The organism is Variovorax sp. CAN15 (genome assembly GCF_030462475.1).
In the GTDB taxonomy this organism is placed as follows: Bacteria; Pseudomonadota; Gammaproteobacteria; order Burkholderiales; family Burkholderiaceae_C; genus Variovorax.
In genome coordinates, this window is sequence record NZ_JASMRZ010000048.1 from 1 (window position 1) to 42,388 (window position 42,388).

At 67.6% G+C, this 42,388-nt stretch carries 24 protein-coding genes; 13 read left to right on the forward strand and 11 right to left on the reverse strand.

Annotated features, from left to right (window positions below; all coding sequences use genetic code 11):
* The coding region (locus QMO14_RS22980; RefSeq protein ID WP_301509979.1) for a hypothetical protein at window positions 1–11,223 on the reverse strand (11,223 nt) is incomplete at its 3' end.
* A gap of 347 nt (window positions 11,224–11,570) precedes the next feature.
* Between QMO14_RS22980 and QMO14_RS22985 the strand changes: the two genes are divergently transcribed.
* The 4 genes from QMO14_RS22985 to QMO14_RS23000 all read left to right on the forward strand — a co-directional run bounded on the left by QMO14_RS22985 (window position 11,571) and on the right by QMO14_RS23000 (window position 16,489).
* On the forward strand, window positions 11,571–12,617 hold the full coding sequence (locus QMO14_RS22985; protein WP_301509980.1) for a hypothetical protein: 1,047 nt from the start codon (window positions 11,571–11,573) through the stop codon (window positions 12,615–12,617).
* Between the two features lie 7 nt (window positions 12,618–12,624).
* Window positions 12,625–14,877, forward strand: coding sequence for a YcaO-like family protein (locus tag QMO14_RS22990; protein WP_301509981.1), 2,253 nt, complete (start codon window positions 12,625–12,627; stop codon window positions 14,875–14,877).
* Between the two features lie 74 nt (window positions 14,878–14,951).
* Window positions 14,952–15,161, forward strand: a complete 210-nt coding sequence (locus QMO14_RS22995; protein ID WP_301509982.1) for a hypothetical protein — start codon at window positions 14,952–14,954, stop codon at window positions 15,159–15,161.
* A 20-nt stretch (window positions 15,162–15,181) separates the two neighbouring features.
* Window positions 15,182–16,489, forward strand: a complete 1,308-nt coding sequence (locus QMO14_RS23000; protein ID WP_301509983.1) for a radical SAM protein — start codon at window positions 15,182–15,184, stop codon at window positions 16,487–16,489.
* Between the two features lie 16 nt (window positions 16,490–16,505).
* On the opposite strand, the gene QMO14_RS23005 is transcribed toward QMO14_RS23000, so the two are convergent.
* From QMO14_RS23005 to QMO14_RS23040, 8 genes are all read right to left on the reverse strand, one after another.
* Entirely contained in the window at window positions 16,506–18,668 is a 2,163-nt protein-coding gene (locus tag QMO14_RS23005; protein ID WP_301509984.1) for an SWIM zinc finger family protein, read from the reverse strand.
* On the reverse strand, window positions 18,665–19,789 hold the full coding sequence (locus QMO14_RS23010; protein ID WP_301509985.1) for a VWA domain-containing protein: 1,125 nt from the start codon (window positions 19,787–19,789) through the stop codon (window positions 18,665–18,667). The genes QMO14_RS23005 and QMO14_RS23010 overlap by 4 nt, the downstream gene beginning before the upstream one ends.
* A complete protein-coding gene (locus tag QMO14_RS23015) occupies window positions 19,786–22,242 on the reverse strand; it encodes a DUF5682 family protein (RefSeq protein WP_301509986.1) in 2,457 nt (818 codons plus the stop codon). The genes QMO14_RS23010 and QMO14_RS23015 overlap by 4 nt, the downstream gene beginning before the upstream one ends.
* Window positions 22,242–23,381 carry an AAA family ATPase gene (locus QMO14_RS23020; RefSeq protein WP_301509987.1) on the reverse strand — a complete coding sequence of 380 codons (1,140 nt, stop codon included), beginning with the start codon at window positions 23,379–23,381 and terminating at the stop codon, window positions 22,242–22,244. The genes QMO14_RS23015 and QMO14_RS23020 overlap by 1 nt, the downstream gene beginning before the upstream one ends.
* 8 nt (window positions 23,382–23,389) lie before the next feature.
* On the reverse strand, window positions 23,390–27,562 hold the full coding sequence (locus tag QMO14_RS23025) for a DUF4132 domain-containing protein (protein ID WP_301509988.1): 4,173 nt from the start codon (window positions 27,560–27,562) through the stop codon (window positions 23,390–23,392).
* Window positions 27,563–27,771: 209 nt separating this feature from the next.
* Window positions 27,772–28,932 (reverse strand): diguanylate cyclase, encoded by a 1,161-nt coding sequence (locus QMO14_RS23030; protein ID WP_301509989.1) that lies wholly within the window; start codon window positions 28,930–28,932, stop codon window positions 27,772–27,774.
* Window positions 28,933–28,940: 8 nt separating this feature from the next.
* On the reverse strand, window positions 28,941–30,752 hold the full coding sequence (recJ, locus tag QMO14_RS23035; RefSeq protein ID WP_301509991.1) for a single-stranded-DNA-specific exonuclease RecJ: 1,812 nt from the start codon (window positions 30,750–30,752) through the stop codon (window positions 28,941–28,943).
* Window positions 30,749–31,717: a hypothetical protein gene (locus QMO14_RS23040; protein WP_301509992.1), complete on the reverse strand. Its 969-nt coding sequence runs from the start codon at window positions 31,715–31,717 to the stop codon at window positions 30,749–30,751. The genes recJ and QMO14_RS23040 overlap by 4 nt, the downstream gene beginning before the upstream one ends.
* Window positions 31,718–31,772: 55 nt before the next feature.
* On the opposite strand from QMO14_RS23040, the gene QMO14_RS23045 reads away from it, so the two are divergent.
* Complete coding sequence (locus tag QMO14_RS23045) at window positions 31,773–33,029, forward strand: lipoprotein-releasing ABC transporter permease subunit (protein ID WP_301509993.1); 1,257 nt, start codon at window positions 31,773–31,775, stop codon at window positions 33,027–33,029.
* Complete coding sequence (lolD, locus tag QMO14_RS23050) at window positions 33,022–33,783, forward strand: lipoprotein-releasing ABC transporter ATP-binding protein LolD (RefSeq protein WP_301509994.1); 762 nt, start codon at window positions 33,022–33,024, stop codon at window positions 33,781–33,783. Before QMO14_RS23045 ends, lolD begins: the two co-directional genes overlap by 8 nt.
* 125 nt (window positions 33,784–33,908) lie before the next feature.
* Here the strand turns inward: lolD and QMO14_RS23055 are convergent, their stop codons facing one another.
* Window positions 33,909–34,673, reverse strand: a complete 765-nt coding sequence (locus tag QMO14_RS23055) for a sigma-70 family RNA polymerase sigma factor (RefSeq protein ID WP_301509995.1) — start codon at window positions 34,671–34,673, stop codon at window positions 33,909–33,911.
* Window positions 34,674–34,754: 81 nt separating this feature from the next.
* On the opposite strand from QMO14_RS23055, the gene QMO14_RS23060 reads away from it, so the two are divergent.
* Window positions 34,755–35,384: an ATP-dependent Clp protease proteolytic subunit gene (locus QMO14_RS23060; protein WP_301509997.1), complete on the forward strand. Its 630-nt coding sequence runs from the start codon at window positions 34,755–34,757 to the stop codon at window positions 35,382–35,384.
* Here the strand turns inward: QMO14_RS23060 and QMO14_RS23065 are convergent, their stop codons facing one another.
* The gene (locus QMO14_RS23065) at window positions 35,385–35,774 is read right to left on the reverse strand and encodes a RidA family protein (RefSeq protein WP_301509998.1); all 390 of its coding nucleotides are present in this window, start codon (window positions 35,772–35,774) and stop codon (window positions 35,385–35,387) included.
* Between the two features lie 191 nt (window positions 35,775–35,965).
* On the opposite strand from QMO14_RS23065, the gene QMO14_RS23070 reads away from it, so the two are divergent.
* From QMO14_RS23070 to QMO14_RS23095, 6 genes are all read left to right on the forward strand, one after another.
* Complete coding sequence (locus QMO14_RS23070; protein ID WP_301509999.1) at window positions 35,966–37,540, forward strand: ABC transporter substrate-binding protein; 1,575 nt, start codon at window positions 35,966–35,968, stop codon at window positions 37,538–37,540.
* Window positions 37,541–37,556: 16 nt separating this feature from the next.
* Entirely contained in the window at window positions 37,557–38,825 is a 1,269-nt protein-coding gene (locus tag QMO14_RS23075; RefSeq protein ID WP_301510000.1) for a lactonase family protein, read from the forward strand.
* A gap of 11 nt (window positions 38,826–38,836) precedes the next feature.
* The gene (locus QMO14_RS23080; protein ID WP_301510006.1) at window positions 38,837–39,778 is read left to right on the forward strand and encodes an ABC transporter permease; all 942 of its coding nucleotides are present in this window, start codon (window positions 38,837–38,839) and stop codon (window positions 39,776–39,778) included.
* 3 nt (window positions 39,779–39,781) lie between these two features.
* Window positions 39,782–40,621, forward strand: coding sequence for an ABC transporter permease (locus QMO14_RS23085; RefSeq protein WP_301510001.1), 840 nt, complete (start codon window positions 39,782–39,784; stop codon window positions 40,619–40,621).
* Between the two features lie 115 nt (window positions 40,622–40,736).
* Window positions 40,737–41,774: an ABC transporter ATP-binding protein gene (locus QMO14_RS23090; protein ID WP_301510002.1), complete on the forward strand. Its 1,038-nt coding sequence runs from the start codon at window positions 40,737–40,739 to the stop codon at window positions 41,772–41,774.
* A gap of 154 nt (window positions 41,775–41,928) precedes the next feature.
* The coding region (locus tag QMO14_RS23095; protein WP_301510004.1) for an ATP-binding cassette domain-containing protein at window positions 41,929–42,388 on the forward strand (460 nt) is incomplete at its 3' end.

A 42,388-nucleotide genomic window follows, 5' to 3' on the forward strand; every position in this document is an offset into this window, starting at 1 on the left:
GGTGATGTAGGCGTTGGTGTCGGCCACCCAGCGCAGGCGGCCCAGCGCGTCGTAGGCCATCTGGTTGTCCTGGTAGGTGACGCCGCCCTGCACGGTGGTCTCGCGGATGCGACGGCCGCCCAGGTCATAGGCGTAGGTCGTGACCTTGCCCACGCCCGCGTCGTCGATGCGCAGCAGCTGGCCGGCCTTGTCGTACGAGTAGCTCAGGTTCTGGCCGCGCGAGTTGGTCTGCTGGGTGAGCTGACGCGCGTTGTCGTAGCTGTAGCTGTAGGTGGCGCCGCCGATATCGGTGTGGCCCGTGAGCTGGCCGAAGTAGTTGTAGCTCCAGGTGGCCAGTGCGCCGTTGGCGTCGACCTCGGCGATCTTGCGGTTCATCGAGTCGAAGGCCGCGAGCTTGACCTGGCCCAGCGGCTGGGTGGTGCTCACGAGGTTGCCGCGCAGGTCGTAGGCGTAGCGGATGGTCTCGCCTGCGCCGTTGGTCTGGCTCAGTTTGCGGCCGGCCTGGTCCCAGGTGACGGTCTCGACGATCTGCGCCGTGCCGATGACGGAAGGGCCGAACGACGTGGCCCAGCCCCAGATGTCTGCGGCCATGCGCGTGGTGGTCAGCAGCCGGCCCACGTTGTCGTAGGTGAAGCCGGTGGAGCGGCCCATGGCGTCGACCGTGCTCATCTTCTCGCCGAAGGCGTTGTAGCTGTGCGTGATCGTGCCGCCGTCGGCGTTGAGCTCCTGCACCAGGTTGCCGCCCGCGTCGTACACCTTGCCCTGGACGTTGCCGTTGGCGTCTTTCACCGCGACCTGGCGGCCCAGCTTGTCGTAGAACAGTTGGGTGACCGCTTCGCCGGTGCCGTTGGCATCGGGCTGCCTCTGCTCGACCAGTTGGTTGTTGGCGTTGTAACGGTAGGTGGTGACCCAGCCCGCCGAACGCGGGTCGCTGATGGAAATGACGTTGCCCCAGCGGTCGGTGTTCTGGTTGACGACAGGGCGGGGCGAGCCGCTGCTGCTGTCCTGCCAGATCGCCTGGCTGCCAGGTGCGCCGGCGGTGTTGTTCTCGCTCACGGCCGAGCTGCCGGGCGCCGTGGTGACGGTCGCATTGAACAGCGGCGGAATGAGCGGGGTCATGTAGCCCGGCTTGTAGGGCGGCGTGGTATCCGCCACCGTCGGGGCGGGCGTCGTGCCTGGCACCCAGACGTCGACCCAGCGCCATTCGGTCTGTATCTCCGTGTAGGGCACCGCAGTGACCACGCCGTTCACCAGCTGATAGCCCTTGCCAAGGCCGGTGATGGGGTTGCCCGACTCGTCGGTGCCGGTGGTCACCATGACCGGAGGACCATAGATCGGGCTGCCCGAGTGCGCGCTGATGATGTACTGCGCCGGATCGGGCGGTGTGACGAGCGTGGGCACCTGCACCCACACCGTCTGCTGCTGCATCTGGGTTTCGTAGCGCGGCTGGTAGCCGACGATCACCGGCCGCTGGACGGGCACCTGGACCGGGTAGGTCTCCGTCGTCCAGCCCGTCTGCACGATCACCCAGTCGTAGACCGTCCGATAGTGCGTCTCGTAGTCGGTGTAGGTGTAGTAGATCGGAGCGCCGCCTTCGTCGTAGCCGCTGATGCCGGTCCTCTGGACGGCGACCTGATAGGCCTCGACGCGCGGCACCTGTACCCAGCCATAGACCGGGACCGCGCGCTGCTGGTACTGCGTCTCGTAGATCGTCTCGTAGACGATGTTGCCGGCCTCGTCGCGCGCGTAGATCGGATCGGTGCCCACCTGCACCTGCACGGGCACGTTCTGCGTGACCTGCACCATCTGGTACGTGTAGTACGGAATGGCCTTCACCGGACCATAGATCGGGCCAGACTCGTCGGAGCCGATGACGTCTCGCCCGTAACCCTGGCCGAAGATCGGCTGACCGTTCGCGTCGGTGCCGATCACCACCGGCGGACCGTAGGTCGGCCCGGTACCGGTCCACCCGATGATGTGGTTCGCGGGATCGTCGGGTGTGATGGTCACCGGCTTGGGGAAGGGTGTCAGCGTGGGAACGTTGTGCCCTTCGCCCGTCGGGCTGACGACCAGGTTGCCCGTTGCCTGTGCCACCGGCGTCTCGACGCCGAGGACATTCTGGGTGACGAGCACCTGGTATTCATAGTTCCCGGGCGGCAGGCCGCTGATGTCGACTTCGCGATTGCCAGTGGCGTTGCCCGCCTCGTCGACGCCGACGGTTCCGCCGATGGGCAGGACGAGCCATGTGCTGCTGCCCTGCAGGCGGTAGCGGAACGAAATGCTTTCCGATGGGCCGAGGTTCGTTGCCGGCCAGCGAATCACCGGCTTGGTGGTCGTGGGGCCGCTGTAGATCGGGTTGCCTGCCTCGTCATGACCCACGACGTTGCCGACCGTGGCCGTCCCGACCTGCACGCCCGGAATGACCGGCAGGTTTTCCGGCGGGACCCAGCGGGGAAGCTGAAATCCCGTGCTGACGACCTGCCCGGTCGCATGGGCATAGGGCACGCCTTCCCCGTTGCGAACCCAGAGCAGTTCGTACTCGTAGGTTCCCGCCGCGATGAGCGAGAGATCGACGCCATCCTTGCCCTCGCCGCGGGCGCTGACCTGCCGCGTATCCCAGGCGCCCGTGCTGCCTGCCGGGCGGATGCGGAAGATCTGGTCGATACCCGTACCCGGCGACTGCCAGGTGAACAGGCCCAGTCCGGTGACGCCGGTCTGGTAGAAGCCCATGGGCGTATCGATGGACTGCAGCGGCGGAGAGGTCAGGTCGATCCGGCCGCTGCCGATCTGCGTCGTCACGCCGGTCGCGGTGGTCATCAACGCCCGGTATTCGTAGTTGCCTGCGGGCAGGCCCGCTGCATTGAAGCGCAGCGCCTTGCCGAAGTTGGTCAGGCCGACCGAAGCCCAGCCCGAATCGCCGCTGCTGCCGGCCGGCCGCAATTGCAGCTGAACTGTCGAGCTCGGGTCATCGGGGGTGTCGATATCGATGACCTGGCTGCCGTAGCCCAGCGCGGACTGGTCGGAGATCTGCTGCCATTTGCCGTAGAGATCCTTCTTGTAGAGAGTCAGGCGAGTGACGCGGCTGATGCCGCCGTTGCTTGCGGACTGGTCTTCCCAGGTCAACGTGACATTGTCGGAGCCTTCGGGGGCATAGCTGACGATCTGCGTGCGGCTGCGGATCTCCCCGCCTGCCACGGTCTGCGGATTGGTGGGGAAGGGGTTGTTGCTCGATTCATCCGTGCCGCCGGTGTTGCCACCGACCAGCCAGGTCTGGGTGGCGTATTCCATGACGACCTTGACGTCGCCCGCACCCAGGCCGTGCAACGAAGACCAGGACAGGGTGACGGAATTGGTGCCCGTCCACGAGACGACCTGGCCCGATTCGTCCGTGACCTTCTGGCTCGTGCTGCCGATCGTGGCACTGGTATAGGTGCGACCGCTCCTGGGGCCGGTGGTCACTTCGTCGCGGTTCGGACCGACGGTCTGCACCACGTGCCCGAGGGCGTCGTAGACCGTGTCGGTACGGCGCACCGCGCGCCAGGCCAGTTCGTCCGGACGCTGGATCGACCGGAGGTTGAGGTTCTCGTAGGCCGATCCGTAGCTGGAGAGCTGCGCGGTCTGCTTGCCCTGCAGGTTGTAGAACGCCACCTTGTCCACGCCGTCGCCGGAGTTGGTGCGCCAGACGCGGCCCGCGTTGTCGTAGTCGAAGTACTCGCCCTCCACGCCATTGACGCTCTTTCGCGTGACTTCGCCGAACGCGTTGTAGGCGATGGCTGTATCGGTGAGGCCGGCCTGTGCCTGGCTCACGGTGGTGATGGAGGAGCCGTTGAGCTGGCTGGTGGATGCCGGGTCGAAGATGTGCGTCTGCTGTCCGAGCTTGTCGTACTGGTAGGCGCGGAACATGGTGCTGGAGACGCCATTGCCGTCGGTGACGAGCTGCCACTCCTTCGCGACATGGCCTTGTGCGTCGTACGAGCTGTAGCGGTTGACGCCGTTGGCATCCATGCTCTGAGTGACGTGACCCATGCGGTCGTAGGCCGCGAACGTTGCGCGATCAGCCGCGTTGGCGCCTGCCAGCGTGTAGCTGGTGTCGTTGGCACTGGCCGCGCCGGCCGAACGGGCGATGGTGACCACGGCGTTGCCATAGGCGTCGCGCAGGAACTCGGTCACCGGCGTGAGTGCCGTGCCGCCGGCAATGCGCACGGGCGCGGCCACGGCGCGAACCCGGCCGAGTGCGTCGTAGTAGCTGTAGGTGCTCGCGCCGTTGGCATCGGTCGTACGTGTCAGGTTGCCCACGGCGTCATAGCCGTAGCCGGTCACGATGTCTGCGCGGCTGTAGGTTCCGTTGGCGCTGCCGCTGTACTCGACCGACAGGCGGGTCTCGGCCGTCTTCCGCCCGCCGAGGTCGTAGGTGTAGAGCGTGGCGCGGTCGTCGCCGCTGCCGGGGGCGACCGGCGGCGTAGCGCTGGCTGCATTGGGGTTCCAGCCGGCGATGGCGGTGGCGTATTCCTTGTGCAGGACCATGTTCCCGGCGCCATCGAAGGCTTCGGTGGTCAGGTAGCCCAGCGCATCGACCGTCGCGATCTTCTGCCCGCGCAGGTCGTAGTAGTTGTTGGTGCGGATCCACTCCTGCGTCTGCGCGTTCTTCAGCTCCGCCACCTGGGTCAGGTTGCCGAACGCGTTGTAGCGGTTCACGGTCGTCTTGCCGGCCGTGAAGTACTTGACGGCATCGGCGGCGCCAGCGTCATAGGAGAAGGTCTGAGGTTCGATGACCTTCGAGACACGGCCCGCCTGGTCGTATTCGGTGGTCAGTATCCGGTCGGAGCCGTGATCGATGCCCGCGGCGTTGACTGCGGCGCTCACTTGCGTCGTGCTGAGGCTGGCCGGGCTCCCGCTCGTGAGCCCCGTGGCGTTGGCGAAGCGCACAAGCTCCGTGACCTGGCCCCAGGCATTGCGCTGGTAGCCTGTGACGAAGCCGAGCGCATCGACTTCGTAGCGCACCTGGCCAAGCACGTCGTAGGTCTTGTAGCTCATGTTGCCGGCAACGTCGAGGTTGCTCACGGCATTGCCGAAGACGTCGTAGCGGGTTTCGGTGAAGAGCGCCTTCAGCACCTCGGTGCGACCGGCAAGAGCGGCGTTTGCGGGGTTGTCCGCGTAGACGCCCACTTCCGGGAAGATGACCTTGACCTGGTGGCCGACGGTGTCGTACTGGTAGCTGGTCGTGCGCTGTTCGGGGCGGCCGAGAGCTTCGGTGCGCGACAACAGGTTGCCCAGCGCGTCGTAGGCCATCCGGGTGACCAGGGGGGTGGAGCCCGAGTGCGCACCATCCACCACGAGGTTGCCCGTGGCATCGGTCGTGACGGCCGTCATGTCCGCCGCCGGAGCCGTTTCCTGCGTCTGGCGGCCGGCCGCATCGTAGTCATAGGTCCAGGTCGAACCCTTCTTGTTCGTGAAGGAGACCTTCTGGCCCAGCGCGTTGTACCCGTAGCTCTCGACGAAGCCCAAAGCGTCGGTGCTGCGCAGCAGGCGGCCGGCAGCGTCATAGCTGAAGCTGTTGCTGCGATCTTCGGGGTGGGTGACTATCGCGGCGGCGATGGTGGCCGAAGTGCCCCGTTCGCCGGCCGGAATCGCCAGCGCGTAAGCAGTGCTCTGCGTCAGCCGTCCGAGCCCGTCGTAGCTGTTGTAGGTGACGTGGCCCAGCGAGTCGACGGCGTATTGCAGGCGATTGCTCGCGTCGAATGTGCGCGTGGTACTGCGGTCGGCTGCGTCGTTGGTGAAAAGAGAGCGAATGTCGCCGTAGCTTGCCGTCCAGTTGCCGTTGAGCAGCCTGTTGTCGATGCGGTTCGCGTACTGCGTGGTTCGGAGGTTGTTGCCGACACTGTCGTATTGCAGCTCGGTGACGGCGCCGGTCGCGTCGACGCTCATGACCATTCGGTTCGCAGCGTCGAAAGCGGCTCGCTCTATCCGATCGGTCGCCAAGTCGATGGTTGCGGCCGAGTCGGCTTGATCTTCGGTCAGCTTGCTCGTGGTCGTCGGCGCCGCAATGCGGATGGCGGCCGTCCATCGGATCACGACATTGCTGTTCCTGTCGTATCCGATCCACGTGATGGTGCCGAGTGCATCGATAGAGTAGGTCAGACGGTTGGCTGCGTCATAAATACTGTCGGCAATGCGGTCGCCAGCGCTTGAAACCACTGAACTGGGAAGGGCTGAACTCGAGATCGCCGTGGCGTACTGAATCTGCTTGATCAGATTGCCATTCTTGTCGTAGACCTGCTGCGTCACGGCGCCAGCGCCATCGGCGTGCCAGGTCAGCCTGCCTGCGCGGTCATAGACGAAGCGGTCGTGGGCATCGCGGGTCGCATTGGCGATGCCGGCGATGGCGCCCGCGATGGCCGCTGCGGAACCAGGCGTGCTGACCGGGATCGAGGTGGCATAGGCAATGCGTTCGAGCACATTGCCGTTACCGTCGTAGCTTTGCTGGACGACCGCACCTGTGCCGTCGACCGTGTAGATGGTGCGGCCCAGCTGGTCATAGACGAATCGCACGCGCTGGTCGTGCGCCGCGTCGGGAACTGGCGCGGGCAGGGTGCCGGGTGTCCAGCCTTGAACCGGGACGCGCGTGGCATAGGCTACGCGTTCGACGACCTTGCCGTTGGCGTCGTAGCTGAAAGTGACCAGATCGCCATCGCCGCTGATCGTGGCGACGATGCGGCCGTCCTTGTCGAACACGCGGCGCTCGATGCTTGCTCCACCTGCCTCGCTGGGCACGCGCGAGGCGATCTGCTGGAGGGTCGGCGCTGCACCCAGGCCACTGGTGTCGATCGGTGTCGCATAGGCCACGGTCCTCACGACGCGACCCTCCGCGTCATATTCGTTGCGCTTCAGGTTGCCGAGCGCATCGAACGTGAAGACCAGCCGGTCGTCGGCATCGTAGACGTAGCGGCGGACATTGCCGTTCGCGTCGGTGTCGCTCGTGAGGTTTCCGTTCTTGTCGTAGGCGTAGGTGCGACGGAGATTCAGCCCGTTGGGATCCAGTCGCTCCTCGATGCGGCGACCGAGGTTGTCGTACACATATTTGGTGAGCGTTCCGCCGGGACTCAGCACGCTCAGCGTCTTGCCGCGTGCATCGAAGGTGTACTCGGTGACGAGGTTCAGCCCGGCCGGGTCCAGCACCTGCTTCAGCAGTTGACCCTTCAGGTCATAGACCATTTGCGTCAGCTTGCCGTTCGCATCGGTCACGCTGATCTGCTGCCCCTTGGCGTCGTAGGCGTATTCCGTGACCAGGTTCAGTCCGTCCGGATCGACGATGCGCTTGAGCAGCCTGTTGGCGGCGTCATAGGTGAAGGCGACGACGTTGCCGTTCGCATCCGTCGTCTGCACGAGCCGGTTCGAGCGATCGAACGTGCTCGACGTGGTGGTGAGCGGCGTCGTGGTCGTGAGCAGATTGCCGTTCTTGTCGTAGCTGAAGCTCGTGGTGTTGCCGTTGCCGTCGATCACCCGTTGCGTCTGCCCGTGGCGGGTATGCACGGTGGTGACGGTGATGTTCTCCGGCGTGGTCACCGAAACGCTGCGCAGCGCCTTGTCGTAGCTGTAGGTGGTCGTGTTGCCGAGTGCATCGGTCTGGGTGAGGACGCGCCCGAACGCGTCGTAGCTGCTGGAGCGCTGCGCGTTGAGCGGATCGACGGTCACGACCACGCGGCCGAGGCGGTCGTAGGCCTGGGTGCGCGCATTGCCGTTCGCATCGACGATACGCGTCGCGCGCCCGAAGGCGTCGTAGACGGCACTGGTGATCGCGTTGACGCCCGAGGCATCCGTGACCGTGCCGACCACGAGGCCGCGACGGTCCAGCGTCTGAGTCTGCACCAGGTGGCGACCGTCGCCGATGGCCTGGTCGCGGCTCTCCTCTTCGCCGAATGCGTTGTAGGTTCGCTGCGTCACGTTGCCCAGCGCATCGGTGCTGGTGGAGAGTTGGCCACCGGCGAGGTAGGTGAAGCCCTGCCGGCTGTCGAGCGCGCTGTTCGCGATCGCATTGATCGCATTGGTCAGGCTGATGTTGGCAAGCCCTCCGGACAGCCCGGCCACGCTGATGCGGCTTCCATATTGGATGCTCGCGGTGAGTTGACCAAGCGTGTTGTATTGCTGCTCGGCGACTTCCCCCAGGGCGTTGACGGTATGGGTAAGACGCCCGTCCAGGTCGTAGAAGAACAGGGTCTTGTTGCCGTACGCATCCGTGGTGCTGACGCGGCGTCCGGCTGCATCGTAGGCATGGGCGAGGCCGTACTGCACCCAGATCGCGTCGATCTGGGCCTGGGTCTGCCCGCCGACGAGAAGGGCGCTTCCGACACCGCTCAGCTCACCAATCAGCCGGCCCTGAATGTCGTAGCGAGCGCTCAACGTGCGTGCTTCCGACGTGCCCGCCGCAGTCGTGGTCGAAATCAGGTTGCCGACGCTGTCGTACGTGTACTGCGTGACCGTGCCTTCGTAGTTGGTCTGCTGCGAGATGCGGTTGAGCTTGTCGTAGACGACAAGGGTCGAACGGTCTTCGGGCGTGGAGGCAGGGCGGATGTCGGCCACGGTGGTGGCGATGGAGATCTGCGCGAGCAACGTGGCATTCACGCGCGTGGCGTAGCGCACGGTCTGGGTCACGTTGCCGTTGGCGTCATAGACGCGCTCGGTAAGGTATCCCTCTGCGTCAACCTCAGCAACGGTGCGGCCCTGCGCATCGTGCAGCCAGTACGACTTCTGATCGCTGGCGTTAGCCGCAGGGATGAGCTGGGCCAGCAGGCCTGCGCTGCGCAATGCCGGATCGGTCGGGATTGCGTACGAGGTCTGCCCGATCAGACGTCCCGCGCCGTCATAGCGCAGTTCGCTCAAGTAGCCTTCCGCATCCAGCGTGGCTCGCAGAAGGCCGTCCCCGTCGTAGAAATTGCGTGTGACCCGGTCGTTTGCTGCGTCCGCAGGTGGGTTGGTAGCTGCAAGCGTAGGGGCGGAGCCGAGATTCGCGGTGTCGATTCGACTTGCGTACCTGGTGCTGGAAACGACCCTCGAAGCACCGTCGTAGAGCGTGTCGGTGACTGCTCCGGACGCATCGATCGTTCGCACTACCCGGCCGGCATCGTCGTAGATGCGCCAGGCGCGTTGGTCGGCGGGGCTCCTCGCAGGTCGGAAATCGCCAAACACCACGGGCACATGAGTGCTCGCCGCGTTCTGCAACGCAGTGATCAGGCCGGGCGCTGGGGTGGCGTAGACGACGGTCTCGGCAAGCTGGCTGTTCTGGTTGTAGACGTACTCGGTCACTCTGCCGGAAGTCGATACTTCCGCGCTGATGCGTCCCATCGCGTCGTAGATGAACCAGCTGGCCACCCCCGTGGCGTCGATCGTCTGATAGGGCCTGCTCTCGCCGGCGTTGTAGACATAGCTCGTCTTCGCAAGCAGCGGATTCGAGGCACTGCCTTGCTGCACGCTGACCAGCCTGCCATTGTGGTCGTAGGCGCTGGTCGTCACGAGGCCGTTGGCCCGAGTCACGGTCGTCCTGTTGCCGGCGTCGTCGTAGCTCGTCAGGGTGACGTTGTTCTGCGAATCCTGCGCGGAGATCTGCCGCCCGAGTCCGTCGTAGGTGTATTGCGTGGTGCCGTCGGTGGCGCTGACAGTGCTGAGCAACTGGCCCGCTCGGTCATAGACGTAGTGCGTCACCGACTGGCTGCCATCGGCGATGCCGTTGCCGGCTGCATCGACCTTGCTGAAGACGCTGATCTGCTGAACTTGGCCGCGGGAGTCGTAGACGATGTCCGTGCGGCTGGACTGCGTGCGGTCCTGGCCGCCGACCCAGTCGACCATTTGGGTCTCGTTGGGCGTCGCGATCGGGCTCAATGCGGAAGTGTCGAAAGTGCCGCCCACATACTGGATGCTGCTGATGCGCTGGCCGTAGCCGTCATAACGGTACTCGGTCACCCGGCCTTCGGGACTCAGCACGAAACGTAGAAGATTTCTGCCGGTACCTTCGTATACGTAGCGCGTAGTCAGCGGTTGCGCAGGCTGGCCTGCTCCCGGGCCGTCCGGATCGGGCGTGAGATAGACCGTCTCGGTCAGCAACTGGTTGTGCACGTCATACGTGCGGGTGACGGTGTTGCCGGCGGCGTCGCGTTGGAGCGTCTGGTTCCCGTTGCCGTCGTACTGCATGTCGACGACATGCCCCTCGCCATCGATGACCTGGATCACATCGCCGTTGGCACTGTAGACGAAGCTGGTCGTCTGGACGACGCCGTTGACGGCAGGAGCCTTGATCTGCACCAGCTGTCCGTTGCCATCGTAGGCGTACACGCTCACCCTGCCGAGCGGGTCGACGACCGAGGTCCGGCGGTTTGCCGTGTCGTAGCTGTAGCTCGTCGTGTTGCCTTCACCGTCCTTGACGGTCGCGACCTTGAAGTCGGCGCCGACCTGCACGTATGTGAAGGCCAGGCTGGTGCCATCGGTTTGCGTCACCGAGGCGATGCGCTTGCTGGCGCCGTCGTACGTATAGGTGGTGACGTACTTCGCCCCGTCTGCGATGGAGCCATCTTCCGGACTGAGATCGACTGTGACGCTGGACAGGCGATCCGATGCGTCATAGGCATAGTGCACGCGCGTAAGCGTTGCGCCGCCTGATGCGACGGTTCTGATCTGGGTGAGATTGGTACCGCTGTAGTCGAAGTAGGTGACTTCCCCATTCGCGTTGGTGAGGCTCTGCGGCGTTCCGTTGGTGTTGTAGGCCAGCGTGACCGTGTTGCCGCGCGGATCCGCGACCGAGAGAAGGCGACCCTCGCCAGTCGACTCGTACCGCTCGACCAGGCCGGTTGCACCGTCGGTCCAGGTGAAGCGGCCGGCGGCGGCGTCGTAGGCGATCGTGTCGAAGGCCCCGGAGCCCGCCGTACTCACGTAGAGGCTACGGCTACTGTCCCAGGTGTAGACAGCCTGCGCTCCGTCGCGGTCTGTGCGCGCCAACGTGCTGCCGGCGGTTGCGACGGTCCCGGTCAACTGGATTTGCTGGCCGAATGCGCTCATTCGCCAGTTGTCGCCGTTATCGTCGTTCAGCAGACCCTGGCTGTTGTAGGTGCGTACGGCACCGATGTCGATCCCGCGGCCCTCGAGCCGGTCGTCGAAGTCCTGCAGGACCAGATTGCCCGTGGCGATGTTGACGAACGCCTGTTCACCGCTCCGGCCCTGGCCGGCGGTCCCAAGCATCCCGCGCTGTCCCAGCGTGGTCAAAGAAGTCAGACTGAGACCAAGACTGTTGCCGCTGACGATCGCTACCATTTTTGTGTCCGTCTATCCAAAAAAGATGCGAACCGTGATCACGCAGCCTGCTCCGGCCCCCGTTCATGACGAATCTAGGGGAGAGCCCAGGGCCATCCCTGGTGGCCGCCAATCGCACTCGGGACGAGGGTTGGCGCACGGTTCTCCGCAATACATCCGTCGCTGGAAAAATTTGTTTAGCTTTTTTTCCTGGGCGGCCACCTTGCTAAACAGTTCGGGGTTCGCGTGGATATGTTGTTGGAGCCGCTGTTCCGACTGTTTTGAAATTAGTACTCATGTCTTATATCGCCGTCACGCTGAATCATTTCCGCGCCCTTCAAGAGTGGGCAATCAGTCAGCAGGCGGAGGTGCGTCTGGACATGAAGACGTTCCGAGTGGAAGTCCTGCGCGGAGCTGCGCGTTGCAACCTTCACCCGCAGTTCCTGAATACGGTGGATGGCGCCATCAGCTATTCGCCGTTGCTGGGCCCGGCCACTGGCGGATTCGTCGGCTGGCTTCCATATCGCCCGATCAGGTGGGCGTTGTCCAACGACAAGCTCGAATTCAAGAACTTTCTTCACAGGCATGGACTCCTGACCCCGACCATCTGGCCGGGCATGAAGGATGTCGACAAGGACTACGTCCTGAAGCAGCCGGTGGGATCATTTGGGCAAGCCGTGTTTGGGCCGTACCACGCGGATGTGGACGCGCTGAGCCTGCCCGAGCATCGCCTCGGGGTGCGTGAACGCGCTTTCGCCGAGCAGTTCATCGCCGGCCGGAATGTAAAAGCGTGGTTCTGGGGCGGAGAGCCATTTCACCTTCACCTTCAGCCGTATCCCACCATCCGTGGCGATGGAGCTTCTCGGATCGACGCACTGATTGCCCGGCGAATGGAGCGCATGGATGGAGTGGTTCCAGACACTGCCGACAAGCCGTGGATCGTTTCCTCTTTGGCTTTCCAGGGCTGGACGCTCTCCGACATCTTGCCGATCGACGCAGAGGTGTGGATCGACTACCGCTATGGGCGCAGATATGCCTCGGACCCGATCCAGACACATCCCGACAACATGCAGCACCTGTTGACCGAGCATGGACGCGAGCAGGTGCGGCAAGCGGGGCGGCACTTGCACAACGAACTGGTGAAGTCGCACGGCGTGCCCGTCCTTTTTGCCCTGGACGGAGTGCTGGATGCGAATGACCGCATTTGGTGGCTCGAGGCCAATTCGAATCCGATTCTTCCGCCTACGGGGTACCCGTTGATTCTTGCCACGTTGTTCGAAACGGACGAAATACCGAAGTCGGGCGAACTGCGCCCCGCGTCGGCCGCCGTGGGGACCGTGTAAGCAGACCATGGCGAAATCCGGAGACAGCACGATGCACAGGCCGATGGTCGCCGGCAAGTGGATCTATAGAACGGGCGGAATGGTCTGCCGCCTGCCGTTGAAGCGTTTGCGTGTGTCTGCGCCTGCAGACTTCCTCCGCGCCGTCGAACGAAGTTGCGATGGCAACGCCACATGGGAGGATGTGCGCAACGGCCTGATCGATCGCTGGCCTGCAGAAGAAGTCGACTCTTGCATGTCAACGCTGTTGAAGCAGGGGGCACTCGTCGACTCGAGTTATTGTCTGGCGTCGCAGGCGCGAATCGGTTGGACCCCGCAGCCTATTGCAGCACCGCTCAGCGATGCGGACGAACTCTATGCGTTGAGGCATTCCGTTGACAAGGAGCTGACGCAGCCGCGCCCGGGAATCGAGAAGCTGCGGCCTCGGAACAATCCGCTCATGGATCTCCTGCTGAGCAGGGGCAGTGCTCGCACGTTCGACGACAAGCCGCTTCAACTGCAATCCGTGGTGAACATCCTGTGGTCGATGTACGGCGTGCTCCGTGAAACCGGGGAGCGCGTGCAGCGGACCGTGCCTTCGGGGGGCGCCCTGTATGGCTTGCGTTGGTTCATGGCGCTGCTGCGTCCCATGGAGGGGTACCCAACAGGTGTCTACGAAGTGCGCTATCACGCCTGTGGCGTTGAAGGCGGCGAGCTCTCGCTGCAGATGCGGGACGGCGAAGCGAACCGTGCCTGGAGCACGCTGCTGACGCCTGCCGTGCTGAGCTTCGCCCATGCTGTGATCTATCCGGTCGCAGACATCCATTTCATAGGAAAGAAATATGGAAACCGAGCGCTGACACTGGCGATGCTGGAGGCGGGGCATGCGCTGCAGAACGGTGCCCTTGCAGCTCAATACGAGGGAGCCGCCACCATCATGCGTGGCGATACCGTTGAAGTGGAGGTTCTTTCTCTTCTGGGGTTGGAGGACTCCCTCTATCCGTTGCCTGCGATGGTGCTGGGTTCCAGGCCTTCCGTGAATCAGGAGGCCTTGGCCAAGGCGGCAGGCCAGGTTGCGCTCGTGCGGTCCGTGCCCAACCACTCCCAACGGTTGGCACTGTCGACGCGGATCGCCGTGGCAGGGCCCATTCGAATAGGGCGACAGGACAATGCGTGGAGCCTGTGGGCCGCGGGGCGCGCTGAAAGTCCTGAAGTGGCGGTGGTGAAGGCTGAGGCCGAAGCCTGGGAGCGCATCGGCTGGTCATCGCCGCGCGCCGATCTGGAGAGGGCGCGCTTCGGTGAGGTTCCGCACGCGGTCGATCCTCGCAGCCTTGTGGAGTACAGCCCGGCTCAATATAGCCGGGACGAATTTCCCTATTCGCCGTTCTCCGCGCGCCGGCACTACCCTTGGGTGAAAGCACAGCGCGCCGGTTCGGGGACCGAGGTGCAGATCATGGCTCAGTGCGTCTACGCATTGAGTTCAATAAGCCCAGGCGATGCGCATCAGCCTTTCACCAACGCAAGCACCTCCGGTGTCGCTGCATATACGGACATGAGCGAGGCACGGCACCGGGCGCTTGTCGAACTGATCGAACGAGATGCCTTTGCTCGCGCCTGGCTTGGCAGGGTGGCACCGCCTCTGGTCGATGAAGCGGGGCTTGCAGGCTCGTTGCAACGCCGGGTCGCCCGGTTGCGGGATGCAGGCTACCTGTTGTCTCTCCATGCGCTGCCTTCCGATCATCTGCCTGTGATCGCGGTGTTTGTGCAGCATCGCGCCTCGACATTCACCTCGCTGACTACCGCGGCCGGGTTTCAGTGGCAGGAAGCCGTCGCATCGGCGCTGTCGGAGACTGAAAGCAGGGTGCAGCAGCATCATGGGGGGGCTCCGCGCCAGCCCATGCGCGCAGAGGACGTCACGCTCGCGACCCATCACGGCGAGTACTTCAGGACAAAGGCCGGTTTCAAGTTGGCAGACTGGTTCGCTTCCGAGCGTCGGATGGTTTCCGTGCGCGGGAAGACAAGCTTTGCATCGAACGGAACGCAGTTGCTCGATCACTTTCAGGACTCGGGCCTTGAGGTTCTTTTCTGCGACCTGACTCCGAACGGGGCTGCGATCAATCAGGGGCGAACTCCCCTGTACGTGGCTCGAGCTTTCGTTCCCGGTCTGGTTCCCATCTGGTTCGGCCATGGCGTCGAGCCGCTGAGGACCTGCGAGCGCATTGGCGTGAATGTCGAGACTCGCGGCAATGCCCGATGGTCATTGCCGCCTCATCCGTGCACTTGAACTGGAGGACGCACTATCGGATACCTCCGTCTGGCTCTTTTCTTTCCAACTGATTTTTCACTAGAGGAACCCATATGAAGAACGACTCCATCAATCTCTCGGCTGTCCGTTCGGCGACCAGCCAGCAGCTCCAATGCAATGTTGTCGTCGAGCCCTCCAGCATCGACTTTCTGAACGAAGGCTCCATCTTCGCCGCCGGCTCGTCGAGCGACTGCAGCGCGATCTCCCCGCTGCCGGAGCCCAAGAAGAGCAAGCGCCGCGGCCAGGAAAACAGCGAACGCTGAGTGCAAGGCGGACTTTTCGCATGTTCATCCTTCACTGCTCCGATGCAGACGGAAAGTCCGTAAGCCTGCGATACGCGCCACACGAGAGTTCGCTCACGAACCTGGATGGAACGCCGGTGCTTGCCACCAACGGGCAAGCCGGCGCTCCGCGTGTTTGGGAAGACGCTGTTCGCGTCAGTCCTCAACAGCCGGGCCGCAAGATCGAGAATCCTGCGGTGCTCAAGATTCAGCTGGGACTTGCGTGCAACTACACCTGTTCCTACTGCAATCAGTCAAGCCAGGTCGATTCGATGGCCATGACCAGGACTGCAGATGCGCTTTCTTTTCTGCAGGATCTGGACCAGTGGCTGAAAGAACCTCCTTCCCGGATCGAGTTCTGGGGTGGAGAGCCTCTGCTGTATTTCAGGAAGCTCGCCATCCTCGTTCCAGAGCTGGACAAGAGATTTCCTGAAGCAGAGTTCTGCATGGTCACCAATGGCAGCCTGCTGACACAGGAGATCCTGGACTTCATCGTGCGCTACGACATTTGCATCACGGTGTCCCATGATGGTCCGGGGCAGTACCTGCGAGGCGAAGACCCGTTCGATGATCCTCAACGCGAGGCTTTGTTGAAGGCCTTGTGGAACAACCGCAAGCATGGCGAGCGGATGCAGTTCAGTTCGGTGCTGACGCCGAACAACAGCGATCCTGCGGCGCTGCGCCGCTGGTTCGTCGAAAAGCTTGGTGACGAGTCGGTCGTCACTTCATTGGAAGGCGTGGTCGCCACGCACGACGAAAAGGCCTTGGCGGGGCCGGGCGTCTGGAGTGCCGCGCAGTACCAGTCGCTCAAGGACGCGGTCGCTTCTTCATTCGAGACCGGCGAGGCGCTGCGGATCCCTGCATTGAGGGAAAAGGCAAAAGGCCTCATGCAGTCCATACTGATGGGCACACCATCGAGTTCCATGGGGCAGAAGTGCGGTATGGATCGAAGCGACCATGTCGCGGTCGACCTGCATTCGAATGTCCTGACCTGCCACAACACCGGGGCCAATGCGCAGCATGGTCTCGGATCGGCCTTGCAGATGGACGAGATCCGCCTCGATACGTCCACGCACTGGGCTCATCGCGAATGCTGCAGCCACTGCCCGGTTCTCCAACTGTGCGGCGGGTCATGCATGTATCTCGAGGGTGAGCAGTTCGCGCAGTCGTGCGAAAACGAATACCAGTTCGGGCTCGGCGTGCTGGATGGCACCTTGCGCCGAGCCTTGGGGCTGAAACTCGAAAGCGTCGAGGGTGATGTTCGGCGTCCCACCCGTCGCAAGGTGATCTCGATCCTTGCTCAGGCCTGACTGTTGAAGCGGCCGGCTATCCAGCCGACTGCGCCACCCCCTGCATCACCAACCCCAGCATCGCCAACCGCGCCACCAGCGCCGGCCGTTGCGCCGAGCGGACGTTTTCCAGTACCGATTCCAGCAGCACCGCGCTGCGCCCCAGTCCGGCCTGCTTCAGCCGCAGCACCTGCGCATGCGCCCGCGACAGCGCGCCGCCGCTCTGGTGACGCAAGCCCTGGCGCAGCCACAGGGCCAGCAGCTCCAGCGTATCGCCGGCCAGTGCGTTCAGCGCGGGCGCTTCTTCGGTGTCGCTGCGCAGGCCCAGCGGCTGCGGCGCGGCGGTTTCCACCTGCAGCACGATGGCGCGCTGCTCGGTGAGCACGGTCAATGGCTGCATGACGGCCCGGTCGCCCTGCAGGTGCACCGTGCCTGCCACCGCGCGCAGCGCGCCGTGCTCGCCGGCCAGCGTGCGGGCCAGCGCGTCGACGGCACCGGGCGTGACGGCGCGATGCGGCAACGACAGGTGCAGCCACGATGTGTCGTCCGTATTCGCGTCTTCATCGCCCTGCGCCGCCTGCCCCAGCCGCGCATGAAGCACCTGCGCCGCCGCATCCCAGTGGCACGACGCCATTTCCATGCGCTCGAAAGCCACCACGTGCAGTTGCCCCGACGCGCCGGCGGAAGCGCCACTCGCCGCCTGCCGAGGCCGCACGAAATCCGGCTGCGCCTCGCGCAGGTGTGCCACCAGCGCGGCCACGCTGTGCTGCCGCAGCGGCGCGACGAGGTCGTCCCACGACTTGGGCGACAGCGGCAGCACGCCGGTCTGCCGCGCGCCGGCCGTGATGTCGACCAGCCCGTTGGCGCGCCGGGTGGCGGTCTTGGTGATGACTTGGCCGCTCGCCAGCTGCCGCAACGGAAAGCCCGCGACGCGCCGGTTCATGAGGCTTGGCGCTGCGCCTCCGGCGGCGGCGTCCGCCGTGCGCGACCACTGGCGCTCCAGCACGGTCACGTTCTGGGTGTCGGGGTCGGCAAAGAGGATGCTCGCGCCTTCGGCCGTCTCGTCGGACCAGAGTTCGGCCCCGAGTGAAACCAGCCGCAGATGGTCGAGCGCGACTTCGCCCTTCACGCCGACACCGAGGATCTGGCTGGCCGGCAGCGTGGGCCGGGCAGAAGAGCCTTCCATCGGCCGGCCGGCGTGCGCGGCTGCCCGCAGCCGCGCCCACAGCTCGGTCATCACGCGCAGCAGCCGCAGCGGGTCGAAGCGGCTGCTGCGCGCCTGTTGCGCCTGCAGGAGTTGCCAAAGTTCGTCGAGCGCGTCGTCCACCCAGCTCCAGCCGAGCGTGCGGGCCTGCTCGCGCACGGACTCGAAGCGGGCTGCCAGTGCCATCGCCGGCTGGCTCGATCCATCGAGCCACAGCGATAGCAGCAGGGCGTCGATGCCCGCGCGCAGCGCGACGGCGGCCTCGCCCTGCATCACGGAGGGCATTGGCGACGCGGTGTCCACGTCCGTCGACACGGCCGGCTGCACCTCGACCATCACCTCCGCCGAACCCGGCTCCAGCGCCCCGGCCTGCCGGAACGCCCACAGCGCGACGACCACGTGCGCGCAGCCGCCGCCCTGCTTGCAGTCGCAGCGCGCATGGACCAGCGAGCTGCGCGAGAAGAACCGAACGCTGCACATCGGCAGGCGCGCGACGGGCGGTGCGCTCGCGCTGCGCCAGGCCTGCACGCCGACCACGGGCCGCGCGGCCGCGAGCTTGCCGGCCTGATCGAGCACGGAGGGAGCGAAGCTCGCGGCCAGGGCGGCATCGTCGAACTGCGCGGGGCTCCAGGCGGCTTCGGGTTCGGATGGCGCAACTTCGACGGACGCGATCGATGCGTCAGCCTCCGCCGGAGCCGCTTTCGCCTGCGCCTGATAAGCCAGCACCAGCATCACCCGGTGCCTGCACATGCCGCTCGCGGGGCAACTGCACTGTGCATCGCGCAGCGTGCGACCCGGCGGCAGGCTGGTGCGCACGCCATCGTCGAACTGCGCCTGCACCGTGCCGTCGGCGCCGGTTTCCAGCCTGGGCAGCAGGCCGGCCGCCACATCCTTCTGCGCGCGCTTGACGAAGCCGGCGTTGGCCAGTGCCGTGAGCGCCTCGGGCGTGAGCTCGAGCAGGTCGGCCCGCACCGACGCGATATTGTCGCCGCTCATCCCTGCACCTTCTCGGCCAGCCAGCCTGCGAGTTGGCCCGGCGTCATCGCGCCGATCTGCGCGCCTTCGCGCACCAGCCGGGCCGCCATCTCGCGGTCGTAGCTGGGCTCGGCGTTCGAGTCGAGCGCGGCCAGGCCGAGCACCTTGGCGCCGGATTCGACCAGCGCCTTCACGCGCCGTACCAGCTCGTGCTCGCTGCCGCCTTCGTAGAAGTCGCTCACAAGCACCACGATGCTCTTCGAAGGATTGGCGATGAGCGACTGGGCATACGCCACCGCCTTCGCGATGTCGGTGCCGCCGCCGAGCTGCACCTTCATCAGCAGCTCCACCGGGTCGGAGACGTCGGCCGTCAGGTCGACCACCGCCGTGTCGAAGGCCACGAGCCGAGTGCGCATGCCGGGCAACTGCCACAGGCAGGCGGCCATCACCGCGCTGTGGATCACCGAGTCGACCATCGAGCCGCTCTGGTCGATCAGCAGGACGATGTCCCACGGCTCGGCATGCCGCTTCGTGCGGCTGATGAAGACCGGGTGCTCCACGTAGAGCTTGCGGCGCTGCGGGTCGTAGCGGTGCAGGTTGGCGGCCAGCGTCTGCCGAAAGTCGAAGTTGCGCGCCACCTTCATGCGCGAGCGGCGGCGCCGGTCGCGGCTGCCGCTGAAGGCCTGGCGCACCTCGGTGGCGAGCTTTTCCATGATGCGCCGCACCACCTCGGCCACCAGCTTGCGCGCGGCCGCGAGCACTTCGGGGTTCATCAGGTGCTTGGTGTGCAGCACCGCGCGCAGCAGCGATTCCGATGGCTCGATGCGCTCCAGTACTTCGAGGTTGGTCACCACCTCGTCGATGCCGTAGCGCTCGACGGCGTCCTGCTCCAGCCGCTCGATCACTTCCTTCGGAAAGAGCGTGTGGATGGTGTTGATCCAGTCCGGCGTGCTCAGCGCCGAGGGGCCCAGGCCCGCGCTGCGTTCGCCGCGGCTCGCGCGGTCGGAATCGCGGCCGTAGAGCCAGTCGAGCGCCGCATCGGCGGCTTGGGCTTCTGCGCTCAGGCCGCCGCAGGCCGCTTCGGCCGGATCGCCCAGCAGCAGCCGCCAGCGCTGCAGCGGATCGGGAATGTCCAGGCTCATGGGCGGGGGGCTTTCTCGGTGTTTTCTTCTTCTTCCAGTGTCACGCCCCAGGCCGCGAGGCGCGCGAACACCGCATCCTCCACCCGGCGGGCTTCGGCCAGCTGCTCGGGCGGGGCCTCGCCGCTGCGGTGGGCGGTGAGGGCGCGGCGCGACAGGTGCGTGGCGTCGTGCAGCGACAGCACCTGGTCGGCCAGCAGGCCGCGCTCCTGCGGCGGCAGCCAGGCGAAGGCGGCGCGCAGGCTGGGCATGGCGCGCACGAAGTCGGCGTTGTCCAGTGCCTGCACGGTGCGGTCCATGCCGGCGACGAAGGCGGGCTCGGAGGCGAGCTGCTCGCGCGCGAGCGCCAGCAGCCCGGTGAGCGCGTCGCCGAGCACCGGGGCGGGCAGCGAGTGCAGCAGCTGCATGGCCTCGGCCACGCCGCTCTCGCCCTGCGCATGCGCATGCGCATCGTCGGTGCGGCCGACCAGGCTCAGCGTGGCGCCGAGCGCGGCGCCTCGGCTCAGGGGCGCCGCGGCGGGGTCGGCGGCCTTGCGCTGCCACACGGCGAGCGCGCGGGCCGGCTCCAGGTCGAGCAGCGGCTGAGCGTCCGAAGAATGATCCTGTGCGTGGGCCAGCACGTCGGCCACGATGCGGCGCAGCGCCAGATGGCCTTCGAGGTGCGACTGCATGTCGGCCGGCGTGATGGCTGCTGGCGGCTCCAGCAGCCACAGCGCGCGGTCGAAGCCCGACTCGATCACCACGCGCAGCACCGGCGCGTCTGCCATGCCGAGCATCTGCCCGTGGCGCAGCAGCGTGTGCAGCACCGACAGGGCAGGGCCCAGCGCCTCGAAGCGCGGCTCGGCGGCGACTGCGCCGCGCAGCTCGCGCAGCAGCGTGTCGCTCAATGCGGAGAGCCCCGCCCACGCGGCCTGGTTGAGCCCGTCGGCCAGCGGGCCGATGCGGCCCTGGGCCTGGCGCAGGTCGTCCTCGAGCCGGGCGCGCGCCGCGTCGTGCAGGCTCGCACCCCAGGCGCCGGCCTCGATCAGCGCGGCCTGCTGCTCCAGCGGTTCCGAGAGCGACCACAGCTCGGTGCGCTCGCCCGACATCGCGAGCTTCGGCCCCTGCGTGCGCCGCACGCCGGGCAGCCGCAGGATCGCGAGGCGATGCAGCACGCGGCTCTTCGCGCGATCGGTTTCGGTGAGCAGGTCGAGCTTGAGCTGGCCGCGCAGCGCGATGCCGTGCGCCGCGAGTTCGGCCTGCACGGCGGCCACCAGCGGCGGCTGCGGCGTGCCGGGCGCGAGGCGGCCGACGGTGTCACCGGCCAGCACGTCCATGGCCTGCACCAGCACGGGGTCGGTGCCGGGGCGGATCGTGCCGCGATACGTCCAGGGCAGCGGCGCGTCGAGCGCGTCCTTCACCAGCGCGCCGGCCAGCGCGTCGAGCCAGTCGGAGCGCAGCGGCTTCTCGTGTCCGCGCAGCCGCGCGAGCCCCTGGGCGCGCAGGTGCACGGCCATCAGGTCGGCGGTGGAGGCGGGCAGCTTCTTGTCGCGCAGCCGCTGCATCACCAGCTGCAGCGCGCGGTGCGCGGCGCCTTCGGGGCCGTGGTCCCACACCCACTGGTAGTAGGCCGGCGAGGGCATGCCCGAGGCATAGCCCGCGAAGGCGTCGAGGCGCTTGAAGGTGTAGGGCACGAGATAGGAGCCGAAGCGCAGCGGCGCCTGCGCGCCACCTGCCTGGCTCGCCGGCTCCTCGTCGTCGGTGGTTTCAGGAGAGGGCTGCGGCGTCCCGGGCAGCGTGGCGGGCAGGCCCTGCCACAGCCGCGCGAGGGCGGGCGCGTGATAGCCGCCGCACACCACCAGCGCCTGCGCGCGGCCGGGCTCGCCCGGCTGCGCCATCGCCCAGGCGATCCAGCGCGCCATCATGTCCTCGCGCGCCTGGTTGCCTTGCGAGCCGGGGTCCTGGCCACGCAGGTGGTCGAAGTAGGTGGAAAGGCGCTGCGCGAGCTCGGCCACGTCGCAGCCGTCCTCGAACAGGTGGTCCCACAGCGCGTCGCGGCCCTGCACCGAGAGCTTCTCGGTCAGCGCGCGCTCGTAGGCTTCGGCGCGCTCCTCGTGCTCGTGGTCGGCCACGTCGGCATAGCGGTTCTCCATGCGCGAGAAGGCGTCGTGCCAGGCCGGCAGGTCGATGAAGCGCACGGCGCAGCCCACCTCGCGCGCCACCTGCAGCGCCTGCCACTCGGGCGAGTGCTCGGCGAACGGCGACCACGAGCCGCGGTGCGTGCGGTCGCTCGACAGATAGCTGTAGATCGCCACCGGCGGGCTGTGCTGCAGGTACAGCTCGTCGAGCCGCTCGTTGAAGTCGGCCGGGCCTTCGATGAGCACGTACATGGGGCGCAGCGTGCGGATGCGCTCGGCCACCAGCCGCGCGCAGGCCGGGCTGTGATGGCGCACGCCGACGATGTGGGGTTGTGCCATCAGGGGAGACGGTGGCGTGCTTCGTAATACGCGCGCCAATGGGTGCCGCTGCGCTTGGCCGCCTTCTGCTCGAAGTAGCGCCGCAGCTTCGCGCGGTCGTCCGCGTTGTCCTTCACCACCGTGCCGGCGATGCAGTCGACCAGGTCGGCCGGCGAGCCTTCGCGCTGTTCGAGGAACCATGCACGCACACCCACCGCGTGCGCCACGTTCACCGCCTCGGCGGTGGACATCACGGCGGTGAGGCGGTCCATGGCCGCATCGCTGCTTCCGTTGCCGCCATCGCCCTTCGCGGGCGCGCCGCGCAGGTCGCGGAAGGTGGATACCAGAAGCTCCAGCACGGGCGCCGGCACCGTCTTCGGAATGCCGCTCTGCGCAAGAAGCCGCGCCGACGATTCCTGCACCAGTGCCAGCTCGCGGTCGAAGTCGAGGATGGGGAACACGGTCTCGAAGTCGAAGCGGCGCTTGAGCGCCGCGCTCATCTCGTTCACGCCGCGGTCGCGCGTGTTGGCGGTGGCAATGATGTTGAAGCCCTCGCGCGCGTAGAGCATGCCGTGCTCGCCCGAGAGCTCGGGCACCGCCATCACGCGGTCGGAGAGCATGCCGAGCAGGCAGTCCTGCACCTCCAGCGGGGCGCGCGTGATTTCCTCGAAGCGCACCACCTGGCCCTGCTGCATGCCCAGGTACAGCGGCGCCGGCACCATCGCGCGCGGACTCGGGCCTTCGTTGATGAGCAGCGCGTAGTTCCAGCCATACTTGATCTGGTCCTCGGTGATCGAGGCGCCGCCCTGGATGGTGAGCGTCGAGATGCCCGAGATGGCCGTGGCCAGCAGCTCCGACAGCATCGACTTCGCCGTGCCCGGCTCGCCCACCAGCATCAGCCCGCGCCCGGTGGCCAGCGTGACCAGCATGCGCTCGATGCTGGCCACGGGCGCGACGATCTTCGGCGCGATGTCGAGCGCCGCGTCGCCGAGGATGAAGGAGCGCGCGGCCTTCAGGCTCAGCGCCCAGCCGGGCGGGCGCGGGCTCTTGTCCTGCGCGCGCAGGCGGGCGAGCTGGTCGGCGTAGAGGATTTCCGCCGGTGGGCGCTGGAGCGCGGCGGACGAGGAAGTGTCTTTGGATGTCTTGCTTGCGGTTGCCATGTGGTCGTTCAGGCGCGAAGGCCTTCCATGTCGCGAATGAGCTCGCTCGCCGAGATCGGATCGAGCTGGCTCAGCGTCTCCGCGTCCTGCATGTTGCCCCAGCCCGAAGGCTTGCCGACCTGCACTTCGCCGAGTTCCTGCTCGGGGTACTCGTCGACCATGCCGACGATGATGCCGGGGTCGAGGTACAGCTCGATCACGCGGTCGGTGCCCAGCGGCTTGGTGAAGTACCAGATGCCGCCGCCGTCCTGCGCTTCGCCGCGGCGCCAGCCCTTGTTGACCAGGCCGAGCACGCGGCCGGTGGGCACCTTGGCCTTCTTCCAGCGTTCGAGCTTGTTGTTGTTCTTCTCTTCCTCGGTGAGCGTGTAGACGTCGCGGCCGATCTGCGCGAAGGGCTGCAGCAGCTCGTAGTCGGCGAACACCTGGCCGAAGGCCGCGGCGTCGGCGGCCGAGAGATCGAGTGCATGCGGCACGCCGATGCGGATGTTCTCGCCCGTGGGCAGCTCGAAAGTGTCGTCCTCGGCCGTGGTGTAGCTGCCGTCCTCCGCCACGCGGAAGCAGGCCTTCAGCGTGCCGCCGTAGCTGCCGCCGGCCGCCACCTCGTACACGCCCCAGATCAGCCGCTGCACCAGGTGGCGCACCAGCGGATGCTCCACCAGGAAGATGCGGAACACCTCGGGCGTCCAGCGGCGGCGCGTGCACATCGCGACTTCGAGGCGCAGCAGCTGCTGGCTCGCGATGGTGCGCGCGTCCTTCTTGAGCAGCTTGAAGCGCTCGACGGCCTCTTTGCTCAGTTCGGCGTCGTCGGTCTTCTTGGGCTTGGGCAGGTCGGGCAGGCGGGCGCCGTCGACGCCGTCGGCGCCGGTCTCGCGCACGTAGGGCTTGAGCGTCTCGTCGAAGCCCACCTTGAAGGCGCGCGGGCCGAAGTCCAGCCGCATGGTGCCCTGCTCGTCAAGGCCGAGGTCGGGCGCGAGGCGGTCTTCGAGTTCTTCCGTGCTCAGGCCGCGTGCCTCCGCGATGGCGTCGATCTTCTCGCGGGCCTTGTCCTGCAGGCCCTTGAACTTGACCTTCTGCGCGATGCCGTTGAGCAGCATCAGCGCCACGTCGCTGCCGATGTTGGCGAGTACGTCCAGGCCGGTGACGGCGCGCGCGTGCGCCGCCTCTCCCGGCCATGCGCGGATGAAGGGCGTGAGCTTGCGGGCGGTGTCGTCGTTGCCCAGCTGGCCCAGGCTGGTGAGAGCCCAGCCTTCCTTGCTCGGGCCGCTGGCCTCGAGCCAGGCGGTGAAGGCGTCCCAGGCGAAGTCGGCGAGAGATTCGGCGTCGCAGGCTTCCTTGACCACGGCGATGCCTGCGTAGACCTCCTCGTTGGTCGGGAAGGTCAGCATCTGGCCCAGATGGTCGAGTGCATCGTCGGGCAGCGCCTTGCCGTTCTTCAGCACCGGCCGGCGCCAGCCGCGCGGCTGCCAGAACTCGGGCAGCTTCGCGCGCCTGGTGGGGAAGCGGTCGAGCGGGCTCTCGTCGAGCACGGCGCGCAGCGCCTCCACCACCTCGGGCTTGCCGTAGCGGCCGGCGACTTCGAGCAGCAGCGCCTCGTGGCCGTTGGCCTGCAGCAGGCGCAGGGCCGAGCCGGCGCAGTCGCGGGCCTCGCCGGCCTTGCCGAGCGCGGGCGCGATCAGGCCGCAGGCGGCGTGCTCGGGGTACTTCAGCAGCCACTCGCGGCCGGTGGCGCGCAGGGTCTTGAGCTTGGCGAAGGCACGCGCGGCAGGCAGCGCGAGTTCGGGTGCGCCGTAGTACAGCGCGAAGGACAGGTTCTCGCCCGGCTTGGCGCGCACCATCGACAGCAGGCCCGGCAGCACCGCAAGGCCGTGCGTAGCGAGGATGCGGCCGATGCCGTAGTCCTCGGCCTCACCGGCGATCGCGTTCCAGAAGGGCACGCCGACGGCGGGCGGCAGCATCGCCGCGTAGTCCGACTGGAAGCGGAACCAGTAGTAGCGCTCCTTCTTGCGCTCGGCCACCATCGCGCGCCAGGCGGCGATCAGCGCATCGGCATCGCCCGCGGCCACGGCGGCCACCGCCGCCTGGTTCATGGGGGCCAGGGGCTGCTTGCTGCGGTCGAAGCCCAGTTCGTCGAGCAGTACGCGCACGTCCTGCTGCGCGCTCGAATGGCGGCTCTTTTGCCACGAGTTGGCGCTCAGCGCGCTCGCACGCGCGGCGTCGTCCCAGCGCTCGACGGGCGCGAGCGCCAGCGGCTCCAGCGCCAGCGCGCCGGCCGCCTTCTTCTGCACCTTGGCCAGCCACGGCGGCGAGGCCAGCACGCCCGGCAGCTCGTCGGCGCCAGCCACTTCGGACGGACCTGCCAGCAGCGCGAGCTGCCGGTCGATCACGGCTTGCCCGCCCGCATCGATCCAGGGGCGCAGGGCGTCGACCGAGCCCGCGTGTGCGCGCAGCAGCCGCGTGAGGCTGGGCGTGACGAGGTTGGCGTCCTTGCCGCCGGCGGCGACCAGCCGCGACAGCGCCACCAGCGCAGCCTGCGGCCAGCGGTCCACCGCGAGAGAGAAGCGCGCGAGCGCAGCCTTCGAGCTGCCGGCCACGCGCGCCAGCGCCTGCACCGCCTCGGGCGTGCCGATGGCGGCGAGTCCGTCGCCGGCTTCATCGGTGGCTGCTCCGCGCTCCAGGCCTTCGACCGCGTCGACGCCGCGCTCCTGGATCAGCGTGGCGACCATGTTGTCGTGGCCCCAGAAGCCGGTGGAATAGCCCACCCGCGCCTTCGCGGCCAGCGCGATGGCGGCGGGGTCGGTGGCGGTGAGCGCCAGCCAGTGCAGCGTCTCGGGCGTGTCCTTCTCGGCCGCGAGGGAGTGCGCCAGCGCGTTCGAGATATCGGGCGCATCGGGCAGCAGCATCGCGATGATCGGACGGCGGCACGCGTGCAGCTGCGGCAGGGCCTTCTCGATCCGGTCACGGGCTTCCTGCCAGGCCTCCTGCGGGGCCGCGGCCAGGTGGCGCCGCATGGCCTGCTCGCCCTGGCCCAGCGGGCCGCGCCAGCCGTTGCTCATCGGGCGGCTCACGGTGCTGGTGAAGCGGCTCTTGCGGGTTTTTGTGTTGCGGCTGTAGTCGGTCTCGACCTGCACGCGCTGCGCGTCGAGCATGACGCCAGTGGCATCGGCCAGGCCGTACTGCGCGACCAGGTAGTCGACGATGGCCTCGGCCGGCTCGCTCTCGCCGTAGTAGCCCGAGGTGCTCAGCGCCAGCGCGAGCATCAGTGCGTCGGCTTCGGTGTCGGCGCCGGGCGCCGAGCCGGTGGCCGGCGCGCCCACGCGCTCGACCAAGCGCTGCGCGGCGGGGCGCAGCGCAGCGTCACTGCCGTCGACGTCGATCGAACCTTCGATCTTGCGCTGCGCCAGGAACCACGCGGCCGTCGCGCTGCGGCTTTCGACCGGCTGGGGGAAGCGGCGCGACGCGAAGGCCACGCGCCGCATCTCGGGCGTGAAGCGGATCGGCGTGCCGGCGGCCAGCCAGGGCGGGGTGTCGGTGCCGGCAGCCGCGCCGGAAGCCGAGGGCAGCGCGACCACCGATGCATCCGCCGCGCCGGTCGCGGCCTCGGCGCCGAGCTGGCTCGCGATCTGCCGGGCCTGCTTGCCCGGCGTGGCAGTGGTGCCCCAGCCTGAGAGCAGGCCCTGGTCCTTGAGTCGCTTGAAGGCCAGCGCCGCGGCCTGTTCGCTCACGCCGTGCTGGCGCTTGAGCATCGCGGCCGACAGCGTGTCGGTGGGCTTGAGCTGGTCGGCCTCGAGCTGTGCGCGCACGGCCTCGAAGGCGCGATCGGCCTGGGTGTCGATGCTCTCTGCGGGTGCTGCCGGTTCCTGCGCCAGCGGCGCCGCTTCGGTCGTCGCCGTGGATGCCGGGGCGCTCGCTTCCGCCTTGGGTGCCGACTCGGCCTTCGGCTTCGCCTCGGCCTTGCCGATGGCCGCGTCCGCGGCCACGCCGACTTCGCCGTAGCCCTTGCCGGTCTTCTCGTTCACCAGCTTGGTCAGCGCGGTTGCGGCCTTGGGGGCATCCGCGAACGACTTGGTCTGGCTCTGGCCCGCCGTGCCGATGCGGCCCCAGCGGATGTTGAGTTCGGTGTCTGCCTGCTCGATCTCCCAGAATTTGCTGGCGGTTCCTTCGATCAGTTCAAAACGGCGCATGAAAAAGACGTCCTCCTGTGAATCGATGAAGCGCGGTCGGCGACGACGGCTGCGGGCCCTTGCGATGGGGCGCGCGGGTCATTCCTTCCGCTGGGTTCGCCGCCGAGGATAAGGGGCCGGCATGAAGGCTTGGCCCTCGCGCGGCGCCTGGCGGCAAGAAGATTTCGTTTCCCGTACCGGTCGGCCCGAAGCGGGTACGAAGAAACTATTCAAGAGGCCGAGCCGCCGGCCCGTTGCCGTTGCCCGAGCTCGCCCGCGAAGGCATAGGCCGGCCCCATGCGCTGGCGATTGCAGTGCGCCAGCGCGCGTTCAGCCGCTTCGAGCAGGCTGGTCAGCGTGTCGCCGTCGCCGGGGTGGCAGGCGATGCCCATGCTGAGTTCTCCGCCCGCGAGCAGCCGGCCTTCGTAGGTCACCGGTCTCGCGCCGGCTGTCTCGATGCGGATGGCCATCTCCGCGAGCTTCTGCCGTGGCGGGCTGCCGACCAGCAGGATCGCGAAGCTGTCGGGGCCGAGCCGGGCCACCATGTCGTCCGCGCGCACCTGCTCGCGCAAGCGGTGCGCGATGGCCGCGAGCACAGCGTCGCCGCCCGCCTGGCCGTGCCGTTCGTACACGGCGTCGAAGCCGTTCAGGCCGATCAGCATCAGCGAGAATGTCCGGCCGTCGAGCAGCCATTCTTCGGCGCGATTTTCGAAACCCGCGCGGCTGGCGGCACCGGTCAGCGCGTCGGTGCCGGGCTCCTTCGTTTCGTGCTGTGTGCCTCGCGCCTCGGCCGCTCTGTCGGCCCGCAGGCGCATGCCGAGCGCGAGGGCGAAGACCATCAGCTCGGCGATCACGCCGGCCTGCGCCAGGTTCGGCTGCCGCGGCGCCCACGACGGCCCGATCCAGCTCGTCATCCACGCGGTCGAGAGGCCGCCGAGCAGCAATGCCGCGCCGGCCAGGAACAGCGTCGCCGGCCAGGGCATGCGGGGCATCGCCTTCACCGCGCCGGCCGCGAGGAGCACGGTGGAAGCCACCGCCAGTGCCTGCACGATGCGCAGCGTCCAGAGGCGCTGCGTTTCGAGCGCGGCATAGAGCACGGCGATCGCGAATACGACCAGCGTTGCCTGCGCCACCCGGTCGAGCCTGGGCGCGACATCCTGCAGCCGCAGCAACTGCCGTACGAACTGGAGCCGGCAGGCCGCCCACAACACCAGCACCGCCGCGGGCCATTGAGCGAGTGGCGCGAGGCCATTCAATCCGGCGAAGGCCGCCAGCGCACACGCACAGCTCAACACATACCAGCGATGGACCTTCGCGCCGAACGCCAGCAGCAGCGCCAGGCCGCACATCGTCAGGCCGGCCAGCAGGCCGTAGCTCACGCCGTCGAACATGGGGTTTCCTAGAACTCCGCGCCCTCGACCAGGAAGCGCAGCCGCCGCACACCCTGCCACTCGTCCGCGTCGAGCCGGAACGCCAGCTTGACCTTCGGCGGCAGCGGCTCGGTGTGGCTGAACCAGATCGCGTCGATGGGCTGGCCCTGGTGCCTGAGTTTCAGCGACAGGTGCTTCTCGCCCACCAGCCGCTGCGACACCACTTCCACCTCCTCGCTGAAGGTGGGCGGCGCGAAGCCCTGGCCCCACACCTCGCGGTGCAGCGTGTCGACGAGGTCGATGCGCATGTACTCGCGCGCGATGGGGCCGTCGGTCTCGATCTGGCGCGTGAGCGCGGATTCGGCCAGCAGCTCGCGCGCGACCTGCGCGAAGCCCTTCTCGAAAGTCTCGAAGTGCTCGCGCGCCACGGTGCAGCCGGCGGCCATCGCGTGGCCGCCGAAGCGCAGCAGCACGCCCGGATGGCGCTTGGCCACGAGGTCGAGCGCATCGCGCAGGTGGAAGCCCGGGATCGAGCGGCCCGAGCCCTTCAGCTCCTGCTCCTTGCCCGGCGCGCCGCTCGCGGCGAAGACGAAGGTGGGGCGGTGGAAGCGGTCCTTGATGCGCGAGGCCACGATGCCCACCACGCCTTCGTGGAAGCCCGCGTCGAACACGCTGATGGCCGGCGGCGGCGCTTCGATGCCCTCGCCGTCGGCCGCGAACAGCGACTCGGCCAGCAGCAGCGCCTGGTCGCGCATGCCGCCTTCGATGTCGCGCCGCTCGCGGTTGATGCCGTCGAGCATGCGCGCGAGTTCTTCGGCACGGCCCGCGTCGTCGGTCAGCAGGCATTCGATGCCCAGCGTCATGTCGGACAGCCGGCCCGCGGCGTTGATGCGTGGGCCGAGTGCAAAGCCGAAGTCGAAGGTGGTGGCCACCGAGGCGTTGCGCCCCGCCGCCTTGAAGAGCGCTGCGACGCCCGCAGGCATCGCGCCAGCGCGGATGCGGCGCAGGCCCTGTGCCACGAGGCGGCGATTGTTGGCGTCGAGCCGCACCACGTCGGCGACGGTGCCGAGCGCCACCAGCGGCAGCAGCGCGTCGAGCTTGGGCTGGGGTTTGCTTGCCCCCCGGCTTGCCACTTCGTGTGCTTCGCCACCCCCCGAGGGGGAGGCTGGCCCGCCTTGGGGCGGCCCGGCGGCGGGCGCAGGCGTGTCGAACACGCCGCGCCGACGCAGCTCCGAGCGCAGCGCGAGCAGCACATAGAACATCACGCCGACGCCGGCGATGCTCTTGCTCTCGAAGCCGCAGCCGGGCTGGTTGGGGTTGACCAGCACGTCGGCCGAAGGCAGCTCGGGTCCGGGCAGGTGGTGGTCGGTCACCAGCACCTGCAGGCCGCGCGCCTTGGCGGTGGCCACGCCCTCGACGCTGGCGATGCCGTTGTCGACGGTGATGAGCATGTCGGCGCCGCTCGCGGCCACGCGCTCGGCAATGGGCGGCGTGAGGCCGTAGCCGTCTACCACGCGATCGGGCACGAGGTAGCTCACGTTCTTCGCGCCCAAGAGGCGCAGGCCGCGCACGCCGACCGCGCAGGCGGTGGCGCCGTCGCAGTCGTAGTCGGCGACGATGCACAGGCGCTTGTCCTGCGCGATGGCGTCGGCCAGCAGCGCGGCGGCTTCGCGCGTGCCGTGCAGGGTGTCGGGGGGCAGCAGCAGCGCGAGGCCGTCGTCCAGCTCTTCCTTGGCGCGCACGCCGCGCGCGGCGAAGAGGCGGGCCAGCAGCGGATGCACGCCGGCCTGTTCCAGCGCCCAGACGGTGCGCGGCGGTATCTCTCTGGCTATGATTTTCATAGCACCTCCAGCACGGTGGCCGCCTGCTTGCGCTCGAACAGGCCCTTCGCCCAGCGGGCCAGGCCGCGCGGCTGCACGGTGTAGCGCTGCGAGGCGCGGTCGCCGCACAGCGTCAGCGAGATGTCGCTGACGCCGCGCGTGTACTCGGCCAGCAGGGCGGCGAGCGGGCCGGCGTCGAGCGCCTGCCAGGCGGCGGCCCACCCGATGCCGTCGTCGCGCAGGGCTGCGATGCGCAAGGTGTCGTTCACGGTCGGCGCAATGGCCGTTGCGGTTTCTTCATTTTTCAGCGCGCCGGTGCCGGCGAGCCAGAAGGAATTGATGGGCGGCACGCCGCGCGCGGCGCGCTCGTCGTTCACGCGCTGGGTGTACAGCAGCATCTGCATCTCGTTCTGCAGCCGGCGCAGCGGCCGCGCGGCATCGGCCAGCGGCGACCACTGCGAGACGGGGTAGCCCACCGCGCGGTCGATGGAGGCTGTGGCCAGCCCGTCGAAGATGCCGGCGCGCGCCAGCCAGCGGCCGGGCACGGGCGAGGCGTGCAGCGCGATGCCGTCTTCCTCGAAGAAGGGGCGGGCGGCTTCCAGCAGGGCGGCCGACTCGGCGGCGTCGATCTCGATGGCGGCCGGGTCGCCCAGCACCACGTCGTCGATGCCGACCTGCCAGTTGCACAGCGTGACCATGCCCCAGCCCTCGGTGTCGCCCGGCGCGGCGATGCCCAGCCGGCGCGCTTCGAGCGCGGCCCAGGGAATGCATCCGTCGGGCGCGGCGATGCCCAGCGCCTGCGCCAGCGCGCGTTCATGCGGAGGCGAGCGCGTGCTTTCGTCCTGCGTGTCGGTGTCGGCGAGGGCCAGCCTCGCGAGCAGGTTTTCGAGATTGGGGAGCCGAATCGTGGAGAGGGCCGCGCGGCACGACGGGGAACCGCGGCCGGCGAAGGGAATCAGTAATTGGCGTGGGGAGGTTTCGGCCATCCCCTTATTGTCCGGGATGCCCCGGAGTCATCCGGAATGCCACAATCCCGCCCCTATGCGACTTCCTTATGAACTGCAGCTCGGCTGGCGCTATACGCGCGCAGGCCGGGCGACGCGGCGCAACGGCTTCATCTCCTTCATCTCCGGTGTCTCGATGCTCGGCATCGCGCTGGGCGTGGCGGCGCTGATCATTGTGCTCAGTGTGATGAACGGCTTCCAGAAGGAAGTGCGCGACCGCATGCTCGGCGTGGTGTCGCACATCGAGATCTTCTCGCGCGACGGGCAGGCGCTGCCGCAACTCGAAGAAATCATGGCGGCGGCGCGCAAGCACCCCGAGGTGATCGGCGCGGCACCCTTCATCAACACCCAGGCGCTCATTGCCCGTGGCGAGGACATGAAGGGTACGGTGGTGCGCGGCATCGACCCCAAGCTCGAACCCGAGGTCACCGACATCAACGGCATCGCATCGAAGGGCACCTTCGACAAGCTCGTGCCGGGCCAGTTCGGCATCGTGCTCGGCGCCGAGCTGGCGCGTTCGCTCTTCGTGCAGCCGGGCGATCAGGTCACGCTGGTGGCGCCGGGCGGGCAGGTCACGCCGGCGGGCGTGGTGCCCAGGCTCAAGCAGTTCACCGTGGTCGGCACCTTCGACTCGGGCCACTACGAATACGACTCCGCGCTGGCCATGGTGCACGAGCAGGACGCCGCCAAGGTGTTCCGGCTCGAAGGCCCCACCGGCATCCGCCTGAAGCTCAAGAACCTCAACGAAGCGCGCGACGTGGCCGACCAGCTCGCCGTGACGCTGCCGGGCGAGTTCCTCATCCGCGACTGGACGCGCCAGAACAAGACCTGGTTCGCGGCCGTGCAGGTCGAGAAACGCATGATGTTCATCATCCTCACGCTGATCGTGGCGGTGGCGGCCTTCAACCTGGTGTCCACGCTCGTGATGACCGTGACCGACAAGCGCGCCGACATCGCCATCCTGCGCACGCTGGGCAGCTCGCCGCGCAGCATCATGGGCATCTTCGTGGTGCAGGGCGCGATGGTGGGCGTGATCGGCACCGTGGCCGGCCTGCTGCTGGGCCTGGGCATCGCCTACAACATCGACGTGATCGTGCCTTTCCTGGAGCAGCTCTTCCACGCGAGCTTCCTGCCGAAGGACATCTACCTGATCAGCAAGATGCCCAGCGATCCGCAGCAAAGCGACATCGTGCCCATCGCGATCATTTCCCTGGTGCTGGCCTTCGTCGCCACGCTGTATCCGAGCTGGCGCGCCAGCCGCGTCAATCCCGCCGAAGCCCTGCGCTATGAGTGAAATGACCCCCACGCTCGGCACTGTCGTGTCCTCGCTGCCCCCCGAGGGGGCCGCCATCGGCTTGGGACGGCCCGGCGCCAATGGTGTTGTTCTGAAAGCCCGTGGACTGACAAAACGGTTCCACGAGGGCAGGCTCGACCTGACCGTGCTGCACGGCGTGGACCTCGACGTGCATGCCGGCGAAACGCTGGCCATCGTCGGCGCCTCGGGCTCCGGCAAGAGCACGCTGCTGCATTTGATGGGCGGGCTCGACGAGCCCACCGCCGGCAAGGTCGAGCTGCTGGGCAAGGACATTGCCCATGCCGACCCGGCCGAGCAGGGGCGGCTGCGCAATCAGCACCTGGGCTTCGTCTACCAGTTCCACCACCTGCTGCCCGAGTTCAGCGCGCTGGACAACGTGGCCATGCCGCTGAAGATCCGCCGCACGGAGCCGCATGCAGCCGCGCAGTCGGCGGCGAAGATCCTCGAGAGCGTGGGCCTGGGCCAGCGCCTGCACCACCGCCCGGCCGAGCTCTCGGGCGGCGAGCGCCAGCGCGTGGCGATCGCGCGCGCGCTGGTCACGCAGCCCGCCTGCGTACTGGCCGACGAGCCCACCGGCAACCTCGACCGCAGCACGGCCGACACGGTCTTCGAGCTGATGCTCGACCTCGCGCGCCGGCACGGCACCGCCTTCGTGATGGTCACGCATGACCAGGACCTGGCGAAGCGGTGCGATCGGGTGCTGCAGTTGGTCGCCGGCCGGCTGGCGGGCTGATATCGGTCTTTCTCCCTCCCCCGCTGGGGGAGGGCAGGGGTGGGGGCAGGCGGCGTTCGATGAAGCACTGCGCCGAACAGGGGCCGCTTGCCCCCATCCCAACCTTCCCCCAGAGGGGGAAGGAGCTAATACAGGACTGCTTCGGGTTCCTCGTCCGTCTGTCTCGCACCGAGCGGCAGCACGCACAGCACCTTTCCACCCAGCGCCAGCACCAGTCCGAGCCGGCCGCCCATCTGCACGACCTGGCAGATCGTGCGTGGCGTTCCGGTGGCTGCGCTCGCCGACGTGGCGAAAGCACGCGCAGGCGGCTGCCGAAGCATCGCGAACAGCGCCCGCGCATCGCAGTCCCGAAGCGCTTGCCGGTAGACGTGGAAGACGGCGTCCGATGATCCTGCTCCACCCCGGTCCCTTTCCTGGCGCAGCCGCAGCAATGCGCGATGCAACTGCTGCCTGCAGGCCGCTTCCGTTCTGCCGCAGGCCTCGGCGATCTCCCTGAAGCTGGCTTCGAAGACTTCGCGCAGCAGCACCGCGGCACCGTCGGCCGGCGAGAGCTTGGCGGCGATCAGGCGCAAGGCCTGATCGATGGATTCGGCCTGCGCCGCCTCGGTCTCCGCCGATGGCGCCTCGCAGGCGAGCCCTTCGGCATCGCGCAGCCACCGCTGCATCCAGCCGTCGCGTCGCAGCTTGTCGATTGCGAGGTTCTGCATCACCGTCGTCAGCCAGGCCTGCGCCGAGTCGGGGGGGTGCCCTTCACCGGCTTCCAGTGCGCGCAGGTAGCTGTCCTGCACCACATCCTCGGCGTCGGCCGGGGCGCCGAGCATGCGCGCCGCCGCGCGGACCAGCCGGGCGCGCAGCGCCGGGAATTGCGAGAGATAGCGTTCATCGAGCATCACGGCAGCTTGCCATGGCGCGCAATGTCACGAAACTGTGGGCTTGTTCGTCAAGACAGTCCAACCACAGGAGCTTTCTTCATGCAGCAACCCACCATGCCAATGTTCTCGATGGGACCCGACGAAGACGACACCAAGCCCGCCGCCACCGCCGAGCCGCGCAATTCGTACCTGGAAGAGAAAGCGTTCAAGTCGCGCACGCTGCTGATCTTCGGCGCCATCAGCGATTCGGTGGCCGCCGACGTCACGCGCCGGCTCATCGCGCTGGATGCCGACAGCGCCGAAAAGCCGATCGACATCCTCGTGAGCTCGCCTGGCGGTCACCTGGAGTCGGGCGATGCCATCCACGACATCGTGCGCTTCATCAGCGCGCCGGTGAACATGATCGGCACCGGCTGGGTGGGCAGCGCCGCCACCCACCTGTTCCTCGCGGCACCGCGCGAACGCCGCGTGTGCCTGCCGAACACCCGCTTCCTGATCCACCAGCCCAGCGGCGGAGCGGGCGGGCAGGCGACCGACATCGCGATCCAGGCGCAGGAAATCATCAAGGCCCGCCAGCGCATCGCGCACGAGATCGCACGCGAGACCGGCAAGCCCATCGACGTGGTGCTGGCCGACATCGAGCGCGACCGCTGGCTCTCGGCCGAGGAGGCGGTGGAGTACGGGCTGGTCTCGCGCATCATCCAGCGCAAGACCGAGCTGCATGGCTGATCAGGCCTTGGGCTTGTAGGCCACCACGTCGATCTCCACGCGCGCGTCGATCATCAGCCGCGCCTCGGTGGTCGAGCGCGCCGGCTTGTTTTCACCGAAGTAGCTCATGTAGATACGGTTGAAGGCACCAAAGTCGCGCGCGTCCTGCAGCCACACGGTGGTCTTGCACACGTCGTCGAGCGTGGCGTCGGCCAGTGCCAGCACTGTCTTGATGTTTTCCATCACCTGGCGCGTCTGCGCCTCGATGCCGCCCACCACCAGCTCGCCGTTCTTGTCGACGGGCACCTGGCCCGACACGTAGACGAAGTCGCCGGCGCGCACGGCCGGGGAGAACGGACGCACCTGGCGGTCGGAGGCGAGGGGCGGGGCGCCGAGGTATTCGAGAGGCATGGGGACTCCTGGAGGTTGAAGAACTGTCTGGGAATGGGAAGCCGCGAGTATCCATCCAATCTGAAAATCTATTTCAGAAAAACCCTCAATCAAGGGTTAACACGGATGATTTGGCATGGATAGTGCTTCAAAGTCCGGGCCGAAAAGAAAATTTCTTTCACAACCTCCCCCGCCCCATGAAGGAGTCCCCCATGCCCCACGCCGGTCTTGTCCAGCGCCTGCCCATGCTGTCGAAACGCAGCCTGCTGGGCGCCTCCCTGCTCGCGATGCTGTGCGCCGCGCTGCCCCACCAGAGCGCTCATGCCCAGGGACCGCGCAACTTCGCCACGCTGGCGATGGTGGCGGAGCCGCAGACGCTCGACCCGATGGCCTCGACCGCCGACCTGGTGGGAACCATCATGCAGCACGTGTACGAGACGCTCTACACCTTCGACGCCAAGTGGAACGTGGTGCCGATGCTGGCGGAGGGCATGCCGAAGATCTCGGCCGACGGCAAGACCTACGCCATCACATTGCGCCGCGGCGTGATGCTGCACAACGGCCGCGAACTCACGGCTGACGACGTAGTGGCCAGCCTGCAGCGCTGGATGGACCAGTCGCCGCGCGGCAAGGCCGTGGGCAAGGAAGTCGAGAGCCTCAAGGCCAAGGGCCCGCTGGCGGTCGAAGTGGTGCTGAAGGAGCCTTATGCGCCGCTGCTCTCGCAGTTCGCGCTGCCCAGCGGCATGGCGGCCATCATGGCCAAGGACTCGATCGCCTCGCCGCTGAAGGAGTTCGTCGGCACCGGCCCCTACAAGTTCAAGGAGCGCCGCCCCGACCAGTTCGTGCTGCTCACGCGCTTCGACAAGTACAGCGCGCGCAAGGAAGCCGCCAGCGGCTACGGCGGCAAGCGCGAGGCGGCCATCGAAGAACTGCGCTTCGTGCCCGTGCCCAACGCCAGCACGCGCGTCGAGGGCGCGCTGGCCGGCCAATACGACTTCGCCGACCTGCTGCCGGTGGAGGCGCTGCCGCGCCTGGAGAAGTCGGGCGGCAAGACCGTGCCCATCCTGACGCCCTCGTTCGGCTTCCCGTACCTCGTGCTCAACACCAAGGAAGGCGTGGCGGCCAGCCAGCCGGTGCGCCAGGCGATCCAGATCGCGCTGGGCGAGGGCGAGATGCTCGCCGCCGGCTTCGGCGACACGCGATTCTTCACGGCCGAGCCCAACCACTTCCCGAAGGGTTCGCCGTTCTATTCGACCGCCGGCGCCGACCAGTACAACCAGCGCAACGCAGCCAAGGCCAAGGAACTCGCGGCCAAGGCCGGCTACAAGGGCGAGCCGATCCGCGTGCTCACCAGCCGCCAGTACGACTTCCACTACAACATGGCGCTGCTGATGGCCGAGCAGCTCAAGCGCGCCGGCTTCAAGGTCGACCTCAACGTGGTCGACTGGGCCACGCTGGTGCAGCGCCGCAACGACGCCAAGCTGTGGGACATCTACGTCACCCACTCGGGCCAGTTCCCCGAGCCGATGCTCTCGCCGCCGCAGCTCGGCGACGGCGCGCCCGGCTGGTGGGACACGCCCGCGAAGAAGTCGGCGCTGCAGGCCTTCAACGTCGAGAGCGACCCCGCCAAGCGCGGCGCGCTGTGGGGCAAGGTGCAGCAGGTGGTGTACGACGAGGTGCCGTACATCAACGTCGGCAAGTTCAACGGCCTCTCGGCCAGGAGCCCGGCGCTGGACAACTACACGCCCGCCACCTGGCCGTTCTTCTGGAACGCGAAGATCAAGTAAGGCGGGGAGTACAGCCATGCCGTCGCGTCGCCAACTTCTGAAAGCCAGCGCACTGGCCTCCGGCCTCGGAGCCCTCGGCTTCAACTCATCCATGGCCTCCACCGTTCAAGCCGCAACCTCAGGCCCTGTCTACGCCTACGTCGGCACCTACAGCGACGGCGGCAAGCCGTGGCGCGGCGGGCGCGGACTGGGTGTGCACCAGTTCGTACTCGACAGCGCCACCGGTGCGCTCAAGCCCATCCCCGGCGCGCCGCCGGCCGTGACCAGTGCGGGCGAGGGCGCGAAGCTGCGCAACCCCGCCTCGCTCGCGCGCCACCCGAAGCTGCCCATGCTGTACGCGGCCAACGAGTTCGAGGCCGGCTCGGTCTCGGCCTTCCGTATCGGTGCAGATGGCGCGCTCTCGTTCGTGTCCGAGACGGCCTGCGGCGGCAAGGACCCGGCCTACATCAGCGTGCACCCCGATGGCCGCTTTCTCTTCACCGCCAACTACGCGAGCGGTGACGTCAGCGTGCTCGCGCTGCGCGCCGACGGCACGCCCGACGCAAGCGTTGCCGCAGTCGTCTACAAGGACGTGGAAGCCTGCGGCGCGGGCACGCCCTGCAAGCCCGGCGCCGACGTGGTGCCGGCTGCCGCGCGCTCGCACGAAGGTTTCGCCACCAGCGACCACGACGGCCCGCACGCGCACATGGTGCATGCCGACCCGAAGGGCAACTTCGTGCTGGTGGCCGACCTGGGGCTCGACCGCGTCATTTCCTACCGCTTCGACCGCATCACCGGCGTGCTGAGCCAGCCGAGCACGGTGGCCGTGTCGGAAAGCTCCGGCGCACGCCACTTCGCCTTCCATCCGAACGGCAAGTGGCTCTACCTGGTGAACGAAGAAGCATCGACCATCGCATTCATGCGCTACGACAACGCCACCGGCGTGCTCACGCTGGTGAGCGAGACCTCGGCGCTGCCCAAGGGTTTCAAGGGCACCAGCTACGCATCGGGCATCCGCATGCTGCCGGGCGGCCAGCACTTCGTGTCGCTCAATCGCCTGCACGACTCGATCTCGCTCTTCAAGATCGACGCACGCTCCGGCGCGCCCACGCTGGTGCGCGAGGAATGGTCGCGAGGCAACTACCCGCGCAGCTGCACGCTCGACCCGAGCGGCAGGTTCCTCTATGTGTGCCACAACAAGCAGGGCGACAACGTGACGGTCTTCCGCGTCAAGGGCGGCGACATCCAGTTCACCGGCCAGTACGTTGCGGTGGGCAGCGCGGCAGCCATCGAGTTTTCCGCGTGATGAAGAAATCGCTGTTCCGCTACATCGCCTCCCGGGCGGCCGGCATGCTGGTCGTGCTCGCCATCGTGGCGGTGCTGGTCTTCGTGCTCACGCGCGCGGCCTCGGGCGATCCGGTCTCGGTGCTGCTGGGCGACCAGGCCACCGCGGCCGACATCGCCCGCGTGCAGAAGGAGTACGGCCTCGACAAGCCGCTGCCCGTGCAGTTCGGCTACTGGCTGCGCGAGGTGCTGCAGGGCAACCTCGGCCAGTCCATCTTCCTGCAGAGGCCGGTGACGCAGGCGCTGTGGGAGCGCTCCGAACCCACCACGCTGCTCGCGCTGATGGCCGTGGCCATCGCGGCGCTGATCGGCGTGCCATGCGGCATCGTCTCCGCCGTGTTCCGGGGGCGTGTGGTCGACCAGCTCTTCACCGGCATCGCGATGCTGGGCGCGAGCATCCCGAGCTTCTGGCTGGGCATCGTGCTGATCCAGATCTTCGCCGTGTCCTTCGGCTGGTTCCCGGTGTCGGGCTACGGCGCGCCCGATGCGGCGCTGGCCGAGCGGCTGCATTCGCTGGTGCTGCCCGCCACGGTGCTGGGCCTGCTGAACTCCGCGCTCATCATCCGCTTCACGCGCGCCTCCATGCTCGACGTGCTCGGTGAAGACTACGTGCGCACAGCCCGCTCCAAGGGCCTGAGCGAAAGCACGGTGGTGCTCAAGCACGCGCTGCGCAACGCGCTGGTGCCCATCGTCACGGTGATCGGTCTCACGGTGGCTCTGATGATCGGCGGCGCCGTCATCACCGAGACGGTGTTCGGCCTGCCCGGCGTGGGCAACCTCGTGGTCAGTGCCGTGCTGCGGCGCGACTACCCCGTCATTCAAGGTGCGCTGCTCGTGATTGCCGCGATCTATGTGCTCATCAATTTCTCTATCGACCTGCTGTATGCGGTGGTCGATCCGCGCGTGAAGGTCTGAGCGATGCGTATGCCCCGAATGCTCCGCCAGCTGATGCATCGCCGCATCGTGATGGTTTCCGCGCTGGTGCTGCTGGTGATCGCGGTGCTCGCGATCGGCGCACCGCTGTTCGCCTCCATCGACCCCAACGACACGGCCGTGCTGGAGCGCCTGAAGGCGCCCAGCGCCGAGCACCTGCTAGGCACCGACGAGCTGGGCCGCGATCTCTATTCGCGCATCGTGTACGGCGCGCGCTACTCGCTGGCCATCGCGGCGCTCACGGCGTTGGGCGCGGTCGTCGCCGGCACGGTGCTGGGCCTGATGGCCGGCTTCTTCCGCCGGCTCGACACGCCGCTGATGCGCGTGGTCGACGCGATGATGTCCTTCCCCGACATCCTGCTGGCCATCGCGCTGGTGGCCATCCTCGGGCCATCGCTGATGAATACCGTGCTTGCGCTGGTGCTGGTGTACACGCCGCGCGTGGCGCGGGTGGTGCGGGCCTCGACGCTGGTGGTGCGCGAGCTGCTGTTCGTCGAGGCCGTGCGCGCTCTTGGCGTGCGCACCTCGCGCATCCTGTGGCGGCACATCTTGCCGAACCTGATGTCGCCGATCCTGGTGCAGGTGTCCTTCATCTTCGCCTATGCCATCCTGGCCGAGGCGGGCTTGTCGTTCCTCGGCGTGGGCGTGCCGCCCGAGATTCCGACCTGGGGCACCATGGTCGCGGGCAGCCAGCAGTACGCGCACCAGGCCTTCTGGGTGGTGCTGTTCCCGGGGCTCGCGATCATCTTCACGGCGCTGTCGCTGCAACTGCTGGGCGACGGCGTGCGGGATTTGCTCGACCCCAAGCTGAAGAAGACAGCATGAAAGCACTCCCCCAGGCTTGCCCACTGCGTGTGGCCGCCAACCCCCTCGCCGGGGGCGATACCTGCAGCCCGGCAAAGCCGGTTCTGCGTTATCCGGCGCGAAAGGCATATCCGAGATGAACACTGTGTCCAGTTCTCCGCGCCTCACGGTCAGCAACCTGAGCACCAGCTTTCCCACCGAGGACGGCCTGGTGCGCTCGGTGGCCGACGTGAGCTTCTCGATCCAGCCCGGCAAGACCACCGCGCTGGTGGGCGAGTCGGGCTCGGGCAAGTCGGTCACCAGCCTCACGCTGATGCGCCTCCTGCCCAAGACCGCCAACGCGCAGGTCAGCGGCAGCGCTTCCTTCGTGACGCGCGAGGGCAAGACGCTCGACCTGCTGCGGATCGGCGAGCGCGAGATGCGCTCGCTGCGCGGCAACCAGCTGTCGATGATCTTCCAGGAGCCGATGACCAGCCTGAACCCGGTGTTCACCATCGGCGAGCAGATCGCGGAAAGCGTACGCCTGCACAAGGGGCTCGACCGCAAGGCGGCGCTGGCGCACGCGCTGCGCATGCTCGAACTGGTCGAGATCCCGGCCGCCGCCCAACGTATTCACGAGTACCCGCACCAGCTCTCGGGCGGCATGCGCCAGCGCGTGATGATCGCGCTGGCAATGGCCTGCGACCCGACGCTGCTGATCGCCGACGAGCCCACCACCGCGCTCGACGTGACCATCCAGGCGCAGATCCTCGAACTCATGCGTCGGCTGCAGGCCGAAACGGGCATGAGCATCCTGTTCGTCACGCACAACCTCGGCGTGGTCGCGCACCATGCGGACGACGTGGTCGTGATGTATTCGGGCCGCGTGGTCGAGAGCGCGCCGGTGCGGCCGCTGTTCGCGCAGCCCGAGCACCCGTACACGCAGGGCCTGCTGGCCTGCCTGCCGGGCAAGGCGCGCCAGCCCGGGCAGCCCAAGCCGAAGCGGCTGTTCGCCATTCGCGGGCAGGTGTCGAGCCCGCTGGCTCCGCCGCCCGGCTGCGCGTTCGAGCCGCGCTGTGATCTGGCGTTGGCCGAATGCAGCGCGGGGATGCCGCCGTTGCTGGATATCAGGCAGGGGCGGCAGGTGCGATGTGTGCGCGTGCAGCCGGCAGCAACGCTGGCGAGGGTTGCATGAGTCTCTCGCCGCTTTCGTCTTGCTCCCTCCCCTCCCGGGGGAGGGCTGGGGTGGGGGCTCGCGGCCTTTACATGGCAGCGACAGTCTCCACCGCCCAGAGCCCCCACCCCAACCCTCCCCCAGAGGGGGAGGGAGCCAATACAAGAAACCCACGATGACCCCCGCCGCTCCCCTCATCGAAGTCCGCGGACTCAAGAAATACTTCGGCAGCAGCGACCGCCCGGTGCGCGCCGTCGACGACGTGTCCTTCGCGATCCAGCCCGGCGAAACGCTGGGACTGGTCGGCGAATCGGGCTCGGGCAAGAGCACCATCGGCCGCACCGTGCTGCGCCTCGTCGAACGCACCAGCGGCCAGGTGTTCTACCGGGGCGATGACATCGGCGAGCTCTCGGCCGAGCGCATGCGCAGGCTGCGCAGCAAGCTGCAGATCATCTTCCAGGACCCGTACGCCAGCCTGAACCCCAAGATGCGCATCAGCGCGATCCTCGGCGAGGCGCTGTCCACGCACGGCCTGCACAAGGGCGCGGCGGCGTTGGGCGTCGTCATCGGGCTGGTGGCTCCTTGGGAAGACCCGGGATTGCAGTGGCACCCGCCTCGCCCACGCGCGGCTTGCG

What these genes read in the sequence shown, in the direction of transcription:
- QMO14_RS22985 (WP_301509980.1), top strand. Translation starts at nt 11,571, where the DNA reads ATGTCTTATATCGCCGTCACGCTGAATCATTTCCGCGCCCTTCAAGAG.
- QMO14_RS22990 (WP_301509981.1), top strand. Translation starts at nt 12,625, where the DNA reads ATGGCGAAATCCGGAGACAGCACGATGCACAGGCCGATGGTCGCCGGC.
- QMO14_RS22995 (WP_301509982.1), top strand. Translation starts at nt 14,952, where the DNA reads ATGAAGAACGACTCCATCAATCTCTCGGCTGTCCGTTCGGCGACCAGC.
- QMO14_RS23000 (WP_301509983.1), top strand. Translation starts at nt 15,182, where the DNA reads ATGTTCATCCTTCACTGCTCCGATGCAGACGGAAAGTCCGTAAGCCTG.
- QMO14_RS23005 (WP_301509984.1), bottom strand. Translation starts at nt 18,668, where the DNA reads ATGAGCGGCGACAATATCGCGTCGGTGCGGGCCGACCTGCTCGAGCTC.
- QMO14_RS23010 (WP_301509985.1), bottom strand. Translation starts at nt 19,789, where the DNA reads ATGAGCCTGGACATTCCCGATCCGCTGCAGCGCTGGCGGCTGCTGCTG.
- QMO14_RS23015 (WP_301509986.1), bottom strand. Translation starts at nt 22,242, where the DNA reads ATGGCACAACCCCACATCGTCGGCGTGCGCCATCACAGCCCGGCCTGC.
- QMO14_RS23020 (WP_301509987.1), bottom strand. Translation starts at nt 23,381, where the DNA reads ATGGCAACCGCAAGCAAGACATCCAAAGACACTTCCTCGTCCGCCGCG.
- QMO14_RS23025 (WP_301509988.1), bottom strand. Translation starts at nt 27,562, where the DNA reads ATGCGCCGTTTTGAACTGATCGAAGGAACCGCCAGCAAATTCTGGGAG.
- QMO14_RS23030 (WP_301509989.1), bottom strand. Translation starts at nt 28,932, where the DNA reads ATGTTCGACGGCGTGAGCTACGGCCTGCTGGCCGGCCTGACGATGTGC.
- recJ (WP_301509991.1), bottom strand. Translation starts at nt 30,752, where the DNA reads ATGAAAATCATAGCCAGAGAGATACCGCCGCGCACCGTCTGGGCGCTG.
- QMO14_RS23040 (WP_301509992.1), bottom strand. Translation starts at nt 31,717, where the DNA reads ATGGCCGAAACCTCCCCACGCCAATTACTGATTCCCTTCGCCGGCCGC.
- QMO14_RS23045 (WP_301509993.1), top strand. Translation starts at nt 31,773, where the DNA reads ATGCGACTTCCTTATGAACTGCAGCTCGGCTGGCGCTATACGCGCGCA.
- lolD (WP_301509994.1), top strand. Translation starts at nt 33,022, where the DNA reads ATGAGTGAAATGACCCCCACGCTCGGCACTGTCGTGTCCTCGCTGCCC.
- QMO14_RS23055 (WP_301509995.1), bottom strand. Translation starts at nt 34,673, where the DNA reads ATGCTCGATGAACGCTATCTCTCGCAATTCCCGGCGCTGCGCGCCCGG.
- QMO14_RS23060 (WP_301509997.1), top strand. Translation starts at nt 34,755, where the DNA reads ATGCAGCAACCCACCATGCCAATGTTCTCGATGGGACCCGACGAAGAC.
- QMO14_RS23065 (WP_301509998.1), bottom strand. Translation starts at nt 35,774, where the DNA reads ATGCCTCTCGAATACCTCGGCGCCCCGCCCCTCGCCTCCGACCGCCAG.
- QMO14_RS23070 (WP_301509999.1), top strand. Translation starts at nt 35,966, where the DNA reads ATGCCCCACGCCGGTCTTGTCCAGCGCCTGCCCATGCTGTCGAAACGC.
- QMO14_RS23075 (WP_301510000.1), top strand. Translation starts at nt 37,557, where the DNA reads ATGCCGTCGCGTCGCCAACTTCTGAAAGCCAGCGCACTGGCCTCCGGC.
- QMO14_RS23085 (WP_301510001.1), top strand. Translation starts at nt 39,782, where the DNA reads ATGCGTATGCCCCGAATGCTCCGCCAGCTGATGCATCGCCGCATCGTG.
- QMO14_RS23090 (WP_301510002.1), top strand. Translation starts at nt 40,737, where the DNA reads ATGAACACTGTGTCCAGTTCTCCGCGCCTCACGGTCAGCAACCTGAGC.